At 63.3% G+C, this 56,879-nt stretch carries 51 protein-coding genes and 1 pseudogene (2 of these 52 only partly in view); 22 read left to right on the top strand and 30 right to left on the bottom strand.

Going from position 1 to position 56,879, the window contains the following annotated elements; genetic code table 11:
• From AB6809_RS14510 to AB6809_RS14490, 5 genes are all read right to left on the bottom strand, one after another.
• A protein-coding gene (locus tag AB6809_RS14510) for a DUF4148 domain-containing protein (protein WP_006049215.1) crosses the window boundary here: on the bottom strand, positions 1-200 show its 5' portion. 127 nt of this gene lie to the left of the window's left edge; only the first 200 of its 327 coding nucleotides appear in the window; it begins with the start codon at positions 198-200; its stop codon lies beyond the left edge, outside the window.
• Positions 201-502: 302 nt separating this feature from the next.
• Positions 503-1,912 carry an NADP-dependent phosphogluconate dehydrogenase gene (gene gndA / locus AB6809_RS14505; protein ID WP_307258763.1) on the bottom strand — a complete coding sequence of 470 codons (1,410 nt, stop codon included), beginning with the start codon at positions 1,910-1,912 and terminating at the stop codon, positions 503-505.
• 204 nt (positions 1,913-2,116) lie between these two features.
• A complete protein-coding gene (locus AB6809_RS14500) occupies positions 2,117-2,755 on the bottom strand; it encodes a DUF938 domain-containing protein (RefSeq protein WP_029966457.1) in 639 nt (212 codons plus the stop codon).
• Between the two features lie 64 nt (positions 2,756-2,819).
• Positions 2,820-3,716 (bottom strand): NAD-dependent protein deacetylase, encoded by an 897-nt coding sequence (locus AB6809_RS14495; RefSeq protein WP_029966459.1) that lies wholly within the window; start codon positions 3,714-3,716, stop codon positions 2,820-2,822.
• A 7-nt stretch (positions 3,717-3,723) separates the two neighbouring features.
• Complete coding sequence (locus AB6809_RS14490) at positions 3,724-4,488, bottom strand: SDR family oxidoreductase (RefSeq protein ID WP_006049211.1); 765 nt, start codon at positions 4,486-4,488, stop codon at positions 3,724-3,726.
• Positions 4,489-4,717: 229 nt separating this feature from the next.
• On the opposite strand from AB6809_RS14490, the gene AB6809_RS14485 reads away from it, so the two are divergent.
• Positions 4,718-5,584, top strand: a complete 867-nt coding sequence (locus AB6809_RS14485; protein WP_029966460.1) for a polysaccharide deacetylase family protein — start codon at positions 4,718-4,720, stop codon at positions 5,582-5,584.
• A gap of 24 nt (positions 5,585-5,608) precedes the next feature.
• Here AB6809_RS14485 and AB6809_RS14480 read toward each other — a convergent pair whose 3' ends face one another.
• Positions 5,609-7,021 (bottom strand): DUF2252 domain-containing protein, encoded by a 1,413-nt coding sequence (locus tag AB6809_RS14480; protein ID WP_371026851.1) that lies wholly within the window; start codon positions 7,019-7,021, stop codon positions 5,609-5,611.
• Here AB6809_RS14480 and AB6809_RS14475 point away from each other — a divergent pair.
• Genes AB6809_RS14475 through motB form a run of 3 tightly spaced genes read left to right on the top strand, consistent with a single transcriptional unit; the run spans position 7,020 to position 9,180 of the window.
• Positions 7,020-7,340 carry a hypothetical protein gene (locus AB6809_RS14475; protein ID WP_307258756.1) on the top strand — a complete coding sequence of 107 codons (321 nt, stop codon included), beginning with the start codon at positions 7,020-7,022 and terminating at the stop codon, positions 7,338-7,340. The genes AB6809_RS14480 and AB6809_RS14475 overlap by 2 nt on opposite strands.
• On the top strand, positions 7,310-8,194 hold the full coding sequence (gene motA, locus AB6809_RS14470; RefSeq protein ID WP_371026850.1) for a flagellar motor stator protein MotA: 885 nt from the start codon (positions 7,310-7,312) through the stop codon (positions 8,192-8,194). Before AB6809_RS14475 ends, motA begins: the two co-directional genes overlap by 31 nt.
• Positions 8,194-9,180, top strand: a complete 987-nt coding sequence (gene motB / locus AB6809_RS14465) for a flagellar motor protein MotB (RefSeq protein WP_307258754.1) — start codon at positions 8,194-8,196, stop codon at positions 9,178-9,180. The genes motA and motB overlap by 1 nt, the downstream gene beginning before the upstream one ends.
• Here the strand turns inward: motB and AB6809_RS14460 are convergent.
• The 3 genes from AB6809_RS14460 to AB6809_RS14450 all read right to left on the bottom strand — a co-directional run bounded on the left by AB6809_RS14460 (position 9,177) and on the right by AB6809_RS14450 (position 12,477).
• Positions 9,177-9,983, bottom strand: a complete 807-nt coding sequence (locus tag AB6809_RS14460; RefSeq protein ID WP_371026849.1) for an exodeoxyribonuclease III — start codon at positions 9,981-9,983, stop codon at positions 9,177-9,179. The genes motB and AB6809_RS14460 overlap by 4 nt on opposite strands.
• Positions 9,984-10,006: 23 nt before the next feature.
• Positions 10,007-10,252, bottom strand: coding sequence for a hypothetical protein (locus AB6809_RS14455; protein ID WP_006049205.1), 246 nt, complete (start codon positions 10,250-10,252; stop codon positions 10,007-10,009).
• A gap of 125 nt (positions 10,253-10,377) precedes the next feature.
• On the bottom strand, positions 10,378-12,477 hold the full coding sequence (locus AB6809_RS14450) for a D-(-)-3-hydroxybutyrate oligomer hydrolase (protein ID WP_029966469.1): 2,100 nt from the start codon (positions 12,475-12,477) through the stop codon (positions 10,378-10,380).
• Between the two features lie 155 nt (positions 12,478-12,632).
• On the opposite strand from AB6809_RS14450, the gene AB6809_RS14445 reads away from it, so the two are divergent.
• From AB6809_RS14445 to AB6809_RS14415, 7 genes are all read left to right on the top strand, one after another.
• A complete protein-coding gene (locus AB6809_RS14445; protein ID WP_029966470.1) occupies positions 12,633-13,391 on the top strand; it encodes a 2Fe-2S iron-sulfur cluster-binding protein in 759 nt (252 codons plus the stop codon).
• Between the two features lie 13 nt (positions 13,392-13,404).
• The gene (locus tag AB6809_RS14440; protein ID WP_029966471.1) at positions 13,405-14,406 is read left to right on the top strand and encodes a xanthine dehydrogenase family protein subunit M; all 1,002 of its coding nucleotides are present in this window, start codon (positions 13,405-13,407) and stop codon (positions 14,404-14,406) included.
• On the top strand, positions 14,403-16,625 hold the full coding sequence (locus AB6809_RS14435; RefSeq protein ID WP_029966472.1) for a xanthine dehydrogenase family protein molybdopterin-binding subunit: 2,223 nt from the start codon (positions 14,403-14,405) through the stop codon (positions 16,623-16,625). Before AB6809_RS14440 ends, AB6809_RS14435 begins: the two co-directional genes overlap by 4 nt.
• 75 nt (positions 16,626-16,700) lie before the next feature.
• Positions 16,701-17,297 carry an NTP transferase domain-containing protein gene (locus tag AB6809_RS14430; protein ID WP_029966473.1) on the top strand — a complete coding sequence of 199 codons (597 nt, stop codon included), beginning with the start codon at positions 16,701-16,703 and terminating at the stop codon, positions 17,295-17,297.
• A 392-nt stretch (positions 17,298-17,689) separates the two neighbouring features.
• Positions 17,690-19,327, top strand: coding sequence for a DUF4130 domain-containing protein (locus AB6809_RS14425; protein WP_371026848.1), 1,638 nt, complete (start codon positions 17,690-17,692; stop codon positions 19,325-19,327).
• Positions 19,328-19,575: 248 nt separating this feature from the next.
• Positions 19,576-20,280 carry a PIG-L family deacetylase gene (locus tag AB6809_RS14420; RefSeq protein ID WP_006049198.1) on the top strand — a complete coding sequence of 235 codons (705 nt, stop codon included), beginning with the start codon at positions 19,576-19,578 and terminating at the stop codon, positions 20,278-20,280.
• Between the two features lie 164 nt (positions 20,281-20,444).
• Positions 20,445-20,597, top strand: coding sequence for a hypothetical protein (locus AB6809_RS14415; RefSeq protein ID WP_006049197.1), 153 nt, complete (start codon positions 20,445-20,447; stop codon positions 20,595-20,597).
• A 129-nt stretch (positions 20,598-20,726) separates the two neighbouring features.
• On the opposite strand, the gene AB6809_RS14410 is transcribed toward AB6809_RS14415, so the two are convergent.
• From AB6809_RS14410 to aepX, 3 genes are read right to left on the bottom strand one after another with little or no spacing between them, the layout of a single operon-like run.
• Positions 20,727-21,794: a 2-aminoethylphosphonate aminotransferase gene (locus AB6809_RS14410; RefSeq protein ID WP_029966477.1), complete on the bottom strand. Its 1,068-nt coding sequence runs from the start codon at positions 21,792-21,794 to the stop codon at positions 20,727-20,729.
• A gap of 20 nt (positions 21,795-21,814) precedes the next feature.
• On the bottom strand, positions 21,815-22,978 hold the full coding sequence (aepY, locus tag AB6809_RS14405; RefSeq protein WP_029966479.1) for a phosphonopyruvate decarboxylase: 1,164 nt from the start codon (positions 22,976-22,978) through the stop codon (positions 21,815-21,817).
• On the bottom strand, positions 22,975-24,699 hold the full coding sequence (gene aepX / locus AB6809_RS14400; protein ID WP_307258743.1) for a phosphoenolpyruvate mutase: 1,725 nt from the start codon (positions 24,697-24,699) through the stop codon (positions 22,975-22,977). The genes aepY and aepX overlap by 4 nt, the downstream gene beginning before the upstream one ends.
• A gap of 539 nt (positions 24,700-25,238) precedes the next feature.
• Here aepX and AB6809_RS14395 point away from each other — a divergent pair.
• The 3 genes from AB6809_RS14395 (at position 25,239) to AB6809_RS14385 (ending at position 29,200) form a co-directional block, all read left to right on the top strand.
• Positions 25,239-26,780, top strand: coding sequence for a methyl-accepting chemotaxis protein (locus AB6809_RS14395; protein ID WP_029966482.1), 1,542 nt, complete (start codon positions 25,239-25,241; stop codon positions 26,778-26,780).
• 251 nt (positions 26,781-27,031) lie between these two features.
• Positions 27,032-28,801 carry a penicillin-binding protein 2 gene (locus tag AB6809_RS14390; protein WP_029966484.1) on the top strand — a complete coding sequence of 590 codons (1,770 nt, stop codon included), beginning with the start codon at positions 27,032-27,034 and terminating at the stop codon, positions 28,799-28,801.
• Positions 28,802-28,942: 141 nt separating this feature from the next.
• Positions 28,943-29,200 (top strand): DUF2866 domain-containing protein, encoded by a 258-nt coding sequence (locus tag AB6809_RS14385; protein ID WP_029966485.1) that lies wholly within the window; start codon positions 28,943-28,945, stop codon positions 29,198-29,200.
• On the opposite strand, the gene AB6809_RS14380 is transcribed toward AB6809_RS14385, so the two are convergent.
• On the bottom strand, positions 29,182-29,811 hold the full coding sequence (locus tag AB6809_RS14380) for a 2-hydroxychromene-2-carboxylate isomerase (RefSeq protein WP_029966486.1): 630 nt from the start codon (positions 29,809-29,811) through the stop codon (positions 29,182-29,184). The genes AB6809_RS14385 and AB6809_RS14380 overlap by 19 nt on opposite strands.
• A gap of 252 nt (positions 29,812-30,063) precedes the next feature.
• Between AB6809_RS14380 and AB6809_RS14375 the strand changes: the two genes are divergently transcribed.
• Complete coding sequence (locus AB6809_RS14375) at positions 30,064-30,432, top strand: hypothetical protein (protein WP_006049189.1); 369 nt, start codon at positions 30,064-30,066, stop codon at positions 30,430-30,432.
• A 24-nt stretch (positions 30,433-30,456) separates the two neighbouring features.
• On the opposite strand, the gene AB6809_RS14370 is transcribed toward AB6809_RS14375, so the two are convergent.
• A complete protein-coding gene (locus tag AB6809_RS14370) occupies positions 30,457-31,083 on the bottom strand; it encodes a LysE family translocator (RefSeq protein WP_029966487.1) in 627 nt (208 codons plus the stop codon).
• A 223-nt stretch (positions 31,084-31,306) separates the two neighbouring features.
• Between AB6809_RS14370 and AB6809_RS14365 the strand changes: the two genes are divergently transcribed.
• The 3 genes from AB6809_RS14365 (at position 31,307) to AB6809_RS14355 (ending at position 33,458) form a co-directional block, all read left to right on the top strand.
• The gene (locus AB6809_RS14365; protein ID WP_029966489.1) at positions 31,307-31,888 is read left to right on the top strand and encodes a YigZ family protein; all 582 of its coding nucleotides are present in this window, start codon (positions 31,307-31,309) and stop codon (positions 31,886-31,888) included.
• Between the two features lie 222 nt (positions 31,889-32,110).
• Entirely contained in the window at positions 32,111-32,656 is a 546-nt protein-coding gene (locus tag AB6809_RS14360; RefSeq protein ID WP_006049186.1) for a hypothetical protein, read from the top strand.
• Positions 32,657-32,837: 181 nt separating this feature from the next.
• Complete coding sequence (locus AB6809_RS14355) at positions 32,838-33,458, top strand: LysE family translocator (protein WP_029966490.1); 621 nt, start codon at positions 32,838-32,840, stop codon at positions 33,456-33,458.
• Positions 33,459-33,567: 109 nt separating this feature from the next.
• Here AB6809_RS14355 and AB6809_RS14350 read toward each other — a convergent pair whose 3' ends face one another.
• From AB6809_RS14350 to AB6809_RS14310, 9 genes and pseudogenes are all read right to left on the bottom strand, one after another.
• Positions 33,568-34,770, bottom strand: coding sequence for a polysaccharide pyruvyl transferase family protein (locus AB6809_RS14350; RefSeq protein ID WP_029966492.1), 1,203 nt, complete (start codon positions 34,768-34,770; stop codon positions 33,568-33,570).
• Positions 34,767-35,438, bottom strand: a complete 672-nt coding sequence (locus AB6809_RS14345; RefSeq protein ID WP_371026861.1) for a glycosyltransferase — start codon at positions 35,436-35,438, stop codon at positions 34,767-34,769. Before AB6809_RS14345 ends, AB6809_RS14350 begins: the two co-directional genes overlap by 4 nt.
• A gap of 3 nt (positions 35,439-35,441) precedes the next feature.
• A pseudogene (locus AB6809_RS14340) lies at positions 35,442-35,873 on the bottom strand (glycosyltransferase); the annotation flags it as partial.
• A gap of 62 nt (positions 35,874-35,935) precedes the next feature.
• On the bottom strand, positions 35,936-36,976 hold the full coding sequence (locus AB6809_RS14335) for an EpsG family protein (RefSeq protein WP_310401127.1): 1,041 nt from the start codon (positions 36,974-36,976) through the stop codon (positions 35,936-35,938).
• 49 nt (positions 36,977-37,025) lie between these two features.
• Positions 37,026-39,179, bottom strand: a complete 2,154-nt coding sequence (locus tag AB6809_RS14330; RefSeq protein ID WP_029966497.1) for a glycosyltransferase — start codon at positions 39,177-39,179, stop codon at positions 37,026-37,028.
• Positions 39,176-41,440 (bottom strand): polysaccharide biosynthesis tyrosine autokinase, encoded by a 2,265-nt coding sequence (locus tag AB6809_RS14325; RefSeq protein ID WP_029966500.1) that lies wholly within the window; start codon positions 41,438-41,440, stop codon positions 39,176-39,178. Before AB6809_RS14325 ends, AB6809_RS14330 begins: the two co-directional genes overlap by 4 nt.
• Positions 41,437-41,931 (bottom strand): low molecular weight phosphotyrosine protein phosphatase, encoded by a 495-nt coding sequence (locus AB6809_RS14320; RefSeq protein WP_307258728.1) that lies wholly within the window; start codon positions 41,929-41,931, stop codon positions 41,437-41,439. The genes AB6809_RS14325 and AB6809_RS14320 overlap by 4 nt, the downstream gene beginning before the upstream one ends.
• Before the next feature lie 55 nt (positions 41,932-41,986).
• The gene (locus AB6809_RS14315) at positions 41,987-43,660 is read right to left on the bottom strand and encodes a hypothetical protein (protein ID WP_371026847.1); all 1,674 of its coding nucleotides are present in this window, start codon (positions 43,658-43,660) and stop codon (positions 41,987-41,989) included.
• A gap of 49 nt (positions 43,661-43,709) precedes the next feature.
• Positions 43,710-44,828 carry a polysaccharide biosynthesis/export family protein gene (locus AB6809_RS14310; protein WP_371026860.1) on the bottom strand — a complete coding sequence of 373 codons (1,119 nt, stop codon included), beginning with the start codon at positions 44,826-44,828 and terminating at the stop codon, positions 43,710-43,712.
• On the opposite strand from AB6809_RS14310, the gene AB6809_RS14305 reads away from it, so the two are divergent.
• Positions 44,728-44,967 (top strand): hypothetical protein, encoded by a 240-nt coding sequence (locus AB6809_RS14305; RefSeq protein WP_307261053.1) that lies wholly within the window; start codon positions 44,728-44,730, stop codon positions 44,965-44,967. The two genes, AB6809_RS14310 and AB6809_RS14305, sit on opposite strands and share 101 nt — an antisense overlap.
• On the opposite strand, the gene AB6809_RS14300 is transcribed toward AB6809_RS14305, so the two are convergent.
• Entirely contained in the window at positions 44,964-46,376 is a 1,413-nt protein-coding gene (locus tag AB6809_RS14300) for an undecaprenyl-phosphate glucose phosphotransferase (protein WP_051153857.1), read from the bottom strand. The genes AB6809_RS14305 and AB6809_RS14300 overlap by 4 nt on opposite strands.
• A 441-nt stretch (positions 46,377-46,817) precedes the next feature.
• On the opposite strand from AB6809_RS14300, the gene AB6809_RS14295 reads away from it, so the two are divergent.
• Positions 46,818-47,795, top strand: a complete 978-nt coding sequence (locus AB6809_RS14295; RefSeq protein WP_006049175.1) for a 2-dehydropantoate 2-reductase — start codon at positions 46,818-46,820, stop codon at positions 47,793-47,795.
• 106 nt (positions 47,796-47,901) lie between these two features.
• Here AB6809_RS14295 and AB6809_RS14290 read toward each other — a convergent pair whose 3' ends face one another.
• The 3 genes from AB6809_RS14290 to oxlT all read right to left on the bottom strand — a co-directional run bounded on the left by AB6809_RS14290 (position 47,902) and on the right by oxlT (position 51,864).
• On the bottom strand, positions 47,902-49,353 hold the full coding sequence (locus AB6809_RS14290; RefSeq protein WP_371026846.1) for an aldehyde dehydrogenase family protein: 1,452 nt from the start codon (positions 49,351-49,353) through the stop codon (positions 47,902-47,904).
• An 87-nt stretch (positions 49,354-49,440) separates the two neighbouring features.
• Positions 49,441-50,466 carry a LysR family transcriptional regulator gene (locus tag AB6809_RS14285; protein ID WP_029966512.1) on the bottom strand — a complete coding sequence of 342 codons (1,026 nt, stop codon included), beginning with the start codon at positions 50,464-50,466 and terminating at the stop codon, positions 49,441-49,443.
• Positions 50,467-50,511: 45 nt separating this feature from the next.
• Positions 50,512-51,864 (bottom strand): oxalate/formate MFS antiporter, encoded by a 1,353-nt coding sequence (gene oxlT, locus AB6809_RS14280; RefSeq protein WP_006049172.1) that lies wholly within the window; start codon positions 51,862-51,864, stop codon positions 50,512-50,514.
• Between the two features lie 362 nt (positions 51,865-52,226).
• Here oxlT and AB6809_RS14275 point away from each other — a divergent pair, with 362 nt between their 5' ends.
• Both AB6809_RS14275 and AB6809_RS14270 read left to right on the top strand, forming a co-directional pair.
• Positions 52,227-53,174: a LysR family transcriptional regulator gene (locus AB6809_RS14275; RefSeq protein ID WP_006049171.1), complete on the top strand. Its 948-nt coding sequence runs from the start codon at positions 52,227-52,229 to the stop codon at positions 53,172-53,174.
• A gap of 96 nt (positions 53,175-53,270) precedes the next feature.
• Entirely contained in the window at positions 53,271-53,579 is a 309-nt protein-coding gene (locus AB6809_RS14270; RefSeq protein WP_006049170.1) for a hypothetical protein, read from the top strand.
• 65 nt (positions 53,580-53,644) lie between these two features.
• On the opposite strand, the gene AB6809_RS14265 is transcribed toward AB6809_RS14270, so the two are convergent.
• From AB6809_RS14265 to AB6809_RS14255, 3 genes are all read right to left on the bottom strand, one after another.
• Positions 53,645-54,406: an NAD(P)(+) transhydrogenase (Re/Si-specific) subunit beta gene (locus AB6809_RS14265; protein WP_029966514.1), complete on the bottom strand. Its 762-nt coding sequence runs from the start codon at positions 54,404-54,406 to the stop codon at positions 53,645-53,647.
• A 63-nt stretch (positions 54,407-54,469) separates the two neighbouring features.
• Entirely contained in the window at positions 54,470-55,297 is an 828-nt protein-coding gene (locus tag AB6809_RS14260; protein WP_035569482.1) for a fumarylacetoacetate hydrolase family protein, read from the bottom strand.
• 97 nt (positions 55,298-55,394) lie between these two features.
• Positions 55,395-56,879, bottom strand: partial view of an acetate--CoA ligase family protein gene (locus AB6809_RS14255; protein ID WP_029966516.1) — the 3' portion only. The gene runs 711 nt beyond the window's last position; only the last 1,485 of its 2,196 coding nucleotides appear in the window; the start codon falls outside the window, past its right edge; the stop codon is at positions 55,395-55,397.

The raw sequence follows: 56,879 nt of genomic DNA, 5'->3' as shown, positions 1-56,879 counted from the left end.
GCGTTCACACGCGTTTGAGCAGCTTGCAGGTTTGCCGGGTAGTCGACATGATCGCCGACCGGGTTGTAGCCTGCCTTTTCGAGCTGGACCAGTTCGGCGCGGACTTGAGCGCGCGTGACCGGCTGGTTCGATTGAGCAAACGAAGCAACGGGAGCGGCCAGAGCGGCGGCGATAACAGCGGCAGAGATGATCGTCTTCATGATGTAAAACCTCCAGAACTTGTTGTGATGCGCTTCCGGGTTTGTTGTCCCTTGCGCTTGAACAGAAGTTTAGGAGGCCGGTCATCTAGGGGAAACCCCTAAAACGACGAAACTCTATTCCGCAAATTGCAATAGTCCGCGTCTGAAATTGCCGCTGATCTATCCCGTCGATAGCCTGCGGCAACAATAGCGGCACAGCGAATTCAAACGCTGCGCCGCCGCGTGCGCCCTTACAGCAAGCGCGCGCGGCGGCGCGTTTCAAGCGATTCAAGCCGTCCGCGCCGTTCCATCGGCCCGCAGCTTCAGCTCCAGTTCGCGTGGAAGCTACCCGGCTTGTCGACGCGCTCGAACGTATGCGCGCCGAAGAAGTCGCGCTGCGCCTGGACGAGGTTCGCGGGCAGACGCTCCGAGCGATAAGCGTCGAAATACGCAATCGCCGACGCGAAAGCCGGCACCGGCACGCCCGCATTGATCGCCGCGACCACCACTTCGCGCAACGCCGTCTGGTAGTTGCTCGCGATGTCGCGGAAGTACGGATCGAGCAGCAGATTGGCGATGGCCTTGTCTTTCGTGTAGGCGTCCGTGATCTTCTGCAGGAAGCGGGCGCGGATGATACAGCCGGCGCGGAAAATTTTCGCGATCGTGCCGAAATCCAGGTCCCACTTGTACTCTTCCGACGCCGCGCGCAGTTGCGCGAAACCTTGCGCGTACGAAATGACCTTGCTGAAGTAGAGCGCACGGCGCACTGACTCGATGAACGCCTCGCGCTCGGCGCCGAGCGGCTTCGCCTTCGGGCCGTCCAGCACCTTGCTTGCGGCCACGCGCTGACTTTTCAGCGACGACAGCACGCGTGCGAACACCGCTTCGGTGATCAGCGGCAGCGGCGCGCCGAGGTCGAGCGCGTTCTGGCTCGTCCACTTGCCGGTGCCCTTCTGCGCCGCGCGATCCAGAATCACGTCGACGAGATCCTTGCCGGTTTCTTCGTCCTTCTTGCTGAAGATCTTCGACGTGATTTCAATCAGATAGCTGTCGAGCTCGCCCTGATTCCATTCGGTATAGACCTTGCCGAGTTCTTCGTTCGACAGGCCGGCCACCTGCTTGAGCACCGCGTAGCTTTCCGCGATCAGTTGCATGTCGCCGTATTCGATGCCGTTGTGCACCATCTTCACGAAATGGCCGGCGCCGTCCGGGCCCATGTAGGCGACGCACGGCTCGCCGTCCGGCGCTTTCGCGGCGATTTCGGTGAGAATCGGTGCGACCAGATCGTAAGCGTCGCGCTGACCGCCCGGCATGATCGACGGGCCTTTCAGCGCGCCTTCCTCGCCGCCCGACACGCCGGTGCCGATGAAATGCAGACCGGCCTTCGCCAGTTCCTGATTGCGGCGAATTGTGTCCGTGAAATGCGTATTGCCGCCGTCGATCAGAATGTCGCCCTTCTCCAGCAGCGGCTTGAGCGATGCGATGGTGGCGTCGGTCGGCTCGCCTGCCTTCACCATGAGCAGAATGCGGCGCGGCTTTTGGAGCGATTCGACGAACTCTTCGAGCGTGAACGCCGGCACCAGCTTCTTGTCCGGATATTCGGCGATGAGTTCGTCGGTCTTTTCACGGCTACGGTTGTAGACCGACACCGCGTGGCCGCGGCTCTCGATGTTGAGCGCCAGGTTGCGGCCCATGACCGCTAGCCCCACTACGCCGATTGCCTGTTTGCCCATGTGAATTCTCCAGTGTCCAAAAAGTGTCGTGACGCCGCGCCGGAATGAACGTCGGCCGGACGTCGAGGGTGAAAGCATAAAAGAAATGCCGGTTCGCCGCTTGTTATCGGGCAAGCAAAGGCGCGCTTTGGGTTCGCTTTGGCCGCGCTTTTGGCCGCTCCCGCCGCTCCCGCCACTTTCACGGATCGCGCCGATTGCGCGCAGTCACCGTGCCTGGCCGGCTTGCGCGGCGCGCTTCCTGAATACGAGGCTGAAATTATTGGCCGGCATCGCGGTCGGCTCGTCGCCTTCAAATCCCGCCGATGCCCCGAGCGCCACGACCGCCTCCATATCGCGCACGCCCCACGAAGGATCGCGGCTTCGCAATTGGCGATCGAAAGCTTCGTTGCTCGGCGCGGTGTGCGCGCCGCCGCGTTTGTATGGGCCGTACAGATACAGTACACCGCCATCCACGAGATAGCGGCTCGCGCCTGCGAATAACGCCTGCGCCGCGCTCCACGGCGAAATGTGGATCATGTTGATGCACACGACGGCGTCCAGCGCGCCGACGTCCCACTCCGGCTGATGCACGTCGAGCGCGCGCGGCGCGCGCAGGTTGGGCGGCGCGTCATGTGCCATCCATGCGGCAATCGACTCGCGCGCTTCCGCGTCGGCGTCGCTCGGTTGCCAGTCGAGGCCGGGCAGCGCGCGGGCAAAGCAGAGCGCGTGCTGACCGGTGCCGCTCGCGATTTCGAGCACGCGGCAGGTGGCGGGCAGCACCGTGCGCAACACCGCGAGTATCGGTTCGCGGTTGCGTTCGGCGGACGGCGAATGTTGCCGCATCGACGGAAGAGGTTCGGTCATGAGGATGGCGTTTCCATTGAATGAATGGCGTTGGCTCGATAGCGTAGGCGTTGGCGTGCGCCGCTCAATCTACCGCGAGGCGGCCGGCCAGAGCGGTCAGCATATCGGCGCACGGCGCCGCGATTTTCAGCGACAAAAGCGGATCGGCGCGCGTGCGCCCGAGGTTGATCGCCGCGATCGGCTTGCGCTGCTTTTGCGCCCATACGCAGAAGCGATAACCGGAATAGACCATGAGCGACGAGCCGACCACGAGCACCGCGTCCGCGGCATCGAGCGCATGCGACGCCGCTTCCACGCGCTCGCGCGGCACGCTTTCGCCGAAGAACACCACCGCCGGTTTCAGCAAACCGCCGCAATTCGCGCACGCCGGCACGCGAAACGTTTCGAGCGCGTGCCATTCGAGATGCGCGTCGCCGTCGGCGGCGGCTTCGGCGGTGACGCTGCGCAACGCGGGGTTGTCCGCTTCCAGCGTCTGCTGGATCGACGCACGCGAATGCTGCGTTCCGCAATCCAGGCAAATAACGCCGTCGATTCCGCCATGCAACTCGATCACCTGGCGGCTGCCCGCGCGCTGATGCAAACCGTCGACGTTTTGCGTGACGAGCGTCGGCACATGACCGGCGGCTTCGAGACGCGCGAGCGCCGTATGCGCGGCGTTCGGCTGCGCCTGCGCGACGACCGGCCAGCCGACCATGCTGCGCGCCCAGTAGCGCCGGCGCATCGCATCGCCGCCGAGGAACTCCTGCAGCGTGATGGGCGGCGAACGCTTCCATTCGCCGTTGTCGTCGCGATAGCCGGGAATGCCGGAGTCCGTGCTGATGCCCGCGCCGGTCAGGACGAACAGGCGCGGGTAACGTTGCACGAAGTCGTGAAGGTCGTCGAGCGTGTGCGATGCGCTAACGGCTTCGAGCGCTTCAAGCGCTTGGGACGACTCAACAGGCGCGGAACGAAGATCGGTCATGACGCCTTCAACCGCGTCCGACGAACGGCATCTTGCTCGCCATGATCGTCATGAACTGCACGTTCACGGACAGCGGCAACTGCGCCATATGCAGCACGGCGTCGGCGACATGCTGGACGTCCATCAACGGTTCGACCGCGATCTCGCCGTTCGCCTGCGGGATGCCGCGCGCCATGCGCTCGGCCATTTCCGTTGCCGCATTGCCGATGTCGATCTGACCGCAGACGATGTCGTACTTGCGGCCGTCGAGCGACACGGCTTTCGTGAGGCCGGTAATCGCGTGCTTGGTGGCCGTGTAGGCAATGCTGTTGGGCCGCGGCGCATGCGCCGAAATCGAACCGTTATTGACGATGCGCCCGCCGCGCGGATTCTGCGTTTTCATCAGACCGAACGCGGCGCGCGTGCAGAGAAACACGCCGGTCAGATTCGTGTCGACCACCGAGCGCCATTCGTCGATAGCGAGTTCGTCGATGTCCACCGGCGAGCCGTTGCGGCCCGCGTTGTTGAACAGCACGTCGAGCCGGCCATAGCGCTCGCGGATCGTGTCGAACAAGGCGGCGACGCTGTCCGCGTCGGTCACGTCGCAGGGCACGGCCAGCGCTTCGCCGCCGAGCGCGTGCGCCGCTTCGACCACGGCTTCGAGCGCCGCCCGTCGACGGCCCGCGAGCACCACGCTATAGCCGTGCTCCGCGAGGCGCAGCGCGCATGCGCGGCCAATGCCGCTGCCCGCGCCCGTTACCAAAGCTACCTTTCTGATTCCCGTCACTGTCACAACATGTCTCCCTGTTTGCCGGCGGCGAGGCGCCACTGCCTCGTACGTTACCGCAGCGCAGGGTCGATCACAAATGCCCGCGACGCGAGCGCATTGCCCTGACGCCGCGCTTTCATTGCCGTTCCTGTCCGCGGTCGCGGCGGCTCGCGCATCAATGGTATCGTTCGACGTTGCGCGCGGCGCCTTCGCGGCGCCTGATCAAGCCGCGCAATTACCGGAAGCACGTTTTATGAATCCACTCTCCACGCCCCACGACACGCCGCATGACGCTCGCGCGGCACGGCTGCGCCGCTGGCCCGAAACCGGCTATCCCGCGATGCTCACCGCGACCGCCGCATGGCACGTGCTGGTGCTGGCCGCGTGGCTCGTCGCGCCGCGCGCATGGCCGTGGTGGCTCGCGGCGATCTTCGCGAATCACGCTGTTTTCACGGTGGCCGGTCTGCTGCCGCGCACGTCGCTGCTCGGTCCGAACTGGACGCGCTTGCCCGCCGGCGCGCGCAACGCGGACGCCATCGCCTTGACCATCGACGATGGCCCCGATCCGGTCGTCACGCCGCAAGTGCTCGATCTGCTCGACGCGTTAGGCGTGCACGCAACGTTCTTCTGCATCGGAGAGAAGGCGCGGCGTTATCCGCAACTCGCACGCGAGATCGTCGCGCGCGGTCATGCGCTGGAAAATCATTCGCAGGTCCACGTGCATACGTTTTCCATCACGCTGCCTGGCGCGCTGTTGCGCGAGATCGACGCCGCGCAACGCACGTTCGAAGAACTCAGCGGCGAGCGTCCGATGTTTTTTCGCGCCCCGGCCGGCTTGCGCAACATCTTTCTCGAACCGGTGCTGCGCAAGCTCGATCTGCGGCTCGCGGCGTGGACGCGGCGCGGCTACGACACGCGCGAACGCGATCCGCAAGTGGTCGCGAGGCGGCTGCTCGACGGCCTCGCGGCACGCGACATTCTGCTGCTGCACGACGGCAACGCCGCGCTCACCGTCGACGGCGAACCGCTGATTCTCGCGGTGCTGCCGCGTGTCGCCGAAGCCGCGCGCAAACAGAAACTGCGCTTCGTCACGCTGCGCGAAGCGCGCATCGACGGTTGATACGCGGCTTCACGGCCATCAGCATCACATGCGGAAATCCGCCGCCATGTCTTCGTCCGAACGTGCTTCTAGCGCCCCGCTGCGGCACGCCTTGATGAAAGCGTCGTAGTCGCGCTCTACCTGATCCGCGTATGTCGTTGCATACGTTGTCAGCGCCTCGGCGAACTGATCGCCGCGACCGATATACGCGCTGACCTCGATCGCCTGGCCGCTCGCCTTTGCATGCGCTCGCGCCATCACCCAGCCGCACAGTTGCGCGTAACCGGTCAGCAGGTCGCTATCGAATAGCTCGATGCTCGCCGACAGCTTCATGTCGCGCAATTGACGGAAGTAGTAATGCCGTCCGAGCGGACTCGTCGCCCAGCCGAGAAAGATGTCGCTTGCGGCCTGCAACATGCGCTGCCCTTGCACGACGCGCTCGCCCTGATGCCTGGCCGGCGGCGACTTGAAATAGCGCGCGACGACCGACGGCCTCGCTTCCTTGATCTGCATGAAGAGCGGCTTGCTCATCGGGTCGACGAGCAGCACGGCCGTGCAGCGTGTGCCGACGCTGCCCACGCCCACCACCTTGAATACGATGTCCTGCACGCTGAAATGAGCGAGCAGTTCGCGCCGATCGTGCGACATCGTCTTCAGGTAGTCGCTCCACATGCCGTCCAGCATGTTGCCTCCGCGCGGGCCTTTTAGCTCTTCGGTTTCCTCGGCGGTGAAGAGCGTGTTCGCGCCCAGCACATGAAAGAGCGCGGGCGGCGCATCGCGAATCACCCAGCGCTCGCCGTCATGCCCGGCCATTCTTTCGAACAGACTTTCGTGCGTGCGGCTCGCCGCCTTCTCCATGCCACGGCGCACGGCGCGACGCCGTTCCGGCGTGAGCGCCGTCTCGGCCATGCGCTCGAATGTGATGCGCTCGTACCAGAGTTCGAGCGCGCCGCACTGTGCGTATTGCGCCATGCGATTGCGATATTCGTTGACCGCCGTCATCACCAGATCTTCGGCGGCGCCGCGGCTCAGGCGCATATGACGCGCCGCGATCACGAGACTCGCGGTGAGGCGTTTCAGATCCCATTCGAATGGGCCGACCGACACTTCGTCGAAATCGTTCAGGTCGAACACAAGCTGCCGCTCGGGCGTCGCGAAGCCGCCGAAGTTCATCAAGTGCCCGTCTCCGCAGATGGGCATCGTCAAGCCCGTGTCGTGAACCTTGCTGAGATCGTGAGCCTGCAACAGCGCGGTGCCGCGAAAGAACGTGAACGGCGATGCGGCCATGCGCCCATAACGCAGCGGCACGAGATTGCGCACGCGGCCTTCGCTGCTCTCCTTCAGCAACTCGATCGGATCGCGGCGCAACTCGCCTACTGTCCGGTGACTCGAGCGCTTCGATTTTTCGCGGGCGGCACGGCCACGCGCCTCACGGTCGGCAATGGTGCTGGCTTTCATGCTCATCTCCGTTCTTCTTGTGAAGGTTCACTTCCGTTCGAGAGACCTGACGCCGGTCGCATTGCATGCTAGCAGAGCAATCGGTAAAAAAGTGAGGGCGCTTTTTACCGATGCCGCATACGCGACTCACGCGCGCTTCTATTTTTCCGCTTTGATTCGTTCGAACACTTCAGCAATAGCCTTTCGAGCCGTTTACCAGTACATGCGGAAATTCAGTGACGCACGCAGCGTCCTTGAAAAAGGACGTCTTCCGGTACGACGTGCGGCGCGCAAGATAACGGAGAGAATATGTTTGTCGCAATTGGCTGGTTATTGGTGATCGGCTCCGTCATAGGGAGCTTCATTGGCGTGGGCGGCCATTTGCCGGCGCTCATTCAACCGTTTGAATTACTATGCATTTTCGGCGCGGCGATTGGCGCGTTCGTCGTCAGTAATCCGACCTCGACGTTGAAGAAGACGCTCAAGGCGATTCCGTCATGCTTCAAGGGCGGCGGCTATACGAAAGAAAAGTATCTGGAACTGATCGCGCTGCTTTACGAGCTGCTTCAGAAAGCACGCAAGGAAGGCATGATGTCGCTCGAAGCGGACGTCTTCGCTCCCGAAGAAAGCGTGATTTTCCAGAAGTATCCGCATGTGCTCTCCGATCATCATCTGCTCGATTTCATCGTCGACTATTTGCGCATGATGTCGGGCGGCAACGTCAACGTGCTCGAAGTGCAGGACCTGATGGATGAAGAACTGGCCACGCATCACGCGGAAGCGTCGGTGGCCGCGAACGCGATTCAGAAGATGGCCGACGGCCTGCCCGCATTCGGCATCGTCGCCGCGGTGATGGGCGTGGTCCACACGATGGGTTCGGTCGGCGCGCCACCCGCGGTGCTCGGCGAGATGATCGCCGGCGCGCTGGTCGGCACGTTCCTCGGCATTCTTCTCGCGTATGGTTTTATCGGGCCGCTTGCCGATCTGCTGAACGCGAAAGGCCGCGCCGAAGCGAAGCCGTTTCAATGCGTGAAGGCCGTGCTGCTCGCGTCGTTGTCCGGCTATGCGCCGCCCATCGCCGTGGAATTCGGACGCAAGGTGCTGTTCACCGCCGACCGCCCGAGCTTCCAGGAACTCGACGACGCGGTGCGCGCCACCAAGACGCCGAAGCCGGCCACAAGCGGAGCAGCGTAATGACGCAACGACGTTCACGCGGCTCGGAAGACGAGGCGCCGCCGCCGATCATCGTGCGTCGCTCGAAGAAGAGTGACGACCACGGCGGCCATCACGGCGGCGCATGGAAGATCGCGTATGCCGACTTCGTCACCGCGATGATGGCGTTCTTCCTGCTCATGTGGCTGCTCGGCTCCACGTCGAAGTTCGACAAGCAAGGCATCGAGGATTACTTCAACACGCCGCTCTCGAGCCTGCTCGGCGGCAGTGAAGGCACGGCCGCCGCGCGGCCGAGCGTGGTGCAAGGCGGCGGGCGCGACATCTCCGATACGCGTCCCGGCGACGGCAAGAAGACCCAGATCGAAGCGGCCGCGCCCGTCAACGTCGTGCCGACGGTTGCGCCCGCCGACGCGGCTCGTTTGCAGCAACTGAAGGAAAAACTGATTTCGCTGATCGAGCAAAGCCCAACGCTAAAGGCGTTCAAGGATCAGATCCGCATCTCGATCACGAACGAAGGCTTGCGCATCGAGATCGTCGATTCGCAGAACCGGCCGATGTTCGCGTCCGGCAGTCCGCGTCTGCAAACTTACGCGGTCGCGATACTCACGCAGATCGGCGCGGCGCTCAACGACGTCGAGAACCGCATTTCGATTGCGGGCCACACGGATGCCGTGCCGTACACCGGCGGACCTGTCGGCTATTCGAACTGGGAGTTGTCGTCCGAACGCGCGAACGCGGCGCGCCGCGCGCTCGTTTCGGGCGGCATGCATGGCGAAAAGTTATTGCAGGTGCGCGGCCTCGCGGACGTGCTGCCGCTTAACAGCAATGTCGTCGATGAACCGACCAATCGGCGCATCAGCATTCTCGTGATGAACAAGGCCGCGGAACAGGCGTTTTTCCACGATGGCGGCCGTACGTCGATTGACGAAAGCACGCCGGCCAGTTCGGCGATTCCCGCAGTCGCGGCGCGCACGCATGCGGCTCCGGGCGCGACGATCGTTCGCTAACGCGTTTTGCGCCGCCTGGCGCTCATATCCAGTTCGACCCGTGTCGGCGCGTGGTCGCTCGCGTGCGGCTCGCCGCGCACCCAGCGATCCACGCCCGCGTCGCGCAAACGCGGTGCGAGATCCGGGCTCAGCAAGATGTGATCGATGCGCAAGCCCGAGTTGGTGTCCCAATGACGGCGAAAATAATCCCAGAAGGTATAGACGCGCTCGTCGCCAAAGTGTGTGCGCAACGAATCTGTCCAGCCTTGCGCGAGCAGGCGCCGATAACGTTCGCGGCTTTCCGGCTGCAATAGCGCGTCTTTCAGCCATGAGCGCGGATTGTAGATGTCCTCATCGGTGGGCACGACGTTGAAGTCGCCGGCCAGCACGACCGGATGCCCGCTCTTGAGCAGATTCGCCGCGTGGTCGATCAGATGGTCGAACCACTTCAGCTTGTATTCGAACTTGGGACCGGGCTGCGGATTCCCGTTCGGCAGATAGAGACAGCACACGAGCAATCCGTCGACGGCCACTTCGAGATAGCGGCTATGCGTGTCGGCCTCGAAGCCCGGCAAGCCGCGGCGGCTTTCGAGCGGCGCTTCGCCCTTCGACAGAATCGCCACGCCGTTCCACGCGCTCTGGCCATGCCAGATCGCGTGGTATCCGGCGTCGCGCACGGCATCGGCGGGGAACGCGCTGTCCGCCGCCTTCAATTCCTGCAGACAGACAATGTCCGGCGCCTCGCGCTCGAGCCATTGCAGCAACGCGGCCTGACGCGAGCGGATTCCATTGATGTTGAACGTCGCAATGCGCAGCGTCGCCACAGTATGTCCTCCCTGCACGCAAGTTATTCCGACGACGCCTCGCTCGACACCTGCGACGCCGCTTCATCGCACCATTCGATCGCCCACGATCGCGCGCACGAGATCGCATCCGCTTCGTTCGAGAAGGCGTCGATGTCGCCGGAATCGTGCGAACGGAAATGCTCGTTTTTCCGCGGGATATGCGTGATTCTGGCACGCGCGTAGTAGACGCCTTCGTCCGCATGGCGTGCCCGGCAATCGATATGAAAATGCCTGTAGTCGAACTGCATCGGTTGTCCTCTGAACGCTTGATGCCGATCACCCGTAGCATCGCTCGTACCCGCTGCGGATTCAATGCGGCGCTCACACGCGCGACGCGGGGCCGCGCCGCGTCACGCGAGTGAGTGGACCCGCATCAGTTTGGCACGTTCACCGCGCCGTTTGCGACCGTGATCGCATTGCCGCCAGGGCTCGTCGCGATTGCCGGCAAGTTCGCGGTCGTCAATGCAGGCGCCGCGCCCGGCGTGCCGCCGCGCGGCACCGTATGAACCACTTGCGAAGGCGGCAGCGGCGTGCCGTTCTTCAGGTGGCTCCACATCAGGTTGAGCGCCTGAACGTTGTAGTAATGCAGCGGCACGAAGCGCGTATCGAAACCGGCCACGCCGAGGAACGCGTCGAAGTGCTGACCGTTCGTGATTTCATAGAACGACAGCTTGCTCGCCCCGCCTTCGACCAGCCGGTTCGTCGCCACGTACGGCCGCGAAGCATGGTTGATCGGCACCAATGCATCGGCGCGTCCTTGCACGATGATGGCCGGCTTGCCATGCAGATTCGCATTCACCCTGACTGCTTCGACATTCGTGGTCAACGTGCCGTTGGTCCACAGCGTGCGCAGACACGCAGCGCCGACGTAACTTGCATCGACCGTGGCGAGCCGGTGATCGAATGCGCCCAGCGTGCCCGCGTTGTAGACCAGGTTGATGCCGTTGGTCGGCGGCACACCATTGCCGTTGCCGAACACTGTCAGCATCGGCGAGACGGCGGGCGTGACGCCGGCCGCGCCCGTCGAACTCGTCGTGCCGAAGCTGAAGTTGCACAGGTTGTCGGTCACGCTCGCTTTGGCATAGGCGTTCGCGTACGTCACCGCGACCGCCGGCACCGCTTGCGAATCCCACATCGGCGCATGCAGCAGATCGGAGTCGGTCTGGTAGCCGTTCTGATGCAGAAGCGCGAGCGCGTTGATCGCCTGCGTCGTGGTGTCGCCTCCCGTGATCACGCCATTGTTCGCGAGCGTCGTGCATCGCGCGGTGCGAATCGCGGTGGTGGTCGCGAGCGGCAGCGCGGTCAGATACGGCGACCCGGTCGCGGCAGGCGCAAGCGCCGCGCACGGTTCGAGCAGGTTCGCGAGCGTCATGTAATCGGCAAGCGGCTTGCCGAATGCGCCGACGGGCACGCCGCCTTGCGACACCGACACTTGCGACGGCACACGAATGTTGATTTGCGGCTCGCCGACCACGACTGCGGTGATGAGGCCCGAAGTGTCCTGTTCCGCCGCCGCCAACGACGCGCCGCCGCCATTGCTCACCGATGCCGCGATCGTCAGAATGCTGCCCGGTTTATAGCGCACGGTGCGGGTCGAGCCGTTCAACGTGCCGTATGAATCGTTGAGCGCCCAATACGCGAACTGGATCGCCTGCAACGTGTTTTTGCCCCAGTCCTGCTCCGGGTTCTGCTGCGAGTGTGCGTGCTTGAACGCATAGCGGTTCGGGAACTGGGTGTTGTAGGTGGCGAGATCCGTGTTGCCGAGGTTCGCTGTGAAGAGACTCGCCTTGCCCGCGGCGTTCGCGTCCTGCAACGTGCCGTCGATCAGCGTCACGCGATTGGTCGACAGTTCATGCGCGCCGTTGCCCGAGCCCTTGTCGGTGTACGCGACCGCACAGCCGCGCTTAAGTCCCCACTCGCCCGCTGCGGAAATCGCGCCGTACACGCCGCGCGAACCCGATGACGTTGCCGTGACAATACACGGTTGATCCGCATTGAAGCTCGCGGGAATCTGCACGAGCACGCTGACGTTCTGCTTACCACTGCCGTCGTCGGCGAAAGCCAGATATTCCTTGCCGGCGATCTTGCCTTCGCCGAGCGTGTCGTTGCCGTTCAGATCGACATTGGGCCCCCAGAAGCGGCCATACCCGCCGTTGCTCGTCATATCGACGAGCGCGCGATAGTTCGACCAGATCGCGAGCCGCCGCAGTTCGGCGGCCGTGGGTTGCGCGGCGTTCGCAATCGCGGGCGCCGTGGCTAAAGCAAGGCCAGTTTTACCGAGTCCGGCCGTCAGCAGGTCGTCACTATTGCCGTCATAAGACTGCGTCTTGACCGTGCCGACGATGAAGTTCGGCAACGTGTTCGTTTGCGGTGGCGGCGGCCCGTCGTCGTCGCCCCCGTGGCAAGCGCTCATGGCGAGCGCGACGACGATTGCAATGGGAAGCGTGGACGTGCTTCGAATGGCTGATGTCATCTGTGCTTGTCTCCGTTATTGTGCAATACCGTTTTGCGTAACCGTTGTACACGCAAGCGCGCCGGATTTGCTACGCTGAACTTCTGAGCGCGACGCCTCGGATACCGACGCATCGTCAGCCTGCATTGACCTTTCAGCGGAGTCAATAGACCGTCATGGCAAGAGATAACGAATGTGAACATTCGGGTGACGAAGCCGCCTTGCGTGAGCCCTTGAGTCAACCTTCACGGCGCCGTTTTCTACAATCGGCCGCGGCCGCCGCCACTGTCGGTGCGGCACCGCACCTTCGCGCGCAAACCCAGGCACCCGTCGCCCCGGCCGCAGGGACTGCGCAAACTGTCCCGCCCCGGCCCGTCACCTTGAACGTGAATGGCCGCAGTTATGCGTTGCAACTCGAGCCGCGCGTCACTCTGCTCGATGCCTTGCGCGAGTACGCGGGCCTGATGGGCACGAAGAAAGGCTGCGACCGCGGACAATGCGGCGCGTGCACGGTGATCGCCAACGGACGCCGCATCAACTCGTGTCTGACGCTTGCCGTGATGCACGAAGGCGAGACGATCACCACGGTCGAAGGGCTCGCGAGCAACGGCGCGTTGAGCCCGTTGCAACGCGCGTTCATCGAACACGATGCGTTTCAGTGCGGCTACTGCACGCCCGGACAGTTATGCTCGGCGACTGCGCTGCTCGAAGAGTTTCGCAACGGCACGGCGAGCGTCGTCACCGCGGATATTCGTAGACGTCCTATCAAACTTTCCGACGACGAAATTCGCGAGCGCATGAGCGGCAATATTTGCCGTTGCGGCGCGTACGCGAACATCGTGGCCGCGATCCGCGCCGCGCATGACGGCAGCGGCCAGAACGCGAGCGCCGCCGACGTCGACCACGATCACCACGACCACCACGATCACGCGTGAGGCAAGCACGAGCATGGATGCGATCTCTTACGAACGCGCCGCCGATGTCGCCGGCGCAGTGCGAGCGGCGCAGCAACCGGGCGCGGTGTTCATCGGCGGCGGCACGAATCTGCTCGATCTGATGAAGGGCGGTGTCGAACGGCCGGTGCGCCTGATCGACATCACGCATATCGGCGGACTCGACGACATCACGACGCTGCCTGGCGGCGGCATCCGCATTGGCGCGCTGGTGCGCAATAGCGATGCCGCGAATCATGCGCTGGTGCGCGAACAATATCCGCTGCTCTCGCAGGCGTTTCTATCGGGCGCATCGGCGCAATTGCGCAATATGGCGACCGTCGGCGGAAATCTGCTGCAACGTACGCGCTGCGGCTACTTTTACGACACCGCGTTTTCACAGTGCAATAAGCGCACGCCGGGCAGCGGCTGTGCGGCTCTCGAAGGCCACAACCGCATGCACGCGATTCTCGGCGCGAGTCCGCAGTGCGTCGCGGTGAATCCGTCGGATATGAGCGTCGCGCTCGCGGCACTCGACGCTGTCGTGCGCGTAAGTGGGCCGACTGGAGAGCGAAGCATTCCGTTCGCGGAATTTCATCGGCTTCCGGGCGACAGGCCCGATGTCGATACCACGCTGCGCCCAGGCGAACTGATCACCGCGGTCGATCTTCCGCCACCGCTTTTCAGCGCGCATTCGCACTATCTGAAAGTGCGTGACCGCGCCAGTTACGCATTCGCATTGGTCTCGGTCGCCGCCGCATTGCAGATGGATGGCGAACGCGTGCAGACCGCGCGCATCGCACTCGGCGGCGTCGCGCACAAGCCCTGGCGAGCAAGTGCCGCCGAGCAGCTACTGAACGGCCAGCCGCTCACGCAAGCCACGCTGAACCGCGCCGCTGCGGCCGCGTTGAACGATGCCAGGCCGCTGCGCGATAACCGCTTCAAGGTCCAGCTCGCGCAACGCGCAATCGTGCGCGCCGTGAACGAAGCAGCGGGCCGGCCGGGAGGTCTCGCATGAATCTGATCGGTCAACCATTCGACCGTACCGACGGTCTGCTGAAAGTAACCGGCGAAGCGCGCTATGCGGCGGAGTTCCCGGAGGCGCGTCTCGCGCATGCGGTGCTCGTCACGAGCACGATTGCACGCGGCACCATTGCATCGATCGATGCGAGCCGCGCGCAAGCCGTGCCCGGCGTGCTGCTGGTGATGACGCATGAGAACGCGCCACGTCTGCCGAACGGCGGCAAGGCGCAATTGGCGCCGCCCGCGGGGCGTCGGCTGTCGCTGTTGCAGGACAACGAAGTGCATTACAACAACGAGCCGGTTGCGGTGGTCGTCGCCGATACGCTCGAGCATGCGACCGACGCCGCGCGTCAGTTGCGCATCACGTATCGGGCGAGCGCGGCCACGCTCGACTTTGCGCAGGCGAAGGCCAACGCGCATGCGCCCGACAAACCGCAGGGACGTCAAACGGATACGCAGCGCGGCAGTTTCGACGACGGCATGCGAAGCGCCGCCGTGCATATCGACGCGACGTACACCACGCCGATCGAGCATCACAACCCGATGGAGCCGCACGCGACGATGGCGCGTTGGGACGGCCCGCAACTCACGCTCTACGATTCGACGCAAGGCGTGAGCGGCGAAGCTCAGGCAGTGGCGAAGACGCTCGGCATTTCGCCCGGCGACGTGCGCGTGATTTCGCCGTTCGTCGGCGGCGGCTTTGGGTGCAAGGGCTCATCGTGGTCGCATGTGTCGTTGTGCGCGATGGCGGCGAAACAGACAGGACGTCCCGTGCGGCTCGTGCTCGAGCGGCCGCAGATGTTCGGCCCGGTCGGCGCGCGCCCGCACACGGAACAGCACCTCGTGCTGGCCGCGCGGCGCGACGGCACGCTCACCGCGATACGCCACGACAGCATTTCGAATACGTCGATGATCGAGGACTGGACCGAGACCTGCTGCATGGTCACGCGCATGCTGTATGCGGTGCCCAATCAGGTGACCACGCACCGGCTCGTGCCGCTGAACGTCGGCACGCCGACCTTCATGCGCGCGCCCGGCGAGACGACCGGCTCGTTCGCGCTCGAATCGGCAATGGACGAGTTGGCCGTCGCGCTCAGGATGGACCCGCTCGCTTTGCGCCTGAAGAATTACGCGGAGGCCGATCCGCAGGAAAACAAGCCGTGGTCGGGCAAATCGTTGCGCGAGTGCTATCAGGTCGGCGCGGAAAAATTCGGCTGGTCGCGGCGCAATCCCACGCCTCGTTCGATGCGCGACGGCAACACGCTGATCGGCATGGGCATGGCGACATGCACGTATCCGGCCAATCGCAGCGAAGCCGGCGCAATCGCGCGAATCCTGCCGGACGGCACGGCGATGGTGGCGTCGGGCACGCAGGACATCGGCACGGGCACTTACACGGTGATGACCCAGGTCGCCGCCGATGCGCTCGGCTTCGCGCCGGAGAACATCCACTTCGCGCTCGGCGATTCGTCGCTGCCGAAGGCGCCGGTGTCGGGCGGATCGCAGTCGGCGGCGAGCGTTGCGCCGGCCGTGCGGGACGCCGCCAACGCGGCGCGCGCGCAGTTGATCGCGCTTGCGTTGGCGGACCCGGCCTCGCCGGTGCACGGCATCGCGCCCGACGACATCACCGTGGAAAACGGCTGGGTGACGAGCCGCTCGCAACCGGCGAAGCGCGATCCGGCCGCGGCGATCATCGCGCGTGCGGGCGGCAAGCCGATTGAGGCAACCTCCACCGTCAAACCGGGCGACGAAAAGCAGAAGTACTCGTTTCACTCGTTCGGCGCGGTGTTCGTCGAAGTGCGCGTGGATGCGGACCTCGGCACGATTCGCGTGCCGCGCGTCGTCGCCGTGTATGACGTGGGGCGCGTGCTCAACGAGAAGACGGCGCGCAGCCAGATGCTCGGCGGCATTGTGTGGGGCGTGGGCGCGGCGTTGCAGGAAGAGTCGTCGCTCGACACGCGCTATGGGCGCTTCACGAACGCGAACCTCGCGGAATATCACGTGCCGGTGAACGCGGACATCGGCTCGCTCGACATCACGTTTCTCGACCGGCCGGACCCGTATATCAACTCGCTCGGCGTGCGCGGCATCGGCGAAATCGGGATTACGGGCGTGTGCGCGGCGCTGGCGAACGCGGTGTATCACGCGACCGGTGTGCGCGTGCGCGATCTGCCGGTGACGCTCGATAAGGTGATGCAGCCGACGCGCGTCTGAACGCATGGCGGGCGCTTGCCTCGGGTTGCATTGCGCCGCACAATCGGAGGCACTTTCATTCTCCGGTGCCCGCTCATGGCTTACTCGTCGCTTGCCACTGGCATCTTGCTCGCCGCAGGCGTCGGCTCGCGCTTCGATCCGCAGGGCGTGCAAAACAAGCTGCTCGCGCGACTGCCCGACGGCACGCCGCTCGCCCACGAAGCCGCGCGCCGGCTGTTGCTGGTCGTGCCGACGGTGCTGGCCGTCGTGCGGCCGGGCGCCGAAGCGCTCGCGCGTCTGCTGAACGACGCCGGTTGCGACGTGGTGTTCGCGGCCGCCGCCGAACGCGGCATGGGCGCGAGCCTCGCCGCGGGCATCGACGCCAGCGACGACGCCGAAGGCTGGATCGTCGCGCTCGCCGACATGCCGCGCATCCAGCCGTCGACGATTGAAGCGGTCGCGCGGACGCTCGACGGCGGGGCGTCTATCGTCGCGCCGTTTTATGAAGGGCAGCGTGGGCATCCGGTGGGGTTTGGCGCGGAACATCGCGAGGCGCTGATGTCGCTCGATGGAGACAGCGGCGCGCGTTCGTTGCTGATGTCTGGGCGTGTGGTGCGGCTGGATGTCGACGATGCGGGGGTTTTGCGGGATGTGGATACGCCGGGGGATTTGCGGGGGGTGGTGGCGGGTTAGTGGGGCTGAAGTGGTGGTTGGGACCGGTCTCGTTTGGCCGGCAACCACGGGTAGTGTGGAGTCGGCGGGTAGCGTGGAGTCAGCGGTGCGGAGTCGGGCGGTTGTGCGGAGCCGGGCGGTTGACTTCGGAGCTGCGTTGGGCGTTGGGCGTTGGGCGTTGGGCGTTTGGCGTGCGACGTACGGCGTACGGCGTACGGCGTACGGCGTTGGGGTTCGGCGTTCGGCGCAGGGCGTTGGCCCCAGCCCGCTGTGCGCTGGCCGTGAGCCTTGGCGTGCAGCAAACCGCAGGCTTGCGCCGACCCAGGCTTGAGCGCATACTGTATATTCATACAGTATTCTTGGACGCGCCGTTAGCTGCCGCTCGCCGCGTGCCCCCGGCCGCAACCCTTCGCATGAACCGCATTTCCATTTACCCGTCTTTCAGCGCCTGGCGCGACGCCGCACGTTTGCTGTTGCGGCATGGCGTGGAGCCGGAGCGGATCGAGTGGATTGAGTGCCCGGAGACGGCGCAGGAGCCTGCGAGCACCATCGGTTGCAATGGCGCGGGCGCGGCGCTGAATCAGCCGCTTGCCGATGCGTGGGGTGGGTCGGGTGCGTCGGATGCGTCGGATGCGTCGGACATGTTGCAAGCCGCGCCCGCGTCGGACACGTCGCACCCGTCTCACGCGTCAGCAACCCCGGACGCAGCAAACGGCCTCGCGGCAACAACCGCCGTACCACGCGAGCTACTCGCCTGGCTGAAAGCGGCCGCCTGTTTCCGCGCGCCCGACCGCTGGGCGCTGCTCTATCGAGTCCTCTGGCGCTGGACACGCGGCGAACGCGACGTTCTCGACCTCGGCGACAGCGACGGCGCATTGCTCGATCAGCGCGTGCGCGCCGTCGAGCATGAAACCGAGGACATGCTGAACCTGACCTTGTTCAGAAGACGCGATCCGTCGATGGGACCGCCCGAGTTCGTCGGCTGGTACGAACCGCATCATGACCTGCTCGAGTACGCGGCCGAGCGCTTCGCGGCGCGCATGGGCTACTCGACATGGATGCTGGCCACGCCACGAGGCGCCGCGCTCTGGAACGGCATGCTGCTGCGCATATCGCAGCCGGTGTCTGAGCACAGCGTCGACGTTCCGGCCGAAGACGCAATGACGGGCGAAGCCGTCACCAGCGAGTCCACTGAAGCGCTCTGGCTCGGCTACTACGAGGAAGCCGTCAGCGACGAGACGCCGCCGGTGCCGCTTCGGTACTGGAGAGCCCCGCCCGAAGGGCCGCCGTTGCCTGCGCGGCTCGCGCGCGAGCGCGTCTGTCCTCGCGGACAAAACGCTGTCGTGACCGTACCGGCTAGTCCGCTGGCGGAATATTCCGCGCTGACGCCACCGCTGCGCGAGCCCACCGGTCCGCTCGATACCTGCCGGCGTTGCGCGTTATGGCGCAACGCGAAGCAGCCGGTGCCCGGTGCGGGTGCGGGTGCGGGTGCGGGCGGCAGCGTGAGTGCCAACGCCGATGCGCATACAAATTCCACTGCCCCCGCCAGTCCCCCGATCATGGTCGTCGGCGAGCAACCTGGCGAGTATGAAAACCAGCACGGCGTGCCCTTCACCGGACCGGCCGGTCAGTTGCTCGACAGCGTGGTCGCCCGCGCCGGGCTCGAACGCGCGGCGCTCTATCTGACGTATGCGGTCAAGCATTACAAGTGGGAGATCGTCGGGCGCGAGCGCATTCATCGCACCCCCGCGCAACGCGAGGTGGAAGCCTGTCAGTATTGGCTCGACAAAGAACTCGCGCAGCTTGCGCCGCGGGTGGTCGTCGCGTTAGGCCCGACGGCGTTGAGAGCGCTGACCGGCGCGCACGTCAACCTGTCGGAATATGCGGGGCGCACTATCAGTCATGGCGGGCGCATCATCGTGCCGACCTGGCATCCGGCCTATGCGTTGAGGACCGCCGACCCGCGTTTGCGCGACGACATCGTCGCAAGAATCGCGACTGCGTTCAGGTGGGCGGCGGAACTGGCGGGCGACGCGTCCGAGCGTCGGTGACAACCGCCTAAGCCACGCCATCGCTCGGGCGTGCACAGGCACATGGCTTGCGCAAACACTCATAGCTATGCGTGAGCGCCGCAGAACGGCGAACCGACAGTGAACCGACCGCGAATGAACCGCAAACCGACCGCGAATCAACCGCGCAACTCGTTCCAATTCCGCCTAAGCTGATGTGACGCCGCGATTGTCACGCAACGCTACGCCGTCGTTGAAGCGGCGCACGCGTTCGAAACCACCGACTGCCCATGAGCGAAACCAGCCCGCGCCTGTTCATCGTGTCACCGCATTTCGACGACGCCGTCTTCAGTTGCGGCGCATTGCTCGCTGCGCATCCGGACGCCGCGGTCTGCACGGTATTCGCCGCGCCGCCCGAGCATACGATGCACACCGAATGGGATGAAAAGTCGGGTTTCGTCAACGCCCACGAGGCGATCCACGAGCGCACGTTCGAAGACAACCGCGCGCTCGAATTGCTCGACGCGATTCCGCTGCGCATGCCGTTTCGCGAGAGCCAGTATTCCGATTCGCCGTCCATCAGCAAAATGGCGGCCGCGCTCGAGGAAACCATCTATCGAACCACGGCTAACACGTTGCTGATGCCGCTCGGGCTGTATCACGACGATCACGTGCGCGTGTTCGAAGCGTGCTGCGAGATCCTGCCGCGGCTGTCGCATCTCGCCTGGTTCGGTTATGAGGAAGCGATTCACCGGCGCACGCCGGGGGTCGTGCAGGCGCGCCTCGCCGATCTCGCGCAGCGCGGCATCGTGGCGACGCCGGCCAATCCGAGCGCCGGCCACACGATCGACATGCAGCGGCGCGCGCAGATCAAGCGCGAAGCCGTTCACGCATACCAGAGTCAGTTGCGGGCGTTCGGGCCGGGCAATTACGACGACGTCTTCGCCACCGAGCGCTACTGGCAACTGAGCGTGGGCCGTCGCGTGAAAAGGTAGCGGAACGCGTGAAAAACACAGCGGGAAGCGTGGGCAAAAGCGTAGGTAAAAGCGCGGGCAAAAACCGCAGCCGCGAAACCCGCCCGACAGCAAAACCGCCTACCCTTGAAGTGAACCGCACGCGCCGTCGCGCTATCGCACAACTCTCAACCACAGGTGATGCAATGAGCTACGACATGCATACGAGCCCGATCCCCGATCCCAACGCCGACCCGACGCGCGACCCGGAAGGCGATCCGCTGACACCGCCGTCGCCCGGTCATCACAACGACGAACCACAGCGCCCCGAAGGACCGCCCGACAAAGACCCGGTGTGAGCCGCGAAGCGTTAGCAAATCAGCCGCGAACCGACAGCCGCGTGCATAAACCGCACACGACATGCGGGCATGCGACGGCGGCACGGCGGCACGGCGGCACGGCGGCACGGCGGCACACCCGCACCGCAATCAGTTCGTCAGTTCGCTGAAGCCCTGCAACAGCCGGTCGATGTCGGCGGCGTGGATGTTACCCATCGTCGAGATACGGAAGAGTTCCGCCGACAGCCCGCCCTGCCCGGCATAGATCACGAAGCCGCGCGCCTTCAGCGCGTCGTGCAATTGCGGATACGTGACGCCGTTCGGCAGCCGGTACGCGCGCAACACGACCGACGACTCCTGCGGCGCCAGCACGCTCTCGATGCCGCGCTCGGCCAGTCCCGCGCGCGCCTGCTCGGCGAGCGCCGCATAGCGCGCATGACGCGCGCGCCAGCCGCCTTCGTCGGCGATTTCGCGCAACGCTTCGACCAGCGCGTAGTACGCGTGAACCGACGGCGTGAACGGCGTATTGCGCTGATCCTGCAGGCGCGCGAGCCGTCCGAGGTCGAGGTAGTACGTGCGGCTCGCCGCCTGCGCGAGCGCCGCGCGGCGCACCAGCACGAACGACGCACCCGGCACGCCGTGCAGGCACTTGTTGGCCGTCGCGGCGACGGCGTCGAGACTCGTATCGGCGAAGTCGATCGCCTCGGCGCCGAAGCTGCTCACGCCATCAACCAGCAAACGCAGACCGCGCGCGCGGCACAGCGCACCGAGCGCGGCGAGATCGTTCAGCCGCCCGGTCGTCGTTTCATGATGGATCACCGCGACGTGCGTGAACGCCTTGTCCGCGTCGAGACGTTCGGCGATTTTCGCGAGGTCCGGCGCCTGCATCCAGTCATGCTTCAGCGCTTCATGTGCAATGCCGTATTGCGCGGCGATCTGCGCGATACGCTCGCCGTACACGCCGTTTTCCACCACCAGCAGCTTGCCGTTTTGCGGCACGAGCGCGGCCGTCATGCTTTCGACGGCGGCCGTGCCCGAACCCGTCATCAGCACCGCCTGCCATTCGCTCGCGTCGAGGCCGTAAAGGTCGACGAGACGCGTGCGCGCCTCTTCCTGCAAATCGAAAAACTCGCTTTCGCGATGGCATAGGTCCGTCTGCAACAGGCTGTTGCGAACGCGTTCGGTGAGCGTCACGGGGCCGGGATTGAGCAGCAGCATGGGCGCGTCTTCCTTTGACTTCAGGCGGCGCCGATGTGACGCATCAAACGCGTTTTCACATCGGGCGGAGTGATGGTGGGACGCGGCAAGCCGTCAGGCGTGCCGCGACGAATGACGAGGCGCGCAAAGCGCGGACCGTCGAGCGGCGCGGATTCGAACAGCGCGTCGAGCACAGCGGGATCGTCGCTTTCGACCGCCGACGCATAGCCGCACGCCGCCGCGACGCCCGCGAATGAGACCTGCGGCGAGACCGTCGCCTGCCCGCCCGTGGAGTCGTGCGCGCCGTTATCGAGCAGTACGTGCGTGAGATTCGACGGACCGTAAGCGCCGAGCGTCGCGAACGCGCCCATGCGCATCAGCGCCGCACCGTCGCCGTCGAGTGCGACCACGTGCAGGTCCGGACGCGCGAGCGCGAGACCGAGCGCGAACGGCGTCACGCAACCCATCGAGCCGACCATGTACAACTGGTTCGGACGATCGTCGATCGCGTAAAGCTCGCGTCCACAAAAACCGGTCGACGCGAGCACGACCGTCGACTCGAGCGGCGTGTGCGCGATCACCTTCTTCAACGCGTCATGACGCGACGCGAGTTCGCTCGCCGCCACGCCGGTGAACTGTGAACGCGGCGCGACCGGCACACGACGCGCGCCCGCATCGCCCGCCTTCAATTCGTATGGCGCGACGCTGCCCTTTTGCATCACGAGCGCGTAAGGGCGGCCCGTTTCGTCCATATGGGCGATCGCGCGATCCAGCGTGGGGCCGATTGCGTCGGCTTCGGTCGGAAACGTCTCCCACGGAATTTCCATCGTGTCGAGCATCGCGGGCGTGACCGGTCCCATCAACGCGTGCTGCGGTTCGTCGGCGACGCCGGGTTGGCCGCGCCACGTGACGATCAGCAATTGCGGCAAACGGAAGGTCCACGTGAGCGACGTCAACGGACTCACGGCGTTGCCGAGGCCCGAGTTCTGCATCATCGTGATGCCGCGGCGGCCGTTGCGCGCGCCGAGAGTGACGCCGCCGATCAACGCAACCGCATCGCCCTCATTCGCCGCCGACACGTAGTGCAGCGACTCGTCCTGCAACACGTAGTTGATGAACGGCGTCAGGTACGAGCAAGGCACGCCCGCATACCAGTCGAAGCCGCGCTCGCGCGCCGCCTCGACAAACTGTGCTGCTTCGATCATTGCGCCGCTCCGCTCGCTGCGTCGGAGGCCGCACCGCCGACCGATGCCGCGAGCGGCGTCTGTCCGTGCGCGAAGTCGCCGGCGCGGCGGAAGTCTTCGAGATCGTTGACGCCGCGCCAGTGGCCGTGCACGTATTGCACTTCGATCGACTCGCCTGCTTCGATCAGCGCGTTCAGCAACGCGGGCATGTCGAGCGATGCAAAGTCGGCGCGCGCCTGCAATTGCGCCATGACAGTCTGCAGACGCTCGCGGCCTGCGCCGCGCACATTCAGCAAACCGACCCAGCGGCCATGCGGCGTTTGTGCGGCGATCGCCGACGACGCCTCCTGTCCGCTCGACACATGGCGCAATACGACCTTGTTGCCGAAGAGGCCGCGGTCGTCGGAAGCCGAGCACCACGCGAAGTCGCGCACGCTCGCGTTTTCCGCATCGGTCAGCGAAGAATCGACGACCACGCTGAACGCCGCTTCGCTCTCCACCAGATCGCGCAGGATGTAGCTGCGGAACAGCAGATCGCCGTACGAGATCACGGTGTCGCCCGAGAGCTTGTCGAGCGCGCACGCGAGCGACGCGAGTTCGCCGGTCTGCTCGTGCTTGTCATTGACGACGAGCTTGATGCCCGCGGTATCGATGGCATCGGCGCGATAACCGCCGACCACCGTGATGTCGTTGACGCCCTGCTTCTTGAACGCGTCGACGAGCCAGCGCAGCAGCGGCTTGCCCGCAACCGGCAGCATCACTTTCGGACGGTCTTCGGTGACGGCCTCGAGGCCCTTGCCGCGGCTCGCCGCGAGCACGACCGCGGCGCCTGCCGCGCGGCCGCTCGACAGATAGCGGTCTTCCGCTTCCGAATACTCGTCGGCGTCCTGCAAACGGAAAATTTCGTTGACCGCGGCGATGCGGTCTTCCACGTTGACGAGCGTTTGGCTCGTGTGGATTTCTTGTGCGACCGCCTGCATCGCCGACGTGGCCGCGCGAATCAGATGGTTCGCCCAGATCACGGTGCTGATGCCGGCTTCGCGGAACACTTCGGTCGGCGTGCTGTAGTACTTGGTCGGCACGATCACGAGCGGCCCGCGGCCCGCCCACTCGCGCGCGAACTCGAGAATTTCGTCGGGGCGCGAGAGCTTGCTGTGAATCAGGATCGCGTCGGCGCCGGCGCGGCGGTAGGCTTCCGCGCGGCGCAGCGCTTCTTCCATGCCCCAGCCGGCAATCAGCGCTTCCACGCGCGCGACGATCGAAAAATTCTCGTCCGATTGCGAGTCCTTGCCGGCCTTGATCTTGCCGCAGAATTCGTCGATGTCGGCAAGCGGCTGCGCCTCGCCGTTGATGAAGCTATTGGTCTTCGGGAACTGCTTGTCTTCGATGCACACGCCGGCGATGCCGCGCTGTTCGAGCTTGCGCACGAGGCGGCGCACGTTGTTGAAATTGCCGTAGCCGGTGTCGCCGTCGAGCAGGATCGGCAGATCGCTCGCGTCGGCCATGAATTCGAGGTTGTCGACGACCTGGGTCCAGCTTGCCTCGTTGTTGTCGCGCACGCCGAATTGCGCGGAGATCGCGAGGCCCGAGCCCCAGATCGCCTTGAAGCCGGCTTCGCGGACGATGCGCGCGGAGAGGCCGTTATGCGCCTCCATCATGAATTCGAGTTCGCTGCTGACAAGCATCTGGCGCAGACGTGCGCTGCGTGAAGAAGAGACGAAGGCGGGTTCGCGGGCGTTCATATTCTGTACTCCTGGTGGCGGGCTTATTGGCGGGGCCTGCTTGCGGGTTTATCGGCGCTCTTTTTGCCCGGCTGGCGACTGGAAAATGGCGACTATAGCGGAATTTTCATTTAGTCGTCATTTAGACGGCTGTGCTTTTGCTGTATTGCTTTTAAGTGGAGAAATGTGTCGATTTTTGCAGCGCAGGCGCGCTGGCAAGCGCTTTGGAATTGAGTGGCGTTTTGTGGCTTATTGATGCGAAGGCTTGTCGGTGTTGGGTGCTGCGCGTCGTCGCGGGATTAATTCCATTTCTCGGCACCGGCTTTTTATTAATCAGAGAATCGCCACTGCGGATAATGCTTCCTTATTAACTCCGCCGAATTAAATAATCGCTTTGCACGGCCTGCATTACCTCCGCCCACACCCTTTAATCAGACGAAAGGCGCATGGCAAAGGGTTTCCCCTGCCCTCATGAGCAAAGTGAAACCTGCCGTAAACAGAGTCAGCGAGAAGCACACAGCCCAATCCGATCGACCCTTTGCCAAGCACCACTCTTTGCTATGACTCTGAACAAAAAATTAGCCTCAATGATCGCCGTCCTTTGGTTCGGCCTGATTCTGATCGGCGGCTTCGGCGCATGGCAAAACCGTGCGTCGATGGTTAGCGACCGGCGCGACCAGCTCACGTCGCTGATCGATCAGGCGAACCACGTGGTCGCCCGTTACTACGCAATGGCGCAACAGCACGCCATCACCGAAGACGAAGCGAAGAAGCAGGCGCTCGCCACGCTCGAATCGATGCGCTACGGCAAGGACGGCTACATCTCCGTGAACGACTCGCAGCCCGTCATGCTGATGCATCCGTTCAAGAAAGAGATGGTCGGCAAGAACCTCGCGCAGTTCGCGGATCCGGCGGGCAACCATCTGTTCGTGGATATCGTGAACGCGGGCAATCACGAAGGCGGCGGCTTTGTCGATTACCTGTGGGCGAAACCGGGCAGCGAGAAACCCGTGGCGAAGACCAGCTATTCGCAGCACTTCCAGCCGTGGGACTGGTATGTCGTCACCGGCATGTACATGGACGACGTGCAGCGCGCGTTTTACGCGAGCCTGTTGCGCTGGCTCGCGATCACGGTTGCGCTCGGCGGCATCGCCACGGGCATCATGCTGCTCGTGTTGCGCAGCGTGCGCCGCTCGCTCGGCGGCGATCTGGAAGTGGCCGTCGAACATGCGCAACTGATGGCGGGCGGCAATCTCGCCGTGCGCGTGCCGGTCAAGGACAACGACGCCGGCAGCCTGCTGCATGCGTTGCAAACCATGCAGGCCGGTCTCGTCGATACGGTTTCGCGGGTGCGTGCCGGTACGGAAAATATCAACGTCGGCGCGAGCGAAATTGCCGCCGGCAACACCGATCTGTCGCAACGCACGGAAGAACAGGCCGCCGCGCTGGTGCAAACGGCGTCGAGCATGGATCAGATGACGGTCAACGTGAAGCAGAACGCGGACAGCGCGCAACAGGCGGCAGAACTGGCGGGCCAAGCCGCCGACGTCGCCACGCGCGGCAGCCGCGTGGTCGACGACGTGGTTCGCACGATGGGCGAGATCACGACCAGCTCGCGGCAGATCGGCGACATCATCGGCGTGATCGACGGCATTGCGTTTCAGACCAACATTCTCGCGTTGAACGCGGCGGTCGAAGCGGCTCGCGCGGGCGAACAGGGACGCGGCTTCGCCGTCGTCGCCGCCGAAGTGCGCAGCCTCGCGCAACGCTCGGCCACGGCCGCGAAGGAAATCAAGGCGCTGATCGAAACGTCGACGACCACGGTGGAAGCCGGCGCGTCGCTGGTTGCCAACGCGGGCTCGACGATGGGCGAGATCGTGCAGTCGGTGCGTCGCGTGAACGAGATTCTCGAGGAAATCAGCAATGCGTCGCGCGAGCAAAGCGCGGGCATCGAGCAGGTGAATCGCGCGGTCGGCGAGATGGATCAGGTCACGCAGCAGAACGCGGCGCTGGTCGAGGAAGCCGCCGCGGCCGCGCATTCGCTGAAGGATCAGGTGGGCGTATTGCGCGAGGCGATCTCCAGCTTCGCGCTGCCCGCGTGAAGGCGCACGCACGAAGGAGCGCATGAAGGCACGCGTGAAAAAGAAGGCGCTCGACAGGCAGCGAGCGCCTCTTTAACACGCCGCGTCGAAATCGACGCATCAATCGAACGAAATGAGCCGCGCGGATTTTCAAGTCCGCGCGGCTTTTTTACGTCTGTCGCGCGTGTTGGCTTGCGGTAATCTCGCATACAGATTACGTTCTCATTACAATGAGCGCTGCCGCAAGTTAATCCGCTGTCAGTCGGACCGCCATGATCCCGAAGAAAAAATCCCCGTCGCGCGATTCTTATGCGCCCGTCGCGAAGAACCAGTTGCTGGTTGCGCGTCTGCCGATGTGGCGCTCGAAGTTCATCGTCGTGCTGGTGTTCGCCGCGTTTGCCGCGCTCGCGGGCCGCGCGTTCTGGGTGCAGGTGGTGAACCGCGACTTCTATGTCGATCAGGGGCAAAAGCGCTATCAACGCACGATCGAACTCGACGCGACGCGTGGGCGCATTGTCGACCGCAATGGCTCGATGCTCGCCGTCAGTCTCGCGACTTACGAGATCTGGGCAACGCCCAAGCTGCTCGACGAAGCCGCGTTGCCGCCGCTTTCGAAACTGCTCGATCTGCCGCTCGCGGAACTGCGCCGCCGTTTGAACGGCGACAAGACCTTCGTGCTGCTCAAACGCCAGGTGGACGCGGACACGGCCGGGCATCTGTCGAAGCTCGGACTCGCGGGCATCACGCAGATCGCGGATTCAAAGCGTTTCTATCCGGAAGGCGAATCGGCGGCTCACGTGGTCGGCTTTACGGACATCGAGGACAACGGCCAGGAAGGCGTCGAGCTTGCCGCCAACGAACAGTTGCTCGGCGTGCCGGGCCATCGCGAAGTGATTCGCGACCGCCTTGGCCGCGTGGTGTCGGAAACGCGGCCGCTCGTGCCCGCGCAGAACGGCGACACGATTCATTTGACAATCGATCGGCGCATCCAGCAGCTCGCGTATGCACAGTTAAAGGACGCCATCGCGAAGCATCGCGCGGAAGCCGGCAGCGTGGTCGTGCTCGACGCGCGCAACGGCGAGATTCTCGCGCTTGCCAACTATCCGAGCTTCGATCCAAACGATCGCGCGCGCCTCACAGGCCGGCAGTTGCGCAATCGCGCGGTGGTGGATACGTTCGAGCCTGGCTCGACGATCAAGCCGGTGGTCGTCGCGTTGTCCATCGACGAAGGCAAGGTGCGGCCGCAAAGTGTGATCGACACGGCGCCGGGCTGGTACAAGATCGGTCCCGCGGTGATCCACGACACGTCGAATCACGGCGCGATGACCGTCGCCGAAGCGGTGCAGAAATCGAGCAACATCGCGCTCGCCAAACTCGCGCTCAATCTGCCCGCCGAAAAAATCTGGGCCAAATATCAGGAGTACGGACTCGGCATGCGGCCCGAGCTGACCTTTCCGGGCGTGGCGTCGGGCAAGGTGCGGCCGTACAAACGCTGGCGTCCTATCGAGCAGGCGACGATGGCGTATGGCTATGGGCTCTCGGCGTCGCTGCTGCAGATCGCGCAGATCTACACCGCCTATGCCGGCGACGGCACGATGCATCCGGTGCGCCTCGTACGCGAGAACATCGATGCCGCGGCCGCCGCTTCGCAAACGGGCCACGCGGTCACGACGCCGGCCACCGCGCGCGCGATCCGTTCGATGCTCGAAATGGCCACGGGCGACGGCGGCACGGGGCGCGCTGCAACCGTCGAAGGCTATCGCATCGGCGGCAAGACCGGCACTGCGCGCAAGCAGGTCGGCGCGTCTTACGCGAAGAACCGTTATCGCGCGCTCTTCGTCGGCATGGCGCCGATGAGCGACCCGCGCCTGATCGTCGCGGTGATGATCGACGATCCGGCCGGCAAGGCGTTTTATGGCGGCACTGTCGCAGGCCCCGTGTTCAGCGCGGTAACGGGCGGCTCACTGCAACTGCTCGGCGTGCCGCCGGATGCGCGAGGCGTCGACGGACAAAACGCCGCACACGCATTTGCGCCGTCTTAAGTCTCGCTTAATTCTTTGCTGCAACCATGCGGCTCAACATCCCCTGTTGAGCCGCCAGATCATCGGCGGCGTTTTTTTCAGCGATGTTGCCGACGCGCAAAAGAAAGACTCCATGCCTGCGAAAAAGAAGGAGGACGAACCATGGTTGAGGACGCGGTGTTCGAGCATCTGCGCGCCATGCCTGGCAACGAATGGGTCGGGCAGATTCACTCATGCAAGGTCTCCGACCCGCTGCAGCCGCCCTGGGGACGTTCATACCGGCTTGTCGAATGGACGATGAAGCACACGCCCGAAGCGAGCCGCCGCGTGGTGCCCGCCGAGAGCACGCCGCTCGAGATCGCCCAGGCTGTCGTCTCGCATGTGCCGGGGCGGCGCTTCTGTCAGCACGGCGACGAATAGCAGAAGTCCAACGCGTCTTCGAGCCGGTCGTTGCCCCAGAACATTTCATCGCCGATAAAGAACGTGGGCGCGCCGAAAATGCCTTTGGCCGCGGCCGCTTCTGTCTGTTCGCGCAGACGCAGCTTGTTCGCGTCGCTTTGCGCTTCAGCGATGATCTGCTGAGCGGGCAAGCCGAGTTTGACGAGCGCTTCGCTCACGACTTCGACGGAACCGATATCGCGGTCATGCACGAAGTTCTGCTGCATGATCTCGCGGCAATACGCAGCGATCCATTCGCGCTCGGCGCCGAGTAGCGCGACGCGCATCGCCAGCAGCGCGGCGCGCGGAAAAACGCTCGGACGTGTCAGCGCGATACCGTACTTGCGGCACTGCCGTTCCATATCCTTCCAGACGTAGGCGCCCTTCTCCTTCTGCAAGACGAACGGGGAATTGTCAAAACCCAGCGCGCGAAAAATCGGCCCGAGCAGAAACGGCCGCCAATGAATACGCACGCCTCGCGCAGCAGCCTCAGCCTCGATACGCATCACGCTCAGGTAGCTGTAGTTGCTGCCGAAGTCGAACCAGAATTCGATGTCGCGCGCGGGCGCTGTGGAAGCAGTGGTGGGGTTCATCTCTTCCCTCTTGCAATGTCTGACAGTCGAGCGGCACAAGCGTGCCTATGATGACAGTCTTCGCGTTTCTCAACCGATGGTGAAAGCATGATGCGTTACCCGCTCGATCTGTGTGTCGCCATGCTTCTTGCCGTCGTCGTGATGGGCGCGTCGGTCATGCTGGCGCTGAATTGAAGCTCCGGGCAAACGCTACGCGCGCCCGCGAAAAGTCGCGATATACTGTACGTATATACAGTACTTTTCGTATGAGCAATGCGTCTTCCTCCCTTCGAGCCTCCCACGCTTGCCGAGCTGCGCGCCTTCTGGCGCGCGCGTGACGAGCGCGCGGTGCAGCGGCTCATCCTCGAAATCCAGCGGCAGCGGCTTACGCTGCTCGAACTGCGCAATCTGATCGACTGCGGCGTGCAGCAGGCGCGCGCCGCGGACCGCACGCTCGTCGAACGCGGCGAACCGCTCATGACGCTGCGTATCCGCCTCGCGCAGGAAGTACTGCGCGTCGGCGAAATCGACGATACGCGGCAAATCAGCCGCGCGGAGCAGGAAAGGCTCGCGGTGCGAACTCAGGAACAGATCGAATACGCGCGCGAAGGGCGTTTGCGAAGACAGCGCCGCAACATCTAGCCGTCGCGGCGCGCGGCCGCCCGCTTAGCGCGTTTGCGTCGCTACGCGCAGGCCGAGCGATATGAACAGCACGCCGATAATCTTGTTCTGCCAGCGGCGCAGCCACGTCAGGCGCCCAACGAGTCTGCCGAGCGGGCGGATCGTCAACACGATCAGCGTCGTGTAAAGCGCGCTCATGCCGACGAAAATCAGGCCCAACGTGGTGAACTGCAAGAACGTCGAACCGTGCTCGGGGTGCACGAACTGCGGCAGAAACGCGAGAAAGAAGAGCGCGGTTTTCGGATTGAGCACTTCGGCGGGAATGGCCTGAAAGAACGCTTTCGACGCCGACACGGGTGCGCTCGCAGGCATCTCGCCGCTCGCCGGTTTTTCGCGCAAGGCCCGAATGCCGAGATAGACGAGATAAAGCGCGCCGATCCACTTGACGGCGTTGAAGGCGAGCGCCGACGTCATCAGCAAGGCTGAAAGACCGACTGCCGCGCCGAGCGTATGAACGAAGTCGCCCACCGCAATGCCGAGGCCGGTGAAGATGCCGGCCTTGCGTCCTCCGTGAACCGTGCGTGTCAGAACCAGCAGGACCGCGGGCCCCGGAATCAAAAAAAGACCGAGTACGACGGCGACGAAGGTCCCTAACGTGGACAACTCGAGCATGCTGTTCATTCTGTCTCCTGGCGGTTTCCTGCTGATTGGCGGTTCCGTTCAATTCGTGCTCCGCAAAGTGTACCGCGCTCGCGCTTGTGCCTGCTCGCGGTTGCGTTGGTGCTTGCGTTCGCGCTTGCACGACAGCCCGCATCGCAAAGTCGCTATGATTCGAGTCTGGGCCGAAAGCCGGCTCCGACGTTTTTTATCGCAGGCTATTGAGCGGAATTTCCAGGTGACTTACACGTTGTCGGCGCGGCACATCCACGAACTCGAGATTCGCAAGAGCCGGTTTATTGCGTATGCGATACCCGTCGAGGATCGCGACGCCGCGATGGACGAACTGCGCCGTCTGCGCGACGAGCATCCGGCCGCGACGCATGTGTGCTGGGCGTTGCTGGCAGGCGGCCAATCAGGCATGTCCGACGACGGGGAGCCGTCCGGCACCGCGGGCCGGCCGATTCTCGAAGTGCTGCGGCATCACGATCTGGATGGCGTGCTGGCCGCCGTCGTCCGCTATTACGGCGGCGTGAAGCTCGGCGCGGGCGGCCTCGTGCGCGCCTATACGGACGCCATCGCCTCCGCGCTGCTGGACGCGCCGCGCGTCGAACGGATTGCTCAAGGATCGCTGATCGTCGAAGTCGGTTACGCCGACGAAGCCAAGGTGCGTCGCTGGATCGAAGCGGAAAGCTACGCGCTCGCCGATACCGCGCACGCAATGCTCGTGAAAATGACGATCCGTTTGCCGGTCAATAAAATCGACGACGCGCGCCGCACGCTGGTCGATATGACGCAAGGCAAGGCCGGCTTCTTCTGATAGCGGCGCGTTCGAGTTTTATTTAGAAGATGGCTTGCGAGTGGCCGCTGTTACCATGCTGTTCTCGAACGGCGTATGAATGTACCGCCAGCACGTGCCACCACTTAAAGGGCCACTCCTCTGATCTCGACCGCCGCTTGTCCCCACGCAGCGCCCGAATCGGCGCGGCATCGTTCGCTTGTGCCGCATCTTGCGCGCCCGTCAGCGTCTATACGAATCACAATGCTCAAGGGCTGCGGCGCTGTCGCGCTGCCTTTGATGCTGTCGGCCTGCTCATGGTCGTGGTTCGGTCTCAACAGTCATAGTGCGCCGCGCGCCGCCGCTTCGTCCACGGGTTGGCTCAGCGTCGCGCCCGCGCGCGACTTCGCCTACATGCCGGCTGTCGATGGCCGCGTGTCGCCGAACCGCATCGAAAATACGGCGATGACCGTGGTCGTGCTGAAGAACGACATCAGCGAGACCGTGCGCGAGAGTGTGGCGAGCCGCCTGAAGGTGGTGGGCTTTCATCTCGACGACAGGCGCAAACTGCTGAGCGGCAGCATCGAAAAATTCAGCGTCGACGACGTTCGCACGCCGGCGCTCTGGACTCTCCAGATGCGCTATGTCGTGACCGACGCCGTCACGCACAAGGTCGTGTTCTCGACCACCAAGACCGTCAAACGGAAGTCGCCGAAATTCACCAGCAACACCGTTGCGATCGAGGACACGGTCAAGCTCAGCGTCGACGCATTGGTGAAGGACGCCGGGTTCATCAACGCGGTGAACTAGCGGACGCGACGTAGACGTGTACGTTTTACTGTGCAACGCACGGTAGCGGAGATACCAGGAGAGGCGCGCCGCCTGTTTCGCTACAATCGGAAGCAGCGCATGCCGCTGCTTTTTTGCTGCGCTCTTGTGCGTGCCGCGCCAACCGCGCCGGCGCCCATGAGCACTCACTCCGCGAGGCTCCATGTCCACTACCGCCTGGCTCTTTTTTCTTCCCGCCTGCTTCGCGATCAATCTCGCGCCTGGGCCGAACAATCTTCTATCGATCAACGTCGCCGCGCGGCACGGCTTCATGACGGCGTTCCTCGGCGGCGCGGGACGGCTCGTCGCGTTCGCGGCGATGATCGTGCTGGCCGCGACCGGCCTCGCGGTCGTGCTGCATGCGTCGGCGTGGTTCTTTCTCGCGATCAAACTGGCCGGCGCCGCGTACCTGATCTGGCTTGCCATTCAACTCTGGCGCAGCGACGCGCCTGCCATCGACACCACGCAGGAACAGTGCGCATCGCTCGCGACCGTCGCGCGGCGCGAGTTTCTCGTGGCCGCCGGCAATCCGAAGGCGATCCTCGTGTTCACCGCATTTTTGCCGCAATTCGTCGACATCGCGAAGCCGATGCTGCCGCAATTCGCCGTGCTCGGCGCGAGTTTTCTCGTGCTCGAATGCGTGGCGATCGCGCTCTATTCGTGGGCCGGCATGTATCTCGGCAAGTGGCTGGTGCGCGCACGGGTGAGGCGGTGGTTTAACCGATGCTGTGGCGGGTTTCTGGCTGCGATGGGGGTGGGGTTTTTGATGGTTAGGCGGGGTTAGGGCGGCGTTGAGGTGCGGGTCGGAAGAAACACGGCCAACGGCGACCGTGTTCCGACATAACTACATTCCGGATCGAATTGCCGGATCACGGCAGCCGGATGCGCCTAGCCTATCCCACGACCTCGTCGGAAAGCGGCAACCGCGCGTGTCCGCCATTGCCGACGTCTGCGATGAAATCAGTGAACCGGTCGCGATACCACTCGGCGTCGCCATAGCGCGCTTTTGTCGTCTCTCGCGTAAGAAGCCGGGCGACATGATCGACGCAGACGTCCTCGACCGGCAGCGGCTCATGCGGACCCGGTAATGCATTGTCGCGCAGGAATTCCGCACACTTTGGCTGGTAGCAGAACAGCATTGTTGGAACGTCATACACAAAGCTGACGATCGCGCCGTGCAGTTTCGAAGTAACGACACAGGCCCCTGCGGCGAGTAGATCCACGACCGCTGTGATCGAGTCCCCGTATCGAAAACGCTCCACCGAAACGTTCGACGGCGAGAACAGGCGAGCGATGTCTCCTGTCACCGCAACACTTTCTTCGTCCAGCGAGACAAATAGCACTTCATCGACAAGCCGCTGACTGTCGACGTACGCAAGTATCGCAAGCACCGCGTCAGTATATTGGCGCAGGTGAATGGACACGATCAGCGTTCGTCTATCAGACGGTCTGCGCTTTGGCGTGTAGATCGCAGGCAACGCAAAAGCAAGATCCCTGAGATTGACGGGCGCCGATCCTGTCACTTCGGCGACGAGGCGAACCGACGCTTCATCGCGCACGGCCACGTATGGTATGTCGCGAAGGACAGCCTCGAATGCGCTTCGCCGCTCTGCCGATGCAAACGGTCCGACCGAAACGCCAAGCGCTGCGACCGGCTTGCTGAGCCGCCGGCCCAAACGAACGATCAGCTTCGCAAAGGACAGCGAAGCGTTAGCACCAAATAGCGAGCCTCCACCGAAAATGGCCGCCCGCGCAGACAACATCGCTGCAACATAAGTGACCGAGCGTACCGCGGCACCGACTCCGCCTCTTCGCATCCAGAGGCCACGTGCCCCCGGCAGATGGAACGAGTGCGTCAACTCTTGCGCCGGTGAAGCGCCCACGATCAACGGCTCGATGCCTCGTGCCCGAAGCGATATGGACTGCAACAGATATCCGAACAGGTCGTCGCCGAAGTTGCGCCTTCCATAGAATCCGAAGAAAGCAATGCGGGTCGTGCGGCTACCCGATGTGCGAGCTGTGCTGCGGCCAGGTCCGCCCTTATTGCACCCATTCGATGGCGCGGCGGCCGGCGCCGCTACGTCGAACTCGTTCATTTCAAGACCTCTATTGAAAGTGCGCGAGTCAGGGCCGGCGAATGATGAGCATGCACTGGCGACAGCAGACGCCGGTAAATGCCGACGTAGGAGCGAAACAATCGGGCGTCGCCGAACCGGGCAAGCGCATGCTTCGCCGCCGCCGTGCCCATTCGTTCGCGCAATTGCGGGTCGTCGATCAATCGACGCGTGTAATGCTCGAGCTCCGCATCGTTGCTTGCGAGGAAGCCGGTCACGCCGTGGACGATGACATCCCGATTGCCGACGATGCGACTGGCGACCGCCGGCAGCCCCGCCGCCTGCGCCTCTATCAGCGCAATCGGCATGCCCTCCCATAGCGAAGGCAAAACGAAGATGTCGCATTGCTGAAGCGCTCGCCTCAATTCCGGCGCGGCAATCCATCCACTCAACTCAACAACCTCACGATCGATCCAGCGATCAATCGCTTCCGCTTCGCCATCGCCATACCACACAGCACGGACGTTGGATGTTCGCGCGAGACGTTGGGCAAGTTGCGTGAATCGCCACGGCGCCTTCTGGTAGGTAACGCGCGCCGACGTGCATACGACGACCTGCTCGCGAGTTTGTCTCGTGGTGTCGGCCCCGAAGTCATCGAGCTTCACCGCGTTCTCGACAAGGCTCGTGCGTTGCGGATTCGAAAGCAACATTCGCGCGTAACGCCATTCGCTTTTTGAGCATGCAACGATGTGCCCGCCCATTGCATGCAGCGTCCGTTCGATTAACAGGAACAGCTTTGCCTTTAACGCAGACGTGTCCTCTTTCAGAAACGCAAACCCGTGCGGCGAATAGATCGTGCACCCGCTTAGTCCGAGCAACCGCGTGGCGATGCGGCCTAGCGCCGCCGCCCTCGACGAGTGGAGATGAACAATGTCGGGCCGCTCCCGAAACAGCTCGACGAAAAGCCTGCCCAGACTCGAGAGGTCGCGAACTCCTATGGCAGTTTGCATTTCCACGACCCGGCGACGCACGCGCGGATCGAACAACTTATTCAGCGTTGCGTTAAGCGGCGTATCTTTGCGCACGGAATGGAGCACAACGACGTCATCGCCCGCAGCGGCCTGACGATTAGCTAGAAGAACCACGCAATGCAGCACGCCGCCACCCAGCGCTTCTGTTACGTGTACGATTTTTTGCCGCAAGATCACTACTCCATATTCTGCAATTCTGGCGCTGCGCGATAAGGCAGGAATGGCGATGCGCCACGGCCTTCTTCATCGCTCATGTTGTGGATTCGTCCCGCGAGTGCGATGAGACCGATGGCGAACAGCCACGCCGCCAACCTTGTGTTCATCCGCCCCGTCGGCGGAGCAAACTGACGCCAAAGCACAACCAGCATCAGATAGACGAGAATCAGCTGGAAGCGGATGCCCGCATACGTGACCTGTGTCATGCCGTAAAGCGCCGCTGCCAGCACGGCAAAAATCATCCAGCCGACGGGTGGAATCGCGAACTGCCGCCGATGCATGACCATCACGCCCAGCATGAGCAACTGGATCAACAGGAACAGCAATCCAGACGTTGCATTGGGCGCTTCGATGCCGGTGTAAAGACTCGTCTTGTCGGCGAGGTAGCCTGGGACCAGCAACGACCCGCCGGCGACAGCTAACGCCGCACCGGCGAACATGACCGTGTGCCCGCGCCGCGTGGTCGCGACAAAGAGCAGGAACAGCAATGCCGATGAGAAATGCACACACGTCCCGACCACCGCGAAGATGAAATACCGAAGCGGCTTTCGCTGCGGCGAGAAGCGCGTGGCCAGCAGAAAGATCGAAGCCGCAAGGCCGAATCGCATCACGTTCATGGTCAGCTCATAGAACATGCCGGGCACGAGCACGAGGCCGCCGAACCAGATGCCATGACGACTGCGTGAAATGGACCAGAGCAACAGCAGCGCGGTTGTCATCGACACGCTGTTGACGACGAAGCGCGGGTCGGGCTCGATAGCCCAGAGAAGCCTCGCATACGCATTGAACAGCGGCTCGCCGCCATAGCCGTTTCCCTGGCCCAGATCGGCGAACGCCTGGTAGTAGGCGGCCGTGTCGGTGCCGCAATGGCCGCGCAAGACCGCGAGCGCGACCATCGGCAGCGCACACGTCACAATGACAGCGGTGCTGGTTCCACCGTACGCAACGCACAGCGCGACGCCGAGATAGAAGAACAGCAACGGCACAAGGTAGTACGTCATGAGCCGCACCACCCCGCTTGTCGTGTTGCGGGAATCGCCGCTATGCGTCTCACGCAAACCTCCGTGACAGCAGGCAGCGCCGCAGATATTTCGCGCCGCTCAACGCAGAAAAGCACAGCCATTCACCAGGACCGATCACTCGTCGACGGCGCAAGCGCAGGTAGTTGTCCTGCTCGCCTTTCTGGATTTTCAGGAGCTGGGCGCTCAGTCCGGTTTGCGCGCCGAACTGCGCCTTGTAAATGTACGAAAGCGCGAAAGGGAACAGATAGGCCTCGCCTCCCTCCACGAGCACCACTTCCAGCAACATGAAATAGTCTTCGGCGTGGCGCTTGTTTTCATCGAAACGTGCGCCGACGTCCGCGCGCATCAAAATGCTCGAGGGCGTGAAGCGGTTCGAGAACAGAACGCGTCGCCGCGATACGCAGCGCGGCGCGATAAGAGCCGGCCACGGTTGAGACGCCGGCAGACCGCCGGCTTCGAGTTGCGCCACGGGATGCCCGGTTATCGCCACCTCGGGATGCGCGCGCATCCACTTGTATTGCGTCGCCATTTTCGCCGGATGCCAGCTGTCATCCGAGTCGAGGAACGCGATGTACGGCAGCGTCGTCGCGGACCATCCGGCGTTACGCGCCGCACCCGGCCCCGCGTTGCGCGGCTGCAGAAGTACGCGAAGCCAATTGCGCGGATAAATCTGCGCCAATTCGCGAAGCAATTCGCGCGTGCCATCCGTGCTGCAATCGTCGACGAGAATCAACTGCTGCGGACGACACGTTTGCTCGAAGACAGACTGAACCGCACGCCCGATCGTGTCGCGGCAGTTAAAGCACGGAATGATTACGCACACCGGAATCTGTTCCGGAGGCATTGGCGACATGCTGCGGGCATCTGGCCGCGCGTCGATGCCGGATATCGGCTGCTGCCGTTCGCGGAACAGGAAGTGGCGAGCGCACAGCACGGACAGCACCGCCCACACCACTTCGCCCATCACCGAAGCGGCGGCTGCGCCGACAGTGCCCGCGACGAGCACGCCGATGAGTCCAGCGACCACGCTGAATAGCAGTGCGGCGGCGGCGCACCAGTTGCGCACGCGGACCAGGTTGCGGGTCGTCATCACGGACGACGCACAGACCGTTAAAAATCTGAACGGCGTGCTCAGTGCCATGATGACGACCACTTGCACCGCTTGCCCGTATTGCCTGCCAAACACCAGCGGGATGGCGACCGGCGCGAGCAGCGCCGCAATGGCACCCAATGCGAGACCCGAGACGAACATCCATCTGCCGCCTTCCCGATACATCAGCTCGAGACGTTCGTCGCCCGATGCGGCCCATCGATGAAGACGCGGCATGAGCAGTTTCTGGAACAGAACCGTCGGCAACAGATAAAGCGCGCTAACAATCGTCAACGCGACGCTGTATGCGCCGACGTCCTGAGGTTCGCCCAGGTGCGAGACGATAACCAGGCCGCTTTGGCCGTACGCATAAAACAGCAGGCCGGATACACCGAAGGGCAGCGCGTTGCGCCACAGTTCCATGACGGGCGGCGTCGGCAGTCCTTCGCGCGAAAATCGTTCCGCGAGTTTTGGTCCATGCCCGATCAGGTGCACCGCGCCGCTTCGCAGCGCCGAGACGGACTGCCATGCGCCGAGCGTCACGATGACGGCAATACAGCCAAAGCCGGCCGCGACAATCAGGCTGCTTGCGCCCAACCGCCAGCACACCAGAAGCAACATGAGACGTCCGGCATGCTGTAGTCCTTGCCACATTGCAACCCGGCCGAATTTTTCCTCCAGTTGCAACTTCACCGAGGCGATCTCGATTGCGCCTTGCGTCAGCACCGCCGGCAGCATGAATAACAGCAGTGCACCGGTCTGCGCATCAGGAGTGCCTAGCCATGCCCACAAGGCGGCAGCGAGAAGACACACCAGCGCGCTGCGGGTGACGAAACGCACGGATGCTTCCATCCATCGACTCGCGGACCAACCCTCGCTGCCGTACGCTTTGAGCCAGAACGACGGCACGCCGAACCCGACCGCCGGCGCAACGATAGTCACGACAGCGAGCGCAGCAGCGAACCGCCCGTAGTCCGCCGGCGACAGAGACCGCGCAAGCACTGCCTGCACGGCGAACGCCAGGCCCGCCGACATCGACGCGCTGACCAGCAGCACCGACGCAGCGCGAGCGTCACGGATGCGCGAATTCATTCTTGCGCTCCGTCCATCATCGGACGGGCATCTTCATCTCGTGAGCGCCCGTAGCGGTACGTGCCATAGGTGGTGCCATTGCGGAAGCGCCCTGCATGACGATCGATTCCGTTGAGCACAACGCCCTTCACCGCAACGCCCACATGCTGCAAGCGGCGCATGCACTCTTCCATTTCCGCAGCCTTCGTGACCGAGGCGCGAGCGACCAGGAAGATGTTGCCGTTTGAATATGGCGCGAGAATCGCCGCATCGGGCACCGGCAACAGCGGCGCGGTGTCGACGACCACGAGGTCGTAGCGCGCGGACAACGCCTTGAAAAGATCGCCTGTGCGTTCACTACCGAGGTGGTCGGCCGCATTCGGCGGCATCGCGCCAGCCGGCAGGAAGTCGAGCGTCGAGCGCTCCAGCTTGCGGATCGACGCGTCCAGTTTGCCCATGTCGGCGATCACGTCGGACAGTCCGACTGCCGAAATGCAGCCGTATGCGCGAGTGAGTCCGCAGCGTCTCAGGTCGCCGTCGACCAACAGCACACGTTTGCCAGTGCGGGCCACGACCGCGGCGACGTTGGACGCGATAAACGATTTGCCCACATTCGGCGACGGCCCGGTGAACATCACGACGTTACCGCCGCCATCGGACAATGAAAACTGCAGCGCAGTGCGCAGACTGCGCAAACTTTCGATTGCCGGATCTGCTGGGTCGATAAAAGCAAGCGGACGCCGCGGACGCGGTTCCGGACCGAAGTATCCAGACCAATGGAATCCGCCCCTGCGTGCCACCGGCACCACGGAGAGCACATCGAGACCTGTGCGCTCCGCCAGTTCGCGGGAATCCGCAATCCCATGGAACAGAAGGTCGCGAATGAACGCGGCGCCGACCGCTGCAAGTAACGCGACGGCAATGACCGCGAGGCACAGCAGAAAACGCCAGAAGCGAACCGGGCGGTAGGGCAACAACGCCTCGTCGAGAACGCGGACGTTGCCGACCCGTCCCACTTGCAGAATCTGCAGTTGTTCGATGTTGTTCAGCAAGCCCACGTATAGATCGTTGCTGATCTTGACGTCGCGCTCCGCTTTCACCACCTGGCGCTGCATCTCCGGCAGGCCGTCGATCTGTTGATTGAGTCCACTCGACTGCGATTGCAGAACTGCTAGCTGTCTATCGAGAGCCATCACGGTCGGGTTGGTCGGCGCGAAACGCGTCAACGCTTCGGCTTTCTTCTGCTGCAGCGTGGCGACCTGTATCTCATTGTCGGCCGCTAGTTGCAGTACTTTTTTGGCTTCGCCTTCAAGGTCCACCGATCCAAACTTGCTGCGGATTACCGCATAGGCTTTTTCTGCGCTGTCCAGTCTGTCGCGCAAGCCAGGCACCTGGCCGCGCAGGAACGCGAGCGACCGCGCGGCCTGCTCGGCTTTGCGCGCCTCGTTCTGCTCCAGGTAGTGTTGTGCGAGATGGTTGAGCACCTCGGTGATCCGTAACGGATCGGCGCCGCGCAACTTCACGCGCAGCACGTTGGAATCCTTTCCTTGTTCGCTGATCGAGAGGCTGTCCTGCAGCTTGCCGATCGTCTCGAGGCGCGATTGCCGCGTGAGCTTGAAGCGGGCACCAACCGCAGCATGCAACGCGCCGACGCACAACGTCAGCGGACCGTCATCGGTCATGAAGGTTTCGGTTGCGCCGAGCCGGCCGACCACATCCTGCTTCAACCCAGGTCCGGAGAGCCGGTACGCGCCCGCGTCAGCAACGGTCAACGAGTACGCCGATCCGATCAGTGCGCTGGGCGTGTCGAAGCGTTCGACGTCCGCGCGCTCTTCACCCCACGTATAGCCGCCCATGCCCAGCAAACCGGGGCGCGATAATCCCTTGCTGGCGCGTGCGATCGCCCGGCCGACGAGTGGGAAGCGAACTGGCTCGGCTTCGATGTACAGGCCCAACTCGTCGACGACCGCAGCCACGACGAGCCGCGACCGCAGCACCTGCATCTCCGTATCGGCGGAAGACTTGACCTCGAGCATCGACGAAAGGTCCTGACCCAGCAGCGACGACGCAGTACTCGCACTGCTGCTCTCATCGACCTGAGTCACCATGTCCGCCTCGTACTGCGGATCGGAAAGCAGCACCGCGGCAAGGCCGAGAACACACAGCGTGCCGAAGATCCACAGCATCATGTGCCGGTAAAGCAGGAACACATCGAGAATCGCCGCGAGATCGAAATCCTTATCCGCGTTGGCGGGTTCGTGCCAAGCGTGGGACTGGTTCACTGTGCCACCCCCTTGACGTGGGCCGCGTCATCGCGATGACGATCAGCGGACCGCACGTTGAATTTGCCTAGCCGCTCTACCCAGTAGTCGATACCCACCGTCAAGCTCTCCCTGCACTGGCGAAACGCCGATAGGGACAAGCCCATGGGGTCGTCGATATCCATGTGGTCGAAGCCGCGCACCGGGAATATGCGGCCGCACATCACGGGAAAAAGCGACTCAATGGTTTGCTTCTGCCGCGCGGTCATCGTAAGAATCAGATCTGCCCGGCTTGCCAGTTGCCAGGTCAACTGCCTTGCGCGGTGTTCCCGCATATCGACGCCGACTTCTGAAAGCACCGCGACGGCGTTGCTCGCCGCCGGTTGCCCGACCATCGCCGCAAGTCCGCAGGAATGTACGTACACGCCCTCGATCTTCTGCTGTAAAAGAGCCGCAGCCATAGGGCTGCGGCATACGTTGCCTTGGCAAACGGTCAAAACGTTGGAGATCATCTGTCTTTGGTTCTGTATTGCGGTGTGCCGAGGAATTCGACTTCGCACACCGGCGTCATGACGAGCGCCATACCGCCAGTTCATCTATTTGCAACTGCCCCGTCCATCCAATGAAAGCGGCAGTGACCATCGCCTGCGTTGCGCCCGCTGGAACGGTTGCTTGCGCGGTCGGCAGTTCATGCGCGGCGCTTTGCGATTCGCTTGTGCTCAATGGAACGCCCGGCGCGGCATCGAAGCGGAACGCGAATTTCACGCGGCCCGTTACACCTGTCGTCGCTGCGCTGCAGGCCACGTTGAGGACGTCGCCCGGTACAACCGGGAAAGCGGCTCGCGTCGCCACGGAGAACCGCGCGTTGCCTGCATCAGGCAAGCTCACGTGGAGAGCCTGCTTTCGTTTCGCCGATGCGCTGCTCTGCGTAGCCGCAGTGGCATCCGCAGCCGGACCCGCAACCACAATGCTTCCTGCGAGTTCGGCACCTGCGGTCACCGATGCGCTCCAATGGGTGAGCGCGCCTACCGGTGTGCCGGGAGTGTCCAGTTCGAAAAGACTGTCGGCATTGATCACGCTTCCTCGCCAGGGCAGCGCGTGGACTTGCTGGAAGGTCATCGCCGACACTGACTCGACGGGCACTTCGTCACCGATCAAAGCCGTCAGGCTGCCTTGAGCGGGAGATTCGAATCGCCACTCGACGCCGGAAGCGGAGAACTTCGCTTTACCCGCCACCAGTTGACGAGGTGTGTTGCTCAAGTCCTTACGCTTCCAGTGCCTCGGCAGCACGATCGAATCGCGGAATACCGTGCGAAGATGTTTGCCCGCCTGCGTGGCATCGACCAGCAAGCCGTCGATACTTTCTATGTGGCAGTGATTGAAAGCGACCGTACCGAAACTCGCATGGGGCCCGAAATGCACGACGTCGCCATTGAAGTCGAACGAACACGCGTCGAAAACGAAATCCATGCTGTCGGCGTCGATTGCAATGGCTCGCGCGGAACCGGAAAACGTGCAATCGACGAAGGTCATCCGCTCACCGCTGTTGACGCTCTTTCCATCGGCGGATGCGACGCAAATACCATGTTCGCGGTTCTGCTCGAACCGGCACGAATGCCATGCACTCAGATAGGTATTGATGGGATCGATCGCGAGCGCTCCGCGCCATCCGGTGATCACAACGTTGCGGCCACCCGCGTCTCGTACCTCACCCGAAAACGAGGGCTGCCGATTGCCCATCACGATGCCCCGCCCTTCCGTGCGTGCCACGCCGGGGCCGAGGATCGAAATCGTGCCTCCCGCTCCATCGAGGAATGGCGAACGGTTGCCGGGGAAGCGCAATTCGGTCGACGGAAGCATCGTTTCGTTTCTGCACGTCAGGCCGTCGCGACCCACCGGCATCGTCGAGAAGTCGAGCAGAACGCTGCCCACTGAACGCAGCTTGATCCACGGCAAGGTGTCGATGGTGTCGGTCAGGACATATCGGCCGGCGGGAATCAGCAGGCTCGGCACGCAGGAGGTGTCTTTCGTGCGTAGGCCGAGATCGCGCACAAAGTCGATCGCGCGCTGCAGCGTGCCCGTGTCGTCGCTCGTGCCCTTGCCCTTCCGCGCAAAATCATGCAGCCAGCGAAAGCCACCTGCAGACTCGTCCGGTTGCGGCTCGCCCCACCCAGGCGAGACCGCGGACGCGCCGAGCACTGCCATCCCGGCCGATAGTCCGATTGCGGAGCGGCGGTTCATCGTGCCGCTTCCCGCACGCATCCAGCCAGCACAAAGCGCAGTCTCAGGATCACTTCGCCACCAGCCCCGCGGTGAGCCCCGCGTTGATGGCCGGCAACAGCAGACTCAGCACACGGCTGAAGCGAACGAGTCCGTTGCCGTCGACATAAACGATGTCTTTCGGTTCGAGTTCGAAGCGGTTGGCGAGGACCATCGAGACCGGCGAAGCGGCATCGAGATGAAAAATGCGCGCGTCCGTGCCGCGTCCGCGAATGACATAGAGATTCCCGGCATCCGCGGTCGCGGAACTGATGCTGCCCGCCTGCGAGAGTGCGTCGCTCAGCGTCATGCGACCGTTGCGCAGCGGCACTGCCGTGACGGGCTTGGCGACTTCACCCATCACGAACACGCCGCTTTCATCCCTCGCGGGCACGCGAACCAGGTCGCCTGCACGCAGCATCAGCCTCGAAGGACTCACACCACGCTGCAACATGCGGACGAAGTTTATGTCGTACGACTTGCCGTCGCGAGTCAGCGTGATGCGGCTCTGATCCGCAGCAGGGCTGAAGCCGCCGGCATGGCTGATGGCGTCGTACAGCGTCGTCGGAATATCGTTGACCGCTTGCGCGCCGGCCTGCCGGAGCTCGCCATCCACGTAGACCTGCTTCGCGCGGAACGACGCCATGCGAACCGTCACTTGAGGATCGCGAAACGACTTGCCGAGTTCCACGGCAAGCTTGCGTTGAACTTCTGCGACCGTCATGCCCTGGACGTGGATATTGCCGGCAAACGGGAATCGCAGGCTGCCGGTATCGTCGATGATGAATCCGGGCGGCGGATCGAACGCGCGCGCCGCCGCAGGCGAAGGTGAGCCGGATGCGGCCGCTAATTCCGGATGGTCCCAGACAGTGATTTGCAGCACATCGCCAGCGCCGACCGTATAGGCCGTCGCGTGCCCGAGAAGCGCTTCGACGCTTGCGTCGCTACGATGCTCGACCTCGCCTTCCATTTGATCGAGCGAAGCCAGGGTCACTTCGGTGACTGGCACGGGCAACTGCTCGCCCGGCGTCTGGTCGCTGCCGCTGGTCATGGGCAATGCGGCCGATTCCTCCATCCGCATACCGGGCGCCACCGCGCATCCGGTGGTCAGCAACGCGATCACGGTCATCAAGGCACCGAGCCGATACATCGGCTGGGACAAAACTGCAACTGACATCGTACTCAACCTGTTCAAGCGGGCGCGCCACAGCGCCGCCCTTGTCGACTGCATCGCGGCAGTCATGATTCGTGTTCGTTGGGCTGCACCCTTCCATCGAAATGCCGTTTAATAAGCATTCCGATTCACCAACCCCCTCACCACCGTCGCCGCGACAATCCGCATATCCAGCGCGAACGACCAGTTGCGCAGGTAATAAAGGTCGTGTTCGACGCGCGCCTGCATCTTCTCGACGCGATCCGTCTCGCCGCGAAAGCCGTTCACCTGCGCCCACCCGGTAATACCAGGCTTGATCCGGTAACGATGGATATAGCCATCGACGATCGTCCGGTACTGGTCGTCGTGCTCGATCGCGTGAGGGCGCGGACCGACCACCGACATCTGCCCGCGCAGCACGTTGAAAAACTGCGGCAGTTCATCGAGACTCGTGCGTCGCAGGAACGCGCCGACGCGCGTGATGCGCGGGTCCAGCCGGGTCGCCTGATGAACCACGCCGTTCTGCTGCGTGTGAACGCGCATCGAGCGAAACTTGTAGATGCGAAACACGTTGCCGTCGGCGCCCATGCGGCGCTGCGAGAACAGCACCGGGCCTCGCGACGTCAGCTTGATCGCGGCCGCGACGAGCAACATCACCGGCGACAGCGCAAGCAAAGCCGCCGCGGCAAATACGCGGTCGAACAGCGCCTTTTGCATCAGTGCATGAGGCGTCATCGGCGACGCCATCAGGTTGATCGCGGGCAGCCCCACCAGCTCGACCACGTTGCGATCGAACATGGCGAGAGCGCGCACATCGGGAATGAAGCGCAGGTTCACGAGGTCGCCGCTGAATTCCTCGACGATGCGCAGCACCGCGTGCTCTTGCGACATCGGCATCGCAAGCCACACTTCTTCGGTTCGCTCACGGCGCACCCAGTTTGCGAAGTCGCGCAACTCCGAGAACGACGACAGGCCCGGCTCCGCGACCGTTTCGCCGTGCAGCGGATCGAACGTCGCAACGGCGCGAAAACCGGAATCGGTCGAAGCCGCGATGCTCGCGAGCACGCCATCGCGATGCGCGCCGCTGCCGACCACCGCCACCATCCGCAGATTGCGTCCGGCTCGTCTGATGCGGCCAAGCATCGCGTGGATCAACAGACGCGAGGCGACGAGCAGCACCGCGGTGATGAGGGTCCATCGCACGCACCAGATTCTGGACAGCAGCCCCGCGCGATGAAGCAGAAACATCATCGCGAGCCCGCACAGTTGCACCACGATCCAGCCCGCGACGACGTTCAGCGTCAGATGCAGTTTCGAACGCCCGCGCCACGATTCATACACGCCGAACCACGGCAGCAGCATCATGGCGAGCGCCATGTCCAGCGCAACGAATGCGCCCTCGAGGATCGGATGCCCCTCTCCAGCCGGCAACAGGCGCGCAAGCGCCGCCGCCATCGCGATCATGAGCACATCCAGCAGGCGCGCGAGAGCGCTTTCCATATCGACGGATTCGCGGCCCATCGTTTGACGAAACACCGTACGCATGACTGTGCCTAACGGCCGGCGCGACGACATCGCGAAACCGCGCAGTCGCCATCACCGGACATACCAGTACGTCTGGGCACAAATACGGACACCATGGGGTTAGTCTCAACAAGAGCTATCTGGGAATGGACGGATGCGTCACTTCTTGAGTGAGGGCGCATTCTGCCCTTACGCTGAATGCTCAGGGACCAGAAATTTCCTAAGCCGGGCGGCTATTTGTCAGCTAGATAGACATCGGACGAGCCGAGGCGTCTGAGCGGCGCGAAGATGGGATGGCCGCGCCTCGCATGCGGCGGCTATAAGCGATCGCTTATGCAAAGCGCGAGAAACTTTAACTATCTGTATTGACGCCGCGCCCCTATGCTCAATCAGTGACCCTCCGTCGTGTCCGGCGACGCGCGGCATGGGCAAGCGACTTCTCATAGTCACAGGAGCGGCATCATGAAGATCTGCATCTTCGGAGCGGGAGCGATAGGCGGCTTGATGGGCGTGCAGCTTGCACGCGCCGGCGCCGACGTCAGTTTCATCGCGCGCGGCGCGCATCTCGCAGCAATGCGCGAGCACGGCGCGCGTCTGATCATGGACGGCGAGACGGTGAGCGCGCCGGTCCGCTGCACGTCCGATCCGCGCGAGCTAGGCGTCCAGGACGTCGTCATCATCACGTTGAAGGCGCACTCGCTGCCCGGCGTGGTCGACTCGATGCAGCCGCTGCTCGGCAAGCACACGGCCATCGTGACCGGCGTGAACGGCATTCCGTATTGGTACTTCTATCAGCACGGCGGCAAATTCGCGGGCACGCGCCTCGCGAGCGTCGATCCGGACGGCAGTCAATGGACGAAGCTCGGCCCCGAACGCGCGATCGGCTGCGTGCTCTACCCGGCCGCGGAGATCGTCGAGCCTGGCGTCATCAAGCATGTGTACGGCAAGAAGTTTCCGATCGGCGAGCCGAGCGGCGAGCGCACGCCGCGCATTCAGCAATTCCACGAGATCATGCAGGCCGCGGGTTTCGAGGCGCCGATTCGCGACAACATCCGCGATGAAATCTGGCTGAAACTGTGGGGCAATCTGTGCTTCAACCCGATCAGCGCACTGACGCACGCGACGCTCGACGTGCTCACGAGCGACCCCGGCACGCGCGCCGTCTCGCGCACGATGATGCTCGAAGCGAAGCGCATCGCGGATCAGTTCGGCGTGCACTTTCGCGTGGATGTCGAAAAGCGGATTGACGGCGCGGGCGCGGTCGGCGCGCATAAAACGTCGACGCTCGTCGATCTGGAAAACCGGCGGCCGATGGAAATCGATCCGCTGCTGACCGTCGTGCAGGAAATGGGGCGGCTCGTCAACGAACCGACGCCGACCATCGACGTCGTACTCGCGCTCGTCAAGTTGCGCGAGCGCATGGCCTTGCAGGGCGCGTGAGCGCGTTTGCGTTTATCGCGTTGGCCGTCGTGGCTGGATGATGGTAGGTGGAAAAGGATCGGACGCCGTCCGATCCTTTTTTATTGCGCCGTTATTACCGCTATCGCTACTGGTCGATCGCGAGCCAGACCGCCTTCGGCTCGGTGAAGTTTTCAATCGCGACGTCGCCGTGTTCGCGGCCGAAACCCGAATCGCCGGAACCGCCCCACGGCAGGCGCACGTCAGTGTAGCCATACGTGTTGATCCAGACGGTGCCTGCCCGCAGGTCTCTCGCCACGCGATGCACGCGGCCAATGTCCGCGCTCCACACGCCGGCCGCGAGGCTATACAACGTGCCGTTGGCAATACGGGTCGCGTCGGCTTCGTCGTCGAAACGGATCACGCTTGCCACCGGTCCGAAGATCTCCTCCTGCGAGATTCGCATTTCGTGTTCGACGTTGGCGAATACCGTCGGCTCCACAAAGAAGCCGCGTTCGCCGACCCGCGCCCCGCCCGTCACGAGCGACGCGCCTTCCGATCGCCCTGCATCGACATAACCGAGCACGGTCTTCATTTGCGCGGCGGAGATGAGCGGGCCCATCGACGTTTCGCGCAGCGACGGATCGCCGACCTTGATCGACTTCGCTCGCGCGGCGAGCCGGTCGACCACTTCGTCATAGACATCGCGATGCGCGAGAATGCGCGAGCCCGCCGAGCACACCTGGCCCGTGTTGAAGAAGATGCCCGACGCAGCGGCTCGCACTGCGTTGTCGAGATTCGCATCGGCAAAAATCAGGTTCGCCGATTTGCCGCCGAGTTCGAGCGTCACGCGCTTGAAGTTGCTCGCCGCGCCTTGCAGAATGCCGCGTCCGACCGAAGGCGAGCCGGTAAACGTCACCTTGTCCACGCCCGGATGTGCAACGAGCGCGTCGCCGACCACGCGTCCCTTGCCGGTGACGATATTCAGGACTCCCGGCGGTAGGCCCGCTTCGAGCGCGAGTTCGCCGATACGCAACGCGCTGAGCGGCGTGATCTCCGCGGGCTTGACGATCAGCGTGCAACCGCACGCGAGCGCGGGCGCGATTTTCCACATGCCGATCATCAACGGGAAATTCCACGGCACGATGGCCGCGACCACGCCGACCGGTTCGCGGATCGTATAGGTCAACGCGTCCGGGCGAACCGGCACGACCTGGCCGTTGATCTTGTCGCACCAGCCGGCGTAGTACTCGAGCGTGTCGATCGCGGCCGGAACGTCCTGGCGCATGACAGCGGCAATCGGCTTGCCGGCGTCGAGGCTTTCGAGCGCGGCGAGCTCGTCGAGATTCGCGCGCATCAGGCCGGCGAGGCGGCCAAGAATGCGGCCGCGCTCCGCCGCCTTGATGCCGTTCCACACTTTCAAAGCGGCGCGCGCTGCGATAACCGCTGTGTCGACGTCGGCCGCGCTGCCTTGGGCCACGTGCGCGATCGGCTCTTCGGTGGCCGGATTGATATCGACGGAATATTCGCCTGTGCCCGGCGGCAACCGCTTGCCGTCGATCAGCAGATCATGGCGCCTGAGGTCGGTGTCAGTGTCCATCGTAAAGCTCCTTGCATTGAGATGTTGCGTGGCTGAGTGCTGCAAACCGGTCCGGGGATGACCGGTGCGCGCAAGGACCAGGCGGCGCTACGGCTCGTGAAGCGCCGCGCCGCTGCGCGCGGCGACGGGCCATGAAGAATCGGAGACTGTGTGCGAAGCCGGGCTTGTATTTGCCTCCGGGTTTGCCTCGCGGTTCGCCTCGACGCTCGCGCTGCTCGACAACGCCCCGCCCTGCTCGGCAAACTGCGCCCACGCAGCCGCGGCATTCGGCCTGAGCGAGCGGTTGCGGCGATGCACGAGCAGCGTGGTCAATGTCGCCTCGGGTGCGAGAGGCCGGCTCACGAGCGATTCGCCCACGGCGGGCCAATGCGAGTCGACGGGCAGCACGCCGACACCGAGCCCGAGTTCGACCATGCGCAGCACAGCCGCGACGTGCCCGAATTCCTGCACCGGACGCCGCTTCAAACCGTTCGCACTGAACGCGCGATCGAGCGCCGCGCGCACGCCGGCGTCGGCGTTCAGCGTGACGAGCGCCCAGTCGTGCAACGCATCCCAGGCGACGCTCGCGTGTCGGGCAAGCGGATGAGTTGGCGGCATCACCGCATGGAGCGGCGTCGTGAAAACGACTTGCGCATGCAATTGATCGCTGACGAGCGGCTCGGCCAGCGAGACCACGCCGAAATCCACCTCGCCGTGCTCGACGCTCGCGAGCACACCGCTTTGCGCCTGGTCTTCGACGGTAACGAGCAGTTCGGGGAATGCGGACGCGCAGCGCGCGAGCCCCTGGGCGACCCAACTGGACGACAACACCGGATTGCTCGCCAGCGCGACCACACCGCGATGGCCTTCGTAAGCACCGCGCTCTTCGCGCAACGTCAGATCGATTTCATCGAGCAGGCGGCCGATTCTTCTTTCAAGGCTCGCGCCTGCATGCGTCAGTTGAACCTGGCGCGTCGTGCGGTCGAACAGTTTCAGATCGACCGCGTCTTCCAGTTCACGCACGCAACGGCTCACTGCGGACTGCGTCAGATCGAGTTCGCGCGCCGCGCGCGTGAAGCTGCGTTCACGCGCGACGGCGACAAACACCTTGAGTTGCTGCAACGAAACGTTCATGACGTAGTGGCCGGCGCGCGGCTTGCCGGCCTGTTCCTATTGTTCCTATTCGCCGGTTTGCTCGGGCCAGTGGCTAAGACGCGAGGCCTTGCCGTTCCCGTTACCGGCGACGGCCAGCACGCCTGGCGACGGCTCGTCCTGCGAGTGGATCCAGCGCGAGCGCATCGGCGCGAGGATGAACTTCGCGGACACGCCCGCGGCAATCGTGATCACCGCGGACACCGTGAACACGAGGCTCCATCCGCCGGTTGCCGACAGCACCGATGCAATCGGCACCAGCAGCGAGGCCGTGCCCTTCGCGGTGTACAACGTGCCGGCGTTCGCCGCCGCATACTTGCTGCCGAAGGTGTCGGCGCAAATCGCCGGGAAGATCGAGAAGATTTCGCCCCAGAACAGGAAGATCAACGCGGCGAACGTCATGAACGCATACGGGTTCGTGCCGTACTCCATCATGCCGAGCAACGCGAGTCCTTCTCCAATGAAGATCATGAACATCGTGTTTTCACGGCCGATCTTGTCGGAGATGAAACCGCACAGCGGACGCGTGAAGCCGTTGCAGACGTTGTCGATGGAAAGCGTGGCTGTGAGAAGCGGCAGCGTGACGCCGAAGATCGTCATCGGAATGCGCGCGAGGCCCCAGTCTTTCGCGATTGGGCCGATCTGCGCAGTGGCCATCAAGCCGCCGGCTGCGACTGCGACGAACGACACGTAGATCACCCAGAACACCGGCGTCTTGATCATCTGGCCCGGCGTGAGATCGACCTTCGACACGGAGAACTTTCTCTTCGCCGGCGTGTGCTTACTCAACACCGGTTTCACCAGCAGCATCGCGAGCAGCAGAATCGCGACGCCCTGCAAGATACCGAAGAAGAAGAACGTGTGCTCATAGCCCGAGCGCGTGATCATGTTTGCAATCGGAATCACGGTGACTGCCGCGCCCGCGCCGAAGCCCGCGGCCGTGAGACCCGCGGCCAGACCGCGCCGGTCGGGAAACCATTTCAACGCGTTGCCGACGCATGTTCCATACACGCCGCCCGCGCCGATACCCGCGATCACCGCGGACGTGTAGAGCATGGGCAAGGTGGTCGCATACGAATTCATCACCCACGCGAGGCCCGCGCATACCGCGCCGCCTGCCACCACGGGCCGTGGACCGAACTTGTCGACGAGCCAGCCCTCGAGCGGCACGAGCCAGGTTTCAGTGAGAATGAAGATGGCAAACGCCAGTTGAATCGAGGCCTGGCCCCAGTGATGCCGCGCGTCCATCGGTGCGACGAAGAGCGTCCATGCGTACTGCAAATTCGCCACCAACGCCATGCACACCATGCCGATGACGAGTTGCCACCAACGGTTCGCCCAGAATACGCGGGCCGCGGTCTGTTGAGTGATGTCGTCCATGTGCCTTGTCTCCGCAATTATTTAGTGCAGCCGGCCAAAGCGCCGTGCTGTATGTGTCCCACCTTATCGTTATGACCCGGAAAGCCTTGCAATCCGGGAATGTTTAATATTTGAGTCTTTAAAGCGCTTCCTTTAAAAAGCGCTTTATTCATCGCCTTTTGGAAGTTCTTAATTCCGACTAATCCGTTTTGTTGTTTTCCGCCAATCTGCCGCCTGGTCCCGCCACGCCTGAAATCCAAGCGTTAACCCGAGTGTTCCGTGGCAGCTTCGCCTTGTTTACAAACCCATGCTAGGGTCATTGCTGAATTACTAATAATTAAAGTTTGTTATTATGTTGATTCACATTTGCTTATACATCGGTCATGACGATGCGCAATGCCACGCTGCGTCAATTGAAGGTGTTCGAGACCGTGGCGCGCCACTTGAGCTTTTCGCGCGCCGCCGAGGAACTGCATCTCACACAGCCTGCCGTCTCCACGCAGGTTCGTCAGTTGGAGGAGCACGCGGGGCTGCCGCTCTTCGAACAGCTCGGCAAAAAGATCTACCTCACGCCGGCCGGCACTGAAATGCTGCACTACAGCCGCGCGATCATTCAGCAGTTCCACGAAGTCGACGAAGCGATGAGCCAGTTGAAGGGCGTCTCCGGCGGCAAGCTGAATGTGGCGGTGATCAGCGCAGGCGACTACTTCTTTCCGCGGCTGCTCGCCGAATTCACGCGGCGCTATGCGGGCGTTGTGCTGAACCTCGCCGTCCACAATCGCGAGGAGTTGTTGCATCAGCTCGCGACCAATCAGACGGACCTCGCGGTAATGGTGCGCCCGCCGCACGAGATGGACGCCACTAACGAGCCGTTCGCGCCTCATCCGTATGTCATCGTGGCCGCGCCCACGCATCCGCTCGCGCACAAGCGCAACATCAAGATCAGCCAGTTGGCGAACGAGGCGTTCATCGTGCGCGAGCGCGGCTCGGACACGTGGAATTCGATGGAAGAAGGTTTTGCGGGCCGACTGTCGAATCTGAAGATTGCGATGGAGATCAAAAGCACCGAGACGATCAAACAGGCGGTGATTGCCGGCATGGGCATCGCGTTTTTGTCTGCGCATACGATCAGCCTCGAGTTGCAACTGGGCCATCTCGTGGTGCTCGACGTCGAGAGCTTTCCTGTGATGCTCAACTGGTATGTGGTTCATCGCAAGAACAAGCGCCTGCCGCCGGTTGCGGTAGCGTTCAAGCGCTTCCTGATGGAGGAAGGCGCGAACCTCATCGAGAAGATCACTCGTGTGAAGGAATTGAGCGTCTATAAGCAATAGGCTATGGAGATCCAATAAAACTTTAACTATTGCAAATCGTTCGGTACTTCTATGCTGCAAGCTAGTTTCATCACTTGACAGCCCAGGAGGCCGATCATGAACCACGCTTCGGTTGCGACTCATGCCAGCGCACGCACCACTGCGCGCGCTTCCGCCGATCATTCCAACGACCCGCATCTGAGCGCCTATAACGCGGCGTTCAGCGACCTCGGCCTGCGCTTTCGCTGGGACCACGCCACGCTCGACGTGCTGAGCGAATTCAATAGCGAGGCCGCGCGGATTACCGCATACATCGAGCGGTTTCATGCCCATCTGCATCGCGCTTATGATCCGGACTTTCTCGCGCAACTGATCCTGCAAAAGAAGGCGCAGTACTTTAGTGAATTCGCGGCTCTGGGTGAGTGAGCGGATGGGCGGGAATACGTTCCCGCCTTTTATCGCGGCAGTTGCTTGATTGATCGGGCTCGCGTTCATGGATGTCGGCTTACCGTGGATCGGTTGGACAGGCGCCGTGCCGCGCATGCCTGAATGTCCCGTTGCCTGCTGCCGTTGCTGTCGCTGTTATGCCAGCGTCGGCCGTGACGGTATGCTGCCGCGCGCACCATGCCGCGCATTGGGCTGACTTCTTCTGCGTCTTCTCGCCACTTCATTGGCATGTCGGCGCGAGCGCCATACGCGTGCGTTTTCGCATGCGTTTTCGCGTGCTTCTTCGAATACTCGCGGCTCATCATCACATGCACACCGATCGACGAAGCCAGCGCGCTCATCGCGAGCAACGCGGTGAGCCCGAACGGCTGCGCCGCTTCGGTGACGAAGCCATAGCCGAGCCATCCGCATAACAGCAGTGCGACCGCATTGACGATGTCGTGCCCGCGACGCGCCGTCACGCGAAGCGGCAACAGGCCGCGCAGTTTGCAGAATGCGATCGCCGATGCCGCGAAGATCAACGCGCCGGCGAACACCGCCGCATAGAGTTCGATCCGCTCGGGAATCGCGAGATTGGCCTGGTTTCCTGGCGACAGATAACGCGCGACGCCGACGGATACGACGGATAAACCCATGCCGCTCGCGAGCAACGCGGCGAGCGCGGGTCGTCGTGTGAGATTGCGACGGCGCACGACGGATGCACCGGCAAGCATTGGGCCGAGCGCGCAGGCAAGCAATGCAGCACACGCAGCCGTCAGCGAGACGAGCATTCCAAGCCACACGGTACTATCCGACGCTTGCGGCACGCGCGCTCCTTCCGTGTTGTTGCAACCCGCGGACTTGTGGCCCGCGGATCGACCGATCGTTCTTCAAACGAGTCCCGCCGTAACGCCTGTTGCAGTAACGCCCGGCCCCGGCGCTTCGCGTACCGCGGCTTGCAACGTATTGCGCAGCGTGCCGATTCCATCGATAGAAATGGACACCGTCGCGCCATCCTTGATCGACCCGACTCCCACCGACGTACCGCACGCAATCACATCACCCGGCTCCAGCGTGAGATCCTGCGAAATGAGGCTCACCTGCTCGGCCGGCGAAAACACCATGTCGGACAGCGGATAGTTTTGCCGCTCGATGTCGTCGAGCATCGTCACGAGATGCGCGCTTTGCCAGTCGAAACCGGAGACGATTGCCGGTCCGATACAACAGAACGTATCGAAGCCTTTCGCGCGGCACCATTGCGGAAAATGCGGATTATCGTTGAGCAGATCGGCCGCGGTCACGTCGTTGACAAGCGTGTAACCGAAGATCGCTTGAGCAGCCTCTTCGACGTTCGCATCGCGGCAGCGCCGGCCAATCACAATGCCGAGTTCGCCTTCATAGACGATCTTGCCCGCGTAGCTCACGGGCCGCCGGATCGGCTCGCCCGAGCCGATCACCGAGCCCGCCGGCTTCAGCAGAAAAAGCGGATGCGCGGGCACCGGCTTGTCGAGCTTCGCGGCAAGCGCGTGAAAGTTATTCCACAGCGCGACGATCTTGCCAGGCGCGCAAGGCGCGAGCGGCGTCAGCGCGCGCGTCGATAACACAGCGCCGGTCGGCACCGGTTGATCGAGACTTTCGTACTCGTGCAGATAAGCACCTTCGACGCGGCCGAACACCACACCGCCGTCGCTGGACATGAAACGCATCCACGTATCCATACGCCGCTCCTTGAGCGCTTCGGCACGATCTTCTTCGCGAGTTGCAAACGACAATCGACTGTCGCGAAGAAAACCGTGCCGCCTTCCGTTTGACGCGTCAGATCAGGCCGGCGCCGCGTGCCCACTGATACTTTGCACCGAGCACCGCGACGGGAATTTCCGTCGAATAGGCGTACGCGGGAACACCATGCGCGTACAGATATTCGGCGGCTTCCTCCACCTGAACGTCGCCCGCGAGCGAGGCCACGATCGGCTTCTCGATGCCGCGCGCCTTCATCTCTTCCTTCACCTCGACGACGAGTCGCGCGAACACCATCGGCGGCGTGATGATGGTGTGCCAGTAGCCGAGGATGATCGCGTGAATGCGCGGGTCTTCGAGGCCGAGCCGAATCGTGTTCTGATACGTGGACGGCGGCTCGCCACCCGTAATGTCGACAGGATTGCCCGCCGCACCGAACGGAGGAATGAACTTGCGGAACGCAGCGTCGAGATCGGCGGGCATGGTCATCAGCGACAGACGGTTGTCCACGCAAGCATCGGACAACAACACGCCCGAGCCGCCCGCGCCCGTGATGATCACCACGTTCTCGCCCTTCGGCGTCGGCAGCTTCGGAATGCCGCGTGCAAACTCGAGCAGATCGCGCAGCGAGCGAGCGCGGATCACGCCGCATTGCTTGAACACGTCTTCGTAGATGCGATCGTTGCCTGCAAGCGCGCCCGTGTGCGAGCTCGCCGCTCGCGCGCCCAGACTCGTGCGGCCCGCCTTGAGCACCACGACCGGCTTTTTCTTCGACACGCGCGCCGCCGTTTCCGCAAACGCGCGGCCGTCTTTCAGGTCTTCGCAATGCTGCGCGATGATGTCGGTGTTCTCGTCCTGTTCGAAGAACGTGAGCAGATCGTCTTCGTCGATATCGGACTTGTTGCCGAGCCCGACAATCGCCGACACGCCCATCTTCGCCGAACGCGAGAAGCCGATGATCGCCATGCCGATGCCGCCCGATTGCGACGACAACGCCGCCTTGCCTTGCACATCGTACGGTGTGCAAAACGTTGCGCACAGGTTCTTCGGCGTGTAGTAGAAGCCGTAAATATTCGGGCCCATCAGGCGAATATCGTACTCGCGCGCAATCGCCACGATTTCCTGCTGGCCTTCCACGTTGCCGGTTTCCGCAAAGCCGGACGGAATCAGCACCGCGCCCGGAATGTGCTTCTTGCCGACTTCCGTCAACGCGCCGGCGACGAACTTCGCGGGAATCGCAAACACAGCGACGTCGATATTCCCCGGCACGTCCAGCACACTCTTATAGGCCTTGTGGCCCATGATCTCGTCGGCCTTCGGGTGGATCGGATAGATCTCGCCCTTGTAGCCACCGTTGATCAGGTTCTTCATCACCGAGTTGCCGATCTTGCCGTCTTCCGCCGATGCACCGATCACCGCGACCGAATCCGGCTTCATGATGCGGTTCATTTGCCGCACGATGTCTTCCTGACTCGGCCGATAGCGCTCTACCGGCGGGGCGAAATCGAGCACGATGCGCACGTCGGCGGCAATCGCACCGCGCTTGCTCGCGAACACGGGGTT

The sequence above is a fragment of the Paraburkholderia sp. RCC_158 genome, assembly GCF_041355255.1.
GTDB classification, from domain to species: Bacteria; Pseudomonadota; Gammaproteobacteria; order Burkholderiales; family Burkholderiaceae; genus Paraburkholderia; species Paraburkholderia graminis.
The sequence above is the reverse complement of the archived record's forward strand: the minus strand, read 5'-3'. Positions and strand labels throughout refer to the sequence as shown.

Coding starts and splice junctions, on each gene's coding strand:
- gndA (WP_307258763.1), bottom strand. CDS start 1,912: ATGGGCAAACAGGCAATCGGCGTAGTGGGGCTAGCGGTCATGGGCCGC.
- AB6809_RS14500 (WP_029966457.1), bottom strand. CDS start 2,755: ATGACCGAACCTCTTCCGTCGATGCGGCAACATTCGCCGTCCGCCGAA.
- AB6809_RS14495 (WP_029966459.1), bottom strand. CDS start 3,716: ATGACCGATCTTCGTTCCGCGCCTGTTGAGTCGTCCCAAGCGCTTGAA.
- AB6809_RS14485 (WP_029966460.1), top strand. CDS start 4,718: ATGAATCCACTCTCCACGCCCCACGACACGCCGCATGACGCTCGCGCG.
- AB6809_RS14475 (WP_307258756.1), top strand. CDS start 7,020: ATGCTCATCTCCGTTCTTCTTGTGAAGGTTCACTTCCGTTCGAGAGAC.
- AB6809_RS14480 (WP_371026851.1), bottom strand. CDS start 7,021: ATGAAAGCCAGCACCATTGCCGACCGTGAGGCGCGTGGCCGTGCCGCC.
- motA (WP_371026850.1), top strand. CDS start 7,310: ATGTTTGTCGCAATTGGCTGGTTATTGGTGATCGGCTCCGTCATAGGG.
- motB (WP_307258754.1), top strand. CDS start 8,194: ATGACGCAACGACGTTCACGCGGCTCGGAAGACGAGGCGCCGCCGCCG.
- AB6809_RS14455 (WP_006049205.1), bottom strand. CDS start 10,252: ATGCAGTTCGACTACAGGCATTTTCATATCGATTGCCGGGCACGCCAT.
- AB6809_RS14450 (WP_029966469.1), bottom strand. CDS start 12,477: ATGACATCAGCCATTCGAAGCACGTCCACGCTTCCCATTGCAATCGTC.
- AB6809_RS14445 (WP_029966470.1), top strand. CDS start 12,633: ATGGCAAGAGATAACGAATGTGAACATTCGGGTGACGAAGCCGCCTTG.
- AB6809_RS14440 (WP_029966471.1), top strand. CDS start 13,405: ATGGATGCGATCTCTTACGAACGCGCCGCCGATGTCGCCGGCGCAGTG.
- AB6809_RS14435 (WP_029966472.1), top strand. CDS start 14,403: ATGAATCTGATCGGTCAACCATTCGACCGTACCGACGGTCTGCTGAAA.
- AB6809_RS14430 (WP_029966473.1), top strand. CDS start 16,701: ATGGCTTACTCGTCGCTTGCCACTGGCATCTTGCTCGCCGCAGGCGTC.
- AB6809_RS14425 (WP_371026848.1), top strand. CDS start 17,690: ATGAACCGCATTTCCATTTACCCGTCTTTCAGCGCCTGGCGCGACGCC.
- AB6809_RS14420 (WP_006049198.1), top strand. CDS start 19,576: ATGAGCGAAACCAGCCCGCGCCTGTTCATCGTGTCACCGCATTTCGAC.
- AB6809_RS14415 (WP_006049197.1), top strand. CDS start 20,445: ATGAGCTACGACATGCATACGAGCCCGATCCCCGATCCCAACGCCGAC.
- AB6809_RS14410 (WP_029966477.1), bottom strand. CDS start 21,794: ATGCTGCTGCTCAATCCCGGCCCCGTGACGCTCACCGAACGCGTTCGC.
- aepY (WP_029966479.1), bottom strand. CDS start 22,978: ATGATCGAAGCAGCACAGTTTGTCGAGGCGGCGCGCGAGCGCGGCTTC.
- aepX (WP_307258743.1), bottom strand. CDS start 24,699: ATGAACGCCCGCGAACCCGCCTTCGTCTCTTCTTCACGCAGCGCACGT.
- AB6809_RS14395 (WP_029966482.1), top strand. CDS start 25,239: ATGACTCTGAACAAAAAATTAGCCTCAATGATCGCCGTCCTTTGGTTC.
- AB6809_RS14390 (WP_029966484.1), top strand. CDS start 27,032: ATGATCCCGAAGAAAAAATCCCCGTCGCGCGATTCTTATGCGCCCGTC.
- AB6809_RS14385 (WP_029966485.1), top strand. CDS start 28,943: ATGGTTGAGGACGCGGTGTTCGAGCATCTGCGCGCCATGCCTGGCAAC.
- AB6809_RS14380 (WP_029966486.1), bottom strand. CDS start 29,811: ATGAACCCCACCACTGCTTCCACAGCGCCCGCGCGCGACATCGAATTC.
- AB6809_RS14375 (WP_006049189.1), top strand. CDS start 30,064: ATGCGTCTTCCTCCCTTCGAGCCTCCCACGCTTGCCGAGCTGCGCGCC.
- AB6809_RS14370 (WP_029966487.1), bottom strand. CDS start 31,083: ATGCTCGAGTTGTCCACGTTAGGGACCTTCGTCGCCGTCGTACTCGGT.
- AB6809_RS14360 (WP_006049186.1), top strand. CDS start 32,111: ATGCTCAAGGGCTGCGGCGCTGTCGCGCTGCCTTTGATGCTGTCGGCC.
- AB6809_RS14355 (WP_029966490.1), top strand. CDS start 32,838: ATGTCCACTACCGCCTGGCTCTTTTTTCTTCCCGCCTGCTTCGCGATC.
- AB6809_RS14350 (WP_029966492.1), bottom strand. CDS start 34,770: ATGAACGAGTTCGACGTAGCGGCGCCGGCCGCCGCGCCATCGAATGGG.
- AB6809_RS14345 (WP_371026861.1), bottom strand. CDS start 35,438: ATGTTGCTTTCGAATCCGCAACGCACGAGCCTTGTCGAGAACGCGGTG.
- AB6809_RS14335 (WP_310401127.1), bottom strand. CDS start 36,976: ATGACGTACTACCTTGTGCCGTTGCTGTTCTTCTATCTCGGCGTCGCG.
- AB6809_RS14330 (WP_029966497.1), bottom strand. CDS start 39,179: ATGAATTCGCGCATCCGTGACGCTCGCGCTGCGTCGGTGCTGCTGGTC.
- AB6809_RS14320 (WP_307258728.1), bottom strand. CDS start 41,931: ATGATCTCCAACGTTTTGACCGTTTGCCAAGGCAACGTATGCCGCAGC.
- AB6809_RS14315 (WP_371026847.1), bottom strand. CDS start 43,660: ATGAACCGCCGCTCCGCAATCGGACTATCGGCCGGGATGGCAGTGCTC.
- AB6809_RS14305 (WP_307261053.1), top strand. CDS start 44,728: ATGGGCAATGCGGCCGATTCCTCCATCCGCATACCGGGCGCCACCGCG.
- AB6809_RS14310 (WP_371026860.1), bottom strand. CDS start 44,828: ATGTATCGGCTCGGTGCCTTGATGACCGTGATCGCGTTGCTGACCACC.
- AB6809_RS14300 (WP_051153857.1), bottom strand. CDS start 46,376: ATGCGTACGGTGTTTCGTCAAACGATGGGCCGCGAATCCGTCGATATG.
- AB6809_RS14295 (WP_006049175.1), top strand. CDS start 46,818: ATGAAGATCTGCATCTTCGGAGCGGGAGCGATAGGCGGCTTGATGGGC.
- AB6809_RS14290 (WP_371026846.1), bottom strand. CDS start 49,353: ATGGACACTGACACCGACCTCAGGCGCCATGATCTGCTGATCGACGGC.
- AB6809_RS14285 (WP_029966512.1), bottom strand. CDS start 50,466: ATGAACGTTTCGTTGCAGCAACTCAAGGTGTTTGTCGCCGTCGCGCGT.
- oxlT (WP_006049172.1), bottom strand. CDS start 51,864: ATGGACGACATCACTCAACAGACCGCGGCCCGCGTATTCTGGGCGAAC.
- AB6809_RS14275 (WP_006049171.1), top strand. CDS start 52,227: ATGACGATGCGCAATGCCACGCTGCGTCAATTGAAGGTGTTCGAGACC.
- AB6809_RS14270 (WP_006049170.1), top strand. CDS start 53,271: ATGAACCACGCTTCGGTTGCGACTCATGCCAGCGCACGCACCACTGCG.
- AB6809_RS14260 (WP_035569482.1), bottom strand. CDS start 55,297: ATGGATACGTGGATGCGTTTCATGTCCAGCGACGGCGGTGTGGTGTTC.